Source organism: Subtercola boreus, assembly GCF_003399635.1.
Classification (GTDB): Bacteria; Actinomycetota; Actinomycetes; order Actinomycetales; family Microbacteriaceae; genus Subtercola; species Subtercola boreus_B.
In genome coordinates, this window is the sequence record NZ_NBXB01000022.1 from 1 (window position 1) to 50,831 (window position 50,831).

Here is a 50,831-nt window from a genome sequence, read left to right on the forward strand (position 1 = left end):
CCGCAGCAGACGTCAACGACGACCCCGACGATACCAGGTCCAGAAACTCGTCCAAAACCACACGACTCACACGAACCATGCAACGCACCAATCAGATCAGACGTTGCAACGACCATATGACTCCACCTCGGAAGTTGGGGCCGAAAACGACTCCATGAGGGCGGGTAGGTAGAATCGGGGGGCCATGATGCAGACCATTGACTTGCGGGGAATGAACCCGTCACGTGCCCAGTTGCTCGACCTCGTTCCGCGTGCCGTGACGGACGTGGGGGTCGCCACGGAGGCGGCCCGGGCGCTCATCGAGGCCGTTCGAGCCGAGGGCAGCGCGGCGCTCCGAGCGCAGGCGGCCCGGTTCGACGGTGGCGAGGCCCCGAGCATCCGCGTTCCGCAGAGCGAGATCGACGATGCTGTCGCCGCGCTGGCTCCGGATGTCCGCGGCGCACTCGAAGGCGCCATCGGGCGTGTGCGGCAGGCCACCGCTGCGCAGATCCCGCCCGCCGCGTCGACCTCGCTCGGCGACGGCGCGATCGTGGAGCAGCGCTGGCAGCCGGTCGACCGGGTCGGGCTGTACGTGCCGGGTGGCAAGGCGGTCTACCCATCGAGCGTCGTGATGAACGTCGTGCCGGCGCAGGCAGCCGGAGTTCCGTCGATCGCACTCGTGTCACCCCCGCAGAAGGAATTCGGCGGTCGGGTGCACCCGACCATCCTGGGGGCCGCCGGCCTCCTCGGCATCACCGAGGTCTATGCGATGGGCGGGGCGGGCGCGATCGGCGCGCTGGCCTACGGCGTGGCCGACCTCGGGCTCGAGCCCGTGCAGGTCATCACCGGCCCGGGCAACGTCTATGTGGCCGCGGCCAAGCGCCTCGTGCGGGGCCGCACTGGCATCGATTCGGAGGCCGGACCCACCGAGATCCTCATCATCGCCGACCAGACGGCCGACCCCGGATTCGTGGCCGCAGACCTCGTGAGCCAGGCCGAGCACGACGAACTCGCGGCGGCCGTGCTCGTCACGACCTCCCCGGCCTTCGCAGATGAAGTTCGAGTTGAACTTGAAGGTTTGGCGGATGCCACGCCGCACTCGGCGCGAGTGCTCGTTGCGCTGAACGGGCAGCAGTCGGCGGTCGTGCTGGTCGACGACCTCGCCGCGGCGGCGCGCTTCAGCGACGCGTACGGGCCGGAGCACCTGGAGATCCAGACGGCATCGGACGACGACGTGGTAGCGAGCATCCACAGCGCCGGCGCCATCTTCGTGGGGTCGTACTCGCCCGTGAGCCTCGGGGACTACCTCGCCGGCTCCAACCACGTGCTGCCGACCGGTGGGCAGTCGCGGTTCTCCTCGGGGCTGGGGGCGTACACGTTCCTGCGTCCCCAGCAGGTCATCCGGTACTCGCGCGAGGCCCTCGGCGAGGTGGCCGGGCGCATCCACGCCCTCGCGACCAGCGAGAACCTCCCGGCGCACGCCGAGGCCGTGGCGGCCCGCTTCCCGCGCGAGTAGCGGCGGCTCCGCTCCGCCCGGGTGTGACAGGTCTCTCCCGGGTGTGACAGGGCAGTGCATCGGCGATCCTACCGCTGAGCATCCGCGAGCCTGTGCCGTCGGGCATCCGGATCCTCGCGAGTCACTGCGCAGGTGGCACCCGCCATCCCGGCCGCAACCATCGGTGGGGCGCGGGCCCGGGCGCCGGAGCGGTAAACTAGAGGCACCATGTATTGCCCGTACTGCCGGTACCCCGATTCCCGCGTCGTCGACTCGCGCACATCCGACGACGGCGTCGCCATCCGCCGCCGGCGCCAGTGCCCCGACTGCGGCCGCCGCTTCAGCACCACCGAGACCGCGAGTCTCAGCGTCATCAAGCGGAGCGGCGTCGTCGTTCCGTTCAGCCGCGAGAAGATCATGAACGGCGTGCGGAAGGCCTGCCAGGGCCGGCCCGTCACCGACTCCGATCTCGCGGTTCTCGCCCAGCGCGTGGAGGAGACCGTCCGGTCCACCGGCGCGGCACAGGTCGAGGCGAACGACATCGGGCTCGCCATCCTGCAGCCCCTCCGCGAACTCGACGAGGTCGCCTACCTCCGCTTCGCGAGCGTCTACCAGGCCTTCGACTCCCTCGACGACTTCGAGGCCGCGATCACTCTGCTGCGAGTCGAGCACGCCGAGGCTCCGGATGACCGGCAGGGCCGCCCCGCAGCATCCGGAACCGCAGCCAGGCCCGCCACCTCGAACGCGGCCGCCACCGCCCGGTCCGAGTAGCGGCGCCGGTGTACCCCTTCCTGTTCCGGTTCGTTCTGTCGCGCCTCGATCCCGAGCGGGCGCACCATCTGGCCTACGAGGTGATCCGAAGCCTGCCGCGCACCCGCCTCGGGTCGATCGTGCGGCGCTTCACCGCGCCGGACCCGTCGCTCGCCGTGCACACGCTCGGGCTCGTCTTCGACTCGCCGTTCGGCGTCGCGGCCGGTTTCGACAAGGACGGCCGCGCCATCGTCGGGCTCGGGATGCTCGGCTTCAGTCACGTCGAGATCGGCACCCTCACGGCGAAGGCCCAGCCCGGCAATGATCGACCGCGGCTGTTCCGGCTCGTCGCCGACCGCGCGGTCATCAACCGGATGGGCTTCAACAACGGGGGAGCGGGGCCCGCTGCCCTGCGTGTCGCGCGAACCTCCTCGGCGCCGTACCGCCCCATCGTCGGCATCAACATCGGCAAGAGCCGCGTGGTCGACGTCGACGCCGCCATCGATGACTACCGCTCGAGCGCCCGCGCGCTCGCACCCGTCGCCGACTACCTCGTCGTGAACGTCAGCTCACCGAACACCCCCGGGCTCCGGGGTCTGCAGGAGCTCGACAAGCTCGCCCCCCTGCTCACCGCCGTGCGCGAGGAGGCGGGCGCCGTTCCGCTGCTCGTGAAGATCGCTCCCGACCTCAGCGACGACGAGGTGCGCCGCATCTCCGAACTGGCCGTGACGCTCGGGCTCGACGGCATCATCGCCACGAACACCACGATCTCGCGGGACGGGCTGGCCGCCGATCCGCGCGTCGTCGTAGCTGCTGGTGCGGGCGGTCTCTCCGGGCCGCCGGTAGCCGCTCGCTCGCTCGAAGTGCTGAAGCTCGTGCGTTCCGTGGTTCCGGCCGAGCTCTGCGTGATCTCGGTCGGCGGCATCGAGACGGCGGATGACGTGGCCGACCGCCTCGCCGCCGGGGCGACCCTCGTGCAGGGCTACACCGCGTTCCTCTACCGGGGTCCACTCTGGGCCCGGCAGGTCAACCACGGCCTCGCCGCGCTCCACGCCGCGGCCCACTGAACTCGCGCCGGGAGGCAGCGCGGGCAGCTCCGCCGCTCGGTCACACCGGTGCATCGGAATGCGCCACAGAATGTCGCTTCCGCACCTGCGCGCGCCGTAGCACAAGCGACAAACGGTAGCGCTTCGGATCGCGCGACGGAGGCAACTCGCTGACGTCGGCGCGCGCCCCGCTCGCGCGCCACTTCGGCCCAGAGGCCGTCGTTCGACGCATCCGCCACCGTTCGAACAGTCGCGCGAGCACCGAACTGGCGCCGAGCGCGCCGCACAAGCGCGGGGCGCCGGGGGCGCAGCGCTCGACCGGGAGGCGCGAGCCAGCTCAGCTCGGGGTCTGGCCGCGCTTCACCTGGGGCTTCGGCAGCCGCATCGGGCGCAGCTGCAGCGCGCGCATCGCCCCATACCAGCGGAGGCCGCGGTCGAGCGTGCCGTACTTCGCCCGCAGGCGCTTGTTGATGCGATTGCCCATCAGGTAGATGTCGAGGGCGACGATGATCACGAATGCGTACAGCACCAGCGTCAGGTAGGTCTGGATCTGCGGATTCGGAACCAGCTGCAGCAGGATGATGCCGAACACCGCCGGGATCACGATCTCACCGATGCTGAACCGCGAATCCACGAAGTCGCGAACGAACCGGCGCTGCACGCCCTTGTCGCGGGCGAGCAGGTACTTCTCCTCGCCGGCGGCCATGCCGATGCGGGCCCGCTCGCGGTCGACCGAGTTCTGCGTCTTCGCCGACCGTGCCGCCTCTTTGCGGTCGCTCGGCACCAGCGGCTTCCGGCGGGCCGCCTCCTGCTCACGGCGGGTGGGCGTCGGTGCACCCTTGCCCGAACCGGCCTGGCGCAGCTGCGTTGCCGTCTGCTCGGCTATCTCAGTCGGGGCGGCGGGGGTTTGGCGCTTGAACACAATCAGTCCTTGAGTCACGCAGGCGGCGGATACTGCCTGCCTTCTAAGATTACCCGTATGACCGAGCAACAGGGCACGTCCGACCGCCAGCACACAGCATCGAGCGAGCGTGAGGAGGGCATCCGAACCTTCCTTGCCGGTGCACTGCCGGCCACGATCGCCGACCTCACCGATCTCGTGCGCATCCCGAGCGTGTCGTGGAGTGCCTTCGATCCCGCCCACGTCGCTGCCAGTGCCGCAGCCGTCGCCGCGCTGTTCGATGCGACGGGAGTCTTCGACGAGGTCGCAGTGAAGCAGGCCGTGGCAGACCCGCAGAGCGGCGAACTCGGCCAGCCCGCCGTCCTCGCCACCCGCAGAGCCAGGAACGGCCGCCCGACCGTGCTGCTCTACGCCCACCACGACGTGCAGCCTCCGGGTGAGGATGCCGACTGGGACTCCCCGCCGTTCGAGCCGACGGTCCGCGGCGACCGTCTCTACGGCCGCGGGGCCGCCGACGACAAGGCGGGCGTGGTCTCGCACCTTGCCGCCGTGCGTGCTCTCGCCCACGAATTCGGCGACGACCTCGATCTCGGCATCGTCGTGTTCATCGAGGGCGAGGAGGAGTTCGGGTCCCGCTCGTTCGCCGACTTCCTCGAGCAGAACCGCGAGGCCCTGGCGGCCGACGTGATCATCGTCGCCGACTCCGACAACTGGAACGTCGACACGCCTTCTCTCACCATCAGCCTCCGCGGCAATGTCACCTTCAAGCTCACCGTCGAGACGCTCGAACACGCTTCACACTCCGGGATGTTCGGGGGAGCCGCCCCCGACGCCATGATGGCCATGGTGCGCCTCCTCGCCACGCTGCACGCACCCGACGGCAGCGTCGCGGTCGCCGGCCTCACCGAATCCGGTGAGCAGGTGCCCGACGGCCCCGAGGCCCTGGCGGACTTCGCCCGAGACGCCGCCCTCCTGCCCGGCGTCACCCCGATCGGCAACGGACCCGTGCTCGGCAGGCTCTGGGCGAAGCCCGCCATCACGATCACCGGCATCGACGCGCCGAGTGTTGCGAACGCATCGAACACGCTTCTGCCGAAGGTCTCCGTGCGCCTGAGCGCCCGCATCGCGCCGGGACAGGATGCAGCGGAGGCACTCGCTGCGCTCGAAGCCCACATCCATGCCAACGTGCCCTTCGGTGCGCACGTGGAGATCAGCGACGCCGACGGTGGCCAGCCGTTCCTCGTCGACACGAGCGGCTGGGCCGTCACCGCCGCCAAGCAGGCGATGGCCGACGGCTGGGGTGTCGAGCCGATGGAGACGGGGATCGGCGGGTCCATCCCGTTCATCGCCGACCTGGTGCGGGTGTTCCCTGAGGCGCAGATCCTCGTGACCGGCGTCGAGGACCCCGACACCCGTGCCCACAGCCCCAACGAGTCGCTCCACCTGGGCGTCTTCAAGCGCGCGATCCTGACCGAAGCGCTGCTTCTCACCCGGCTGGCCGGGAAGCCGATTCCGGAATAGAAGGGGCCGCTCGCAGGTTCTCCCCGTAGAATTCCCCTCAACCGCTGTGTTTGTCACACCACCGTGTCACCCTAAGGAGACGTCATGAGCGACACCATCTCACTCACCTCGCAGGTCGAGGCACCCGCCCACAAGGTCGGTCTCACCGACGGCGCCGCCGCGAAGGTGAAGAGCCTGCTCGGCCAGGAGGGTCGCGACGACCTGCGCCTGCGTGTGGCTGTCCAGCCCGGTGGATGCTCGGGCCTGATCTACCAGCTCTACTTCGATGAGCGCCAGCTCGACGGTGACGGCGTCGTCGACTTCGATGGCGTCGAGGTCATCGTCGACAAGATGAGCGTGCCCTACCTCGACGGAGCGACCATCGACTTCGAGGACACCATCCAGAAGCAGGGCTTCACGATCGACAACCCGAACGCCGGCGGCAGCTGCGCGTGCGGCGACTCCTTCCACTAGGAGCAGGCGGCCCGAGGGCCTCCCGAACCGGCTGCTGACGCAACTGGTCAAAAAATTTCTACGCTGAGTAGAATCACTCAGCTTTACCCCCCGAGGCCCGTCATCTGGCGGATCTCGGGGGGTATTTCGTGCTCTGGGCACATCCAGACACACCTGTCAGGCCCCCGCCGCCAAACATCCAGCCGAGATTCGACACATTAGGCTAGGCAGCGTCAAATACACTTGACTCAAGTATCGCCAGCAGTAGTTCCGAAGGGTTTCAGGTGCGCTCGAACAGACGTCTCAGATGGGTCGCCATTCCCGTCATGGTGAGCATGGGCCTTCTCCTGGCCGGATGCTCCCAGCAGCAGCTCCAGGGCTTCCTCCCGGGCGAGCAGGGCACCACGAACAACACCGACAAGGTCACCGGCCTCTGGGTGACGTCGTGGCTCGTGCTCCTCGCCGTGGGTGTCATCACCTGGGGTCTCACGATCTGGGCGGTCGTCGTGTTCCGCCGCCGCCGTGGCCAGACCGGTCTCCCGGTGCAGCTGCGCTACAACATGCCCATCGAGATCTTCTACACGGTGGTCCCCCTGATCCTGGTGCTCGGCTTCTTCGCCTTCACCGCAAAGGACCAGGCCGAGATCGAGCAGCCCTACTCCGCTCCCGACGAGGTCATCTCCGTCTACGGCAAGCAGTGGGCCTGGGACTTCAACTACGTCAACCAAAATGTCTACAGTGCTGGTGTGCAGGCCCAGGCCGACCCGGCAGACGCGAAGGGCGCGCTCGTCGAGAGCGAGATACCGACGCTCGTGCTCCCGGTCGACAAGAAGATCACGATCGAATTGCACTCTCGCGACGTCATCCACTCCTTCTGGGTCATCGACTTCCTCTACAAGAAGGACATGATCCCGGGCAAGACGAACTACATGTACGTCACGCCCGAGCGCATCGGCACGTTCGCCGGCAAGTGCGCGGAGCTCTGCGGTGAGTACCACTCCGACATGCTCTTCAACGTGAAGGTCGTGTCGCAGGCCGACTACGACGCCTACACGAAGTCCCTCGCCGACCAGAACTTCGTCGGTCAACTGGGCGACGACTATAACCGCAACACCAACCTTCCCGGCACGGTCTCGCCCCTGGCAGAGTCCTCGTCGGACACTTCGAAGTAGAAGGCGACGATGAGCACACTGACTGCGCCGAGAATCACGCCCATCGAACGCAAGGGCAACGTTCTCGTCAAGTGGATCACCTCCACCGACCACAAGACGATCGGGTACATGTACCTGATCTCGTCGTTCATCTACTTCTGCCTCGGCGGAGTGATGGCCCTGGTCATCCGTGCCCAGCTGTTCGAGCCCGGTGCCGACCTGCTGGCCACCAAAGACCAGTACAACCAGCTGTTCACGATGCACGGCACGATCATGCTGCTCATGTTCGCCACCCCGCTCTTCGCCGGGTTTGCGAACGTGCTCATGCCGCTGCAGATCGGTGCTCCGGATGTCGCGTTCCCCCGTCTGAACGCGTTCGCCTACTGGCTCTACAGCTTCGGCTCGCTCATCGTGGTCGCCGGCTTCCTCACCCCTCAGGGTGCCGCATCGTTCGGCTGGTTCGCGTATGCGCCCCTGTCGAGCACCACCTTCACGCCGGGTGACGGCGGAAACCTCTGGGTCTTCGGGCTCGTGCTCTCGGGCTTCGGCACCATCCTCGGTGGCGTCAACTTCATCACGACGATCATCACGATGCGTGCCCCCGGCATGACCATGTTCCGTATGCCGATCTTCACCTGGAACGTGCTCGTCACGTCCATCCTCGTGCTGATGGCCTTCCCCGTTCTGGCGGCGGCGCTCAGCGCCCTCGGTATAGACAGGGTGTTCGACGGGCACATCTACGATGCGGCGAACGGCGGCGTGCTGCTCTGGCAGCATCTGTTCTGGTTCTTCGGGCATCCGGAGGTGTACATCATCGCGCTGCCGTTCTTCGGCATCATCTCCGAGGTGCTCCCGGTCTTCAGTCGCAAGCCGATCTTCGGCTACAAGACCCTGGTCTACGCGACGATCTCCATCGCGGCCCTCTCGGTCACGGTGTGGGCGCACCACATGTACGTCACCGGATCGGTGCTCCTGCCCTTCTTCGCCCTGATGACCATGCTCATCGCTGTGCCGACAGGCGTGAAGATCTTCAACTGGGTCGGAACGATGTGGCGGGGCTCCGTGACCTTCGAGACCCCGATGATGTGGGCGATCGGCTTCCTGATCACCTTCACTTTCGGTGGTCTGACGGGTGTCATCCTGGCGTCGCCGCCGCTCGACTTCCACGTGTCGGACTCCTACTTCGTCGTCGCCCACTTCCACTACGTGGTGTTCGGCACCGTGGTGTTCGCGATGTTCTCGGGCTTCTACTTCTGGTGGCCCAAGTGGACCGGCAAGATGCTGAACGAGAAGCTCGGGCAGTGGCACTTCTGGTTGCTGTTCATCGGGTTCCACACCACGTTCCTCATCCAGCACTGGCTCGGTGTGGTGGGTATGCCCCGCCGGTACGCCTCGTACTCCCCGACAGACGGTTTCACCTGGATGAACCAGATCTCCACGGTCGGTGCCTTCCTGTTGGCGTCGTCGATGATCCCGTTCTTCCTGAACGTCTACATCACGGCCCGCAACGCGCCGAAGGTCACCGTCAACGACCCGTGGGGTTACGGCCGGTCACTCGAGTGGGCGACATCCTGCCCGCCGCCCCGGCACAACTTCACGTCGATCCCGCGGATCCGCTCGGAGTCTCCAGCCTTCGACCTGAACCACCCCGAGGCCGGTATCCCGGTCGGCGTGGGACCTGCGAAGGATGCTCCCGATGCGCCCACCTACGACATGGACCAGGAGAAGGTGAAATAGCATGCGCGCCAATATCAACGTCTTCTGGATCCTGTCGGGCTTCTTCCTCCTCGCTGACGCGATCTATGTGCTCTGGTCGCTGGTCTCGTACGGTGAGGTGGAATGGGTCGGAACCCTCGGCATCGCGCTCGGCGCTGTGCTCGCTGCGTTCATCGCGTTCTACCTCAGCCGCGTGCACGGCGCCCAGGGCGGCGAGCTGCCCGAGGATCTCACGTACTCGAACATCGACGACGGCGACCCCGAGATGGGCTTCTACAGCCCATGGAGCTGGTGGCCGGTCATCCTCGCCGGTTCCGCCGCGGTCTTCTTCCTCGGCCTCGCCGTCGGAACGTGGATCTGCTTCATCGGTGTGGCGCTCATCCTGATCGCGATCGTCGGCTGGACCTACGAGTACTACCGGGGCTTCTTCGCCCGCTAAGCGCCCGCACAGCACGCCAGAAGGGCCCTCCCGCACTACGCGGGAGGGCCCATCTACTTTCCGGTCTGACCGCAGCGGTGGCAGGATCGAACGATGACCGCGAACGAGCCATCCGGCGAACTTCCCCCTCGGAAGACGACCGCCGACGAGCGTGAGACGCGCGCCGAGGAGGCCCTCCAGCGCATCTTCGCCGGCGGAGACCTCGGTGCCGAGGCGACGGCCCTGTCGAACGACTTCACCGACGAGTACACCGGTAGATTCCGCGCCTGGCTCCGCCGCGTGTTCCGCCGCTCTCCTCGCCGCCGCTAGGGTGCCGCCAGAACGTCGATGGCGTACTGGGCGGTTCGGGTGGCGCCGTTGTTGTCGGCGGTGAAGCCGATGGTAATTCGGCCTGGATGGGTGGGGTCGGGTGTGTACGTTGCGACGCCTGAGTCGGGGTCGAGGTCGCTGACGGTGCCATGTTCAGGTTGTGTCGTGATGCGGTAGTGGAGTCCGTCGATCTGCCGCCAGCCTGTTTGCGGGGTGATCCAGCAGCGGAGCTGGATGCGCACGGGGGTGGTGGCGTCGGTTGTTGTGCCGTCGGTGGCGCAGCCGGGGGTGATGTCGGCGATGTGGATGCTGAGCCGGAGTTCGGGGGAGGGGAGGCCGAATGCGTCGGTGGTCTTGACGGTCACGTGGTCGGTGTAGTCGCCTCGGATGATGTCGATGGACTGGTAGTGCAGGTCGCCGGCGGCGTCGAACCAGGCGCCGCCCATGGCGCCCTGGTCGGTGACGACGGAGGTGAGGTGGTCGCCGCTCTCGATACGGTGCTGGTCGACGTCCACGTCGGAGAACAGCCGGCTCGCCGGGATGACGGTCTCGACTCCGCGGGTCGCCTCGGTGACGCTCGATGCAGCGGGCTGCATGGCGGGGGCGTAGCGGTTGCGGATGGCGATGGAGAACGGCAGCGAGTAGGTGCCGTCAGCGGCCACTGCCCAGGCTTCGGCCGAGACGTACGCGCCCTCGGCCTGCTGCGGGGCACTGTAGATCACGCTGCCGTCACCCTCTCGTGCGGTGGGGATGCCCAGCGCGAGGGCCGAGTGGATCGTGCTCACCTCGAGTCGCACCGGCTCCTTGCCGGGGGCAGCGTCGCAGTCCACATCGCTAACGCTGATGACAGTCGTCGACCCGTAGCCCCCGTCCTTGACGACCCCTGAGCAGATCGGGATCTGCCGTGTCGCCAGGGCAAGGTCGGGCACCGTGAGCGACGACCGAGTGGTGCGGATAGTCTTCGGTGTCGCGAAGGTGCACACGTAGGCGTTGGCATTCGCCAGGCACGAGTCGAAGAGGCCGCCCGTGAGGCGGAAGATCGCTTTCGCGGTGTCGTTCGGTGAGGATGTCAGAATGCTCGTGAAGCTGATCAAGTAGGCGAAGGTGTGGGAGCTCCCGTCCGAACTCTTCGACGTGATCGGCTCGACCTTGGCGAGTTGCGTGAGGTCTCGCGGATTGTCGAGCTTCACCTGGTCGTAGGAGTCGACGTCTCCGCCCGGCCGCAGAACGTTGATGATCACGCTCTTGCCCGCATCGGTCCTGCCCGCGCGCGAGTTTCTGATGCTGGACTCCGCAGGTGCCTTCTTGTCGCCACCGGCTGAACTGTCGCTCGGTGCACGCCCCGCCGCGTGCGCATAGGCGGCACTCTCCGCTGCGCTCATGCCGCTGAGCTGTGTGCGGAACACCCCCGGCGTGCTGTCCTCGGTGTCGGGGTAGACGCTGAGCTTCTCCTCGCCCCGGTAGGGATCCGTCTCGTGCACCACCAGCGTGCCCGGGTCGCTGGCGATCGGACCCGAGCCTGCGCCACCGAGACCGTCGTGCAGCTCACCACTCGCATGCGTACCGGTCTCGACGCCGCCGTGCGGATCATCGTCGACCGCGAACGCCGGTTGGGTCTGACCGACGCAGAGCATCCCCAGGGCGAGCGTTAGACCAACGAGGTAGTTGCGGGTTTTCATGGAGACCTCTTTTATCCAGTGGAGTGAGACACAGCCCGCGTCTCACTCCACTGGACTCAGAGGAGGGCATTCCATTACGCCACTTTCCGGATCAGGGCGCCGCGAGGACGTTCACAGCGAAAGTCGACGTGCGCACGGCCCCGTTGTTCTCCGCGCTGAAGGTTAACGTGACCGGGCCGGTGTGAGTGGGATCGGGAGTGTACGTTGCAGTCCCTGAGATGGGATCCACGGTGCTGAGCGAACCAAAGGAAGGCCCATCGACCAGTGCATAGTGGAGTCCGTCGATCTGATGCCAGCCGGCCGCCGGGGTGATTCAGCAGGAGAGGTGCACACGAACCGGCGTGGCTGCCTCGGTGGTCACGCCCCCGGTGGAGCAACCCGGAGTAATGTCCGAGATGTGCACGGGAACATCGAGCACCCCGGAGGGCAGTCCGAAGCTGTCCGTGGTCTGTACGGAGACGTGGTCGGTGACGCTACCGTGGATCACGTCGAGCGACCGGTAGTGAAGGTCACCTGCTGCGTCGAACCAGGCGCCACCCATCGAGCCCTGGCTGACAACAGTGGAGGATAGGTGGTCGCCACTCTCGGCGGCGTACGTGTCGACGTCTCCGTCAGCGAAGAGGGCTGCTCGGGGGATGACCGTGTCCACGCCGCGGATGGCGTCGACGCTCGCTCCCGCAACCGCGGAGGGCGCGAACCGGTTGCGGATCGCCACGTAGAACGGCCACGAGGTTGTTCCATCGGCCGCGATGGCCCACACCCGCATGATTGTGTAAGTACCCTCCAACGTCGCAGGGGCATCGAACACGATGCTCCCATCGCCGCTCCGCACGACCGGGAAGGTACCATCCGTCTCGCTGAGGATGGTTTCGATCTCAAGACGCACTGGTTCTGTGTCGGGCGCTGACTCGCAGCTCACATCGGCCGGAGTGATCACCGTCGTCTTTCCGTAGCCGCCGTCGACGACGACGCCCGAACACAGCGGGATCTGCGCAGTCGATGTGCCAGCCAGAAAATCAGCGACGAACGGCCTGGGCACGCTGGCGATCGGCCTGGGGGTTCTCAGCGCACAGACGAACTCCCTGTCCGTGGCAGCTCAGCCGACGAACGTCGCGCCGCTCCTGTCGAAAATGGCCTTGGCCATGTCCGCCTGGCTGCTGACCACATTCGTATTGAAAGTCAGGACGACACCTGTCTGCGTTGTCTGAGAGCCCGTCGTCGTGTTGAGCGGCTCGACTCTGGCTACGAACGAGAAGTCCTTGGTGTTGGTGAGAGTGATCGTGTCGTACGAGTCGCCGTCCTTTCCCCGATGGAGAACCTGCAGCGTTGCGTCCTTGGGCTTCGTCCTCGTCGACGAGCGGGGGTTCATGTATGTCTCTTGCTGTGGCGTCTTCTTGTCTCCACCCCCGGACGAGTCGCCGCCCTTGTCGCTGCCGACACCCCCGCCGCCACTCACGTCACGACCCTCGCCGACTGTGTGGCCGGGAAGAGAAGGGATGCTGCCCCAACCCGGAAAATCGAGTCCACTTCCTTGCGTCTCGTAGATGCGCGTTCGTTCAGGAGGCAGATTGATGTCTGCAGCAGCAGGAGCGGCGGGGAGGATGAGCGCTGCCAGAAGCACTGTGACGGGAAGTGCGACGATTCTGAGCTTCATACTCATCAAGACACCGCCTGCTGTCCTGCATTACGCGGGTTCAGCAAAAAAGAAGGCCCCCGTCCGAATGATCGGACGGGGGCCTTCGGGCTGAACAGAGGCGCAGTGCCTAGTGGTGCGACTTCTGGCGCTCGAGGTCGGTACGCGTGACGGGCGCGATCCGGTCTTCGAAGAACCACTTCGACATGCCGGCGCGGAGACGCTGCGGAGCGGTGATCTTGCCCTTGGCGTTCGGCCTGATCATCAGCGGCTTGTACTCGTGGAACGAGACCAGCTTCCAGCGCTCGTACTCGTCGACGTCCTGGTGGACCTCGATGTACTCACCCCCCGGGAGGCGCACGATGCGGCCCGACTCGAAGCCGTGGAGGGCCATCTCTCGGTCCTTCTTCTGGAGGGCGAGGCAGACGCGCTTGGCGACGAAGTAGGCGATGACCGGGCCGATGATGACGGCAGCCTGGATGGCGTGGATCACCGATTCGATCGACAGCTGGAAGTGCGTCGCCAGAATGTCCGAGCTCGCCGCCGACCAGAGTGCGGCGTAGAACGTCACACCGGCAGCACCGATGGCGGTGCGGGTCGGGGCGTTCCGCGGGCGGTCGAGGATGTGGTGTTCGCGCTTGTCGCCCGTGACCCAGCCCTCGATGAACGGGTAGATCAGCACGGTGAGGATGAACAACCCCAGCACCGTGATCGGGATCAGGATGTTCCACGAGTACGTGTGGCCCCAGATCACCGACTCCAGGTGCGGCGGGATGAGCCGTAGGGCGCCGTCGGCGAAGCCGATGTACCAGTCGGGCTGGGTTCCAGCAGAAACCGGGGAGGGGTCGTAGGGCCCGTAGTTCCAGATCGGGTTGATCGTGAAGAACGAGGCGATCAGGGCGATGATGCCGAAGACGATGAAGAAGAATCCACCGGCCTTCGCTGCGTAGACCGGGAGCACCGGGTAGCCGATGACGTTGTCGTTCGTCTTGCCGGGGCCGGCGTACTGCGTGTGCTTGTGCACGACGACGAACACCAGGTGGAGCGCGATCAGAGCAACGATGATGGCCGGCAGCAGCAGGATGTGTAGCGTGTAGAGCCTGCCCACGATCTCCTCGCCTGGGAACTCGCCGCCGAAGATCAGGAACGAGAGCCAGGATCCCGCGAACGGCACACCCTTCACCATTCCGTCGATGATGCGGAGGCCGTTGCCCGAGAGCAGGTCGTCGGGGAGGGAGTAGCCGGTGAAGCCCTCGGCCAGCGCGAGGATGAAGAGCACGAAGCCGATCACCCAGTTCAGCTCGCGGGGCTTACGGAAGGCGCCCGTGAAGTAGATGCGCAGCATGTGCAGGCCGATGGAGGCGATGAAGAGCAGCGCAGCCCAATGGTGGATCTGGCGAACCAGGAGCCCGCCGCGGATCTCGAACGAGATGTTCAGCGTCGACGACATGGCCGACGACATCTCGACACCCTTGAGGGGCACGAAGCTGCCGTCGTAGACGACCGGAGCCATCGATGCCTGGAAGAAGAACGTCAGGAATGTTCCGGTCAGGATGATCACGACGAAGCTGTAGAGCGCAACCTCACCGAGCATGAACGACCAGTGGTCGGGGAAGATCTTGCGGCCGAACTCCTTGACGACGGCCGAGATGCTCGTGCGCTCGTCGATGTAGTTCGCGGCGGCCGAGGTGAAACGGGCCGACGGTGCGCTGGAGATCGTGGGCGGCGCACCGACCGGGTGGTCGGCGGTCCCGTCCACGAGGCCATCGGCCTTGGTTTTTTCGATTGTCATGAACGCTCCCAGAAACTAGGGCCGACTGGCTCGAGAAAGTCACTCTGTGCGATGAGGTAGCCCTCGCCGTCGACTGTGATGGGCAGCTGGGGCAGGGCACGCTTGGCCGGACCGAAGATGACCGCACACTCGTTGTCCACGTCGAACGTGGACTGGTGGCAGGGGCAGAGGAGGTGGTGGGTTTGCTGTTCGAACAGGGCCACCGGGCATCCGACGTGCGTGCAGATCTTGGAGTACGCGACGATGCCGTCGTAGTTCCAGTTCTCGCGCCCGGCGCTGACGTTGAGGTCAGACGGATTGACGCGCATCAGCAGCACGGCCGCTTTGGCCTTCTGCTCGAGGCGGTCGTGGGCGTCGTTGAGGCCTTCCGGAATGATGTGGAACGCCGAACCGATGGTGACATCGGCAGCTTTGATGGGGAGGCCCGAGGGATCGAGCGTCAGCCGCGCCCCCGCCTTCCACATGGTGTGAGAGAGGAGCTCGGCCGGGTTCTCGTTCTGCGGACCGAGACCACGGAACAGGATGACCGCGGGGAGCGGGAACGCGACGAGGGCACCGATGAGGCTGTTGCGGATGAGCGAACGGCGACCGATCCCAGATTCGACATTGCCCTCGTGGAAGATCTCGACGGCACGCGCACGGGTGTCGTCGGACGAGCGCACGGGGTGCCGGATGTCGACACCTTCCTCGTCGTGCATCAGGGACTTCGCCCAGTGCACGGCGCCGATTCCAATGCCCATCAGGGCCAGCGTTATGCCGAGTCCCAGGAAGACGGTGTTCAGTCGTACTGAGCCCGGGTCGTCTGCATTGATCGGGAAGGCCATGTAGGCGGCGACCGCGAAGATGGATCCGGCAATCGAGAGGTAGAAGAGTGTGTAGACGGTGCGCTGGGCGGTCCGGGCCTTCTTCGGGTCGAGATCGGTGACGCGCTTGCGGTGCGGCGGAACGCCGGGATCCGCCAGAGCGTCGCTCGTGATGACGGCGAGACCGCCGGAGGCAGCGGAGGGCTCAACTGCCCTGCCGGCGGAGTTGCTCACTCCGTCTGCGCCTGACGAGAACGCGGCGACGTCTGTGCCGCTCGTGTCGTCGTGTGCCATGGTGTTCCTTTCGAACCTGAGAAGAATGTGTGCCGGTGCAGGGGCTGGGCTAGTTCGACTTCGCTGTGAGCCAGACCGTCAGGGCCACGACTGCGCCGATACCGAAGATCCAGATGAAGAGGCCCTCGGCGACCGGCCCGAGGTTACCCAGTTCGAACCCGCCCGGGGAGGGGTTGTTCTGGATGTACTTCAGGTAGGTGATGATGTCGCGCTTGTCTTCGGGCGTGATGTTGTGGTCGTTGAAGACCGGCATGTTCTGCGGGCCGGTGAGCATGGCCTCGTAGATGTACTTCGACTCGACGCCGGTCAGTTCGGGCGCGAACTTGCCCTCTGTGAGAGCACCACCGGCACCGGCGACGTTGTGGCACATCGCGCAGTTGATGCGGAAGAGCTCCCCGCCGTTCGTGGCGTTGCCGTTCTCGGTGAGCTGCGAATCGGTCGGGATGGACGGGCCGGGCGAGAGCGACGCGACGTAGGCCGACAGCGCTGCGGTCTGCTCCTCGGTGAACTGCACGGGCTTCTGCATGGCCTGGGGGCCCTGCATGGCGAGGGGCATGCGGCCGGTTCCGACCTGGAAGTCGACGGATGCCGCACCGACGCCGAGGAGGCTCGGGCCCGCAGTGGTGCCTTCGAGGTTCATGCCGTGGCAGGTGGCGCAGTTCGCGGCGAAGAGTTTGCTGCCCTCTTCGACCGTGGCCTGCGAGGTGGCGGTGCTGGTGTCAGCGGTGGCAGTGCTCGAGAACAGCGCGTACCCGCCGCCCGTGAAGGCCAGCCCGATCGCGATCAGAACGACGGTCGCAAGCGGGTGCCGTCTGTTCGCTTTCTTGGAGGTGCGGGCCATTCTCTCAACTCTCTGTCGGGACATGCTGGTTCTGCGGCGGAACATGAGCTATTTAAGGATGTAGATCACAAGGAACAGGCCGATCCACACCACGTCGACGAAGTGCCAGTAGTACGACACGACGATTGCGCTGGTCGCCTCCCGGTGACCGAAGTTCTTGACCCCGAAGGCTCGCCCGATCATCAGCAGGAAGGTGAAGAGCCCGGCGGTGACGTGCAGGGCGTGGAACCCGGTGGTGAGGTAGAACGCCGACCCGTAGGAGGACGAGTTCAGCGTGATGCCCTCCTGCACGAGGTTTGCGTACTCCCACGCCTGGCCGGAGACGAACAGTGCACCGAGCACATAGGTGAGGAAGAACCACTCGACCATGCCCCACTGGGTAGGCTTCCACCCTGTGGCACGGGACTGCAGCCGCTCTGCCGCGAACACGCCGAACTGGCAGGTGAACGACGACGAGACGAGGATCAGCGTGTTCACGGTCGCGAACGGTACGTTCAGGAGCGAGCTCTCGGTGTTCCAGAGCTCGGGGCTCGTCGACCTCAGCGTGAAGTAGATGGCGAAGAGGCCGGCGAAGAACATGACTTCGCTGCCGAGCCACACGATCGTGCCGACGGCGACGACGTTCGGCCGCTGCACCAGGGGTGCGGATGTTTGGGTCATCGAGCTGCTAGTCACTCACCCATTATGTCCGATTTCTGTTCAGCTGTTTCGCATTTGCACCCTCTCGGGAAGACTTTTTTACCGGTCGTAGAAGTTCGGCCCGCCGGGGCGCGGATCCGCCGCCGTTTAGGATCGTTGCTATGGCGCCTGAACTCAGCTGGTCGTATCTCCTCTCCTCCCTCCTCGACGCCCGCGACCTCACCGTCGCCGAGTCGACCTGGGCGATGAACGAGGTCATGGAGGGTTCAGCGAGTCCCGCGCAACTGGCCGGGTTCCTGGTCGCGCTGCGGTCGAAAGGGGAGACGGTCGACGAGATCGTGGGGTTCCGCGACGCGATCCTCGACCATGCCCTGCCGTTGGATGTCGACCCCTTCGCACTCGACATCGTGGGCACCGGCGGAGACAGGTTCGGCACCGTCAACGTCTCGACAATGGCGTCGATAGTGGCATCGGGTGCCGGCGTACCGGTCATCAAGCACGGCAACAGGGCGGCGAGTTCGCTCGCCGGATCGTCTGATGTGCTGAAGGCTCTGGGGCTCAATCTCGACCTCGAGCCCGACGCTGTCGCCCGCGTGCTGCACGAGGCCGGCATCACCTTCGCGTTCGCGGCGAAGTTCCACCCGGGCTTCCGGCACGCGGGCGCTGTGCGGAGCGAACTCGGGATCCCGACCGTCTTCAACTACCTCGGCCCGCTCTGCAATCCGGCGAGGCCTGAAGCGTCGGCTGTCGGTGTCGCGCAGCTCGACCGGGTGCCGCTGATCGTCGGGGTATTCCAGACCCGCGGCGCGACCGCGCTCGTTCTCCGCGGCGACGATGGGCTCGATGAACTGACCACGACGGGCCACAGCCACATCTGGGAGGTGTCGAGGGGTGCGGTCACCGAACACGATCTGGATCCACGCGACCTCGGGCTCCGCCGGGCATCCATCGAGGAACTGAAGGGCGGCGACCCGGCCGCGAACGCTGAGACGGTGAGGCGCGTGCTGGGGGGAGAGAAAGGAGCGGTCCGCGACATCGTGCTGCTGAATGCCGCGGCGGGAATGGTCGCCTTCGACCTGGCGCGCGACCCCTCCGGAGTGCAGCAGAGCATCGTCGAACGGTTCGCCTCGAAGATGGTCGTCGCCGCCGAATCCATCGACTCCGGATCGGCGGAACGCAAACTGAAGAAGTGGGTCGCGGCGACCAATCGCGGGGCGTAGGTTTAGCGTCGAGTCCCGGCTCGATTTCGTACCGTCCTTCCGGTGTGCGGGGGCACCGGCCATTCGTGTGGAGGAATTTCAATGAAGAAGCTCATCAATGACCCGAAGAACGTCGTCGACGAGGCAGCCCGGGGTATCGAAGCCGCCCACGGCGACCTCGTGGAGGTGTTCTACGATCCGATCTACATCGTGCGGAAGGGCGCCCCGGTGCAGGGCAAGGTGGCGCTGGTCAGCGGTGGTGGCAGCGGGCACGAGCCGCTGCACGGAGGCTTCGTCGGGTTCGGGATGCTCGATGCCGCCGTTCCCGGGCCGGTGTTCACCTCGCCCACACCCGATCCGATCGTCGCGGCCACGAAGGCCGTCGACGGGGGTGCCGGGGTGCTTCACATCGTGAAGAACTACACCGGCGACGTGCTGAACTTCGAGACCGCGGCCGACCTGGCCTCGGCCGAGGACATCGAGGTGCGCTCCGTGATCATCAACGACGATGTCGCGGTGAAGGATTCCCTCTATACGGCCGGGCGCCGGGGGGTAGCCGGGACCGTGCTCGTCGAGAAGATCGCCGGTGCCTCGGCCGAGCGGCTTGACGACCTCGACACCGTGGCATCCATCGCCCAGCGGGTCAACGACCAGACCCGCTCGATGGGCGTTGCTCTCACGCCCTGCGTGGTTCCGCACGCGGGCGAGCCGAGCTTCACCCTCGCAGACGACGAGATCGAGATCGGGATCGGGATCCACGGCGAACCGGGCCGCGAACGCATCAAGCTCGAGCCGGCCGACGCGATCGTCGATCGTCTGCTCGGCCCGATCCTCGAAGACCTGCCGTTCGCCTCGGGTGACAAGGTGCTGCTGTTCGTCAACGGGATGGGCGGAACACCGCAGATCGAGCTCTACATCGTGTTCCGGCGTGCGGCCGAGGTGTTGAAGGAGAAGGGGATCGACGTGACCCGGTCGCTGGTCGGCAACTTCGTCACCTCGCTCGAGATGCAGGGCGCGTCGATCACTGTACTGAAACTGGATGACGAACTGACCGAGCTGTGGGATGCCCCCGTGCAGACCGCCGCTCTCCGATGGGGAAGGTAGACGGGATGAGCCTCGGTATCGACTGGGTGACCGAATGGATCCGGGAGAGTGCGCGGGTGATCTCCGACAACCGCGTCGAGCTGATCACCCTCGACCGCGAGATCGGTGACGGTGACCACGGTGAGAACCTCGACAGGGGGTTCAGTGCGGTCATCCAAAAGCTCGCGGATCTTCCGGGCGACGCGGTTCCAGGCGATGCCCTGAAGCTCGTGGCGACCACTTTGATCTCGACGGTCGGCGGGGCGTCCGGCCCCCTGGTCGGCACGGCGTACCTGAAGGCCGCGGGCGCTGTCGGCAAGGCCGAGACGCTGGATGGCGCGGCGATCGTTGCTCTGCTGACCGCAGCGCGCGACGGTGTGGTGCTCCGCGGCAAGGCCGAGGTCGGCGACAAGACGATGATCGACGCCTGGACGCCTGCGGTGGATGCCGCTGCCCAGGCGCTGGCCGACGGTGCCGACGAGGCCGGAATTCTGGCGGCGGCTGCGGATGCCGCAGAGCAGGGCGCGAAGTCGACGGAACCGCTCGTCGCCCGGAAGGGTCGTGCGAGCTACCTCGGCGAGCGGGCGATCGGGCACCGCGACCCGGGTTCGCAGTCGTCGGCGCTCATTCTGAGGGCTGCATCGGATGCTGCGGTCGAGGTGGGATCGGATGCCCGATCCGCAAACAGTGCCCCCGCAGACAGTGCCCCCGCAGACGGTGCCTCAGGCACCAGTGGTGCGTCCTAGCGTGGCAGGCGTCGAGGGCAGAGTCGGGCTGGTGTTCGTCTCGCACAGCGAGAAGATCGCCTCGGGGCTCGTCGATCTCGCAGCGCAGATGGCGCCCGGCACGGCGTTGGTGGCGGCCGGCGGCACCGACGAGGGCGGCATCGGCACGAGCTTCGAGAAGGTGACGGCCGCGATGGCGGAGGCCGATTCGGGCGAGGGTGTCGTCGTGCTGTGCGACCTCGGGTCGGCCATCCTGACCGCCGAGACGGCACTCGACTTTCTCGACGACGAGGTGCGGGAGCGCGTGCGGATCGTCGACGCGCCGCTGGTCGAAGGTGCGGTCGCCGCGTCGGTTACCGCGGAGACCGGCGGATCGCTCGCGGCGGTCGTCGCGGCTGCCGAATCGGCTCGCGGTGCTTTCGGCGAGGTGCCCGGGCAGGGCCCTGTCGGCACGGGGGCTGCCGGCACGGAGGCTGCCGGCGCAGCATCCGGTGCCGCAGGCGACAGGGATGGCGGGGCCGACGCCGCGCTCACCCGGACCGTGACCATCGTGAACCGAGACGGGTTGCACGCCCGCCCGGCGGCGGAGTTCGTCAAGCTCGCGAACAGCTACGACCAGAGGGTGACGATCAACGGCAAGGACTCGAAGAGCCTGCTCGGCATCATGTCGCTCGGCCTGGTGCGCGGTGCGACCGCCACCCTGGCGGCTGCCGACGAGTCTGCGCGCCCGGCCCTCGACGCCCTGGTGGCCCTCATCGAGTCTGGTTTCGGCGAGGAGTAGACCGCCGAAGGGACGCAAACTGCTCAGAAGACGAATCTTTGGAGCGGTTTGCGTCCCTTCGACGCGGTCCTCGTTTGAGGGTGCCCTACTTGGCAGTCGCCGTGCGGTTCTCGGCGCCGACCATCCAGGCGTACTGCTCGAGCTTCTCGATGATGCCGTGGAGGAGATCTGCGCTGGTCGGGTCGGCGTCGTCGACCGTGTCGTGCACCTCGCGCATGGTTCCGACGGTCGCCTCGAGGCGCACGACGACGAGGTCCACCGTCTCGGCGGTGTCGATCTCGCCGTTGGGGTACTCAGGCAGCGAGGTGGTGGCCGCAACGGTGTCGGAACGACCATCCGGAACCGCGTGAAGTGCACGCATGCGCTCGGCGATCGTGTCGCTGTACTCGCGTGCCGCGTCGATGATCTCGTCGAGCTGCAGGTGCAGGTCGCGGAAGTTCTTGCCGACGACGTTCCAGTGCGCCTGCTTGCCCTGCACGTGGAGCTCGATGAGGTCGACGAGCACGGCCTGCAGGGAGTCGGTCAGCTCTGTGGGGGCTTTGAAGCCGCGCTCGGCGTTCTGGCGGCGGGTGGCCTTGGGGCCGCCGTCGGAGGGAACCTTCACGTCGCGCTCGATGGTGTTCGTTGACATGGTGTGTGCCTTTCTGATCTGCGAATGGGCGTCTTCAACGCTACGCCTGGGCCGGGCGCGCGTCACCTCGGGCCGGGGCGGTTGACAAGGCGCCACGGGTGGTGGGTGGATGCGGCCATCATCACGACTTCTCGCGGGTGAGTTCCTCGATCGTGATGGCCGCGTTGATCAGGGCGAGGTGGCTGAGCCCCTGCGGGAGGTTGCCGAGGAACGACAGGTCGTCGGCGTCGATCATCTCGGAGTAGAGGCCGACGTCGTTCGAGAGGCCGACGAGTTCGTCCATCAGGGCGATGGACTCGTCGGGCCGGCCGATGCAGACCAGGGCCGATGCCAGCCAGAAGGCGCAGGCGACGAACGTCGCCTCCTCGGCCTCGGCGCCCGAGTACCGGTAGACGAGCGGGCCCCGGGAGAGCTCGCTCTGGATCGCGTCGATCGTCAGCGACATCCGTTCGCCCCGATCGAAGCCGCTGGGTGCATGCAGCAGAACGGATGCGTCGAGCTCCTCGCTGCCCGGGTACATGACGTAGCTCTGGCGACTCTCCGACCAGCAGTGCTCACGCACCCACTCCTGGATCATGCCCTTCTCGGATCTCCAGCGGGCCGGGTCTCCCGGGATCTGGCCGAGCTCTGCGAGCTCGACCGCGGCATCCAGAGCCTGCCAGCAGCCCATCTTCGAGGAGGTGTAGTGCCGGGTGTCCTCGAGCTCCCAGATGCCGGCGTCGGGGCGGCGCCAGTCGTCGCAGGCACGGTCGGCGACGCCCGCGAGCATGCGGCCGGTCTCCGCGTCGAGCACATTGCCGGCCTTCACATAGAGCCGCATCACGTCGAAGAGGTCGCCGAAGACACCGAGCTGCAACTGGCCGCTCGCCGGGTTGCCGGTGACGACGGGGCCGGCGTTCCGCCAGCCGGTCGAGTCGTGCTTCTCGACGTCGCCGGGGGGAGACCCGTCGAGACCGTAGAAGACGTGCAGGTCGGGGCCGTTTGCGCGGATCGTCTTCAGCAGCCACGACACCGAGGCGTGGGTCTCCTCCCGGAGGCCGAACCGGATCAGGGCGTGCACGGTGTAGGCGAGGTCGCGGATCCAGGCGAAGCGGTAGTCCCAGTTCTTACCCCCGCGTGAGCTCTCCGGCAGAGAGGTGGTCGCCGCCGCGGCGATCGCGCCGGTGGGGCTGTAGATCAGGAGCTTCAGGGCGAGGGCGCTCCGCTTGACCGCATCCTTCCACGGGCCGTCGTAGGTGAACTCCTCCGACCAGTTCTCCCAGTTCTTGACCGTGCGCTCGATGCCGCTGTCGGTGAGTTCGGGCTGTGGGATGTGCAGCGGCTCGTTCGACGTGCCAGCGACGGCGAGCACGTGGTGCGACTTCGGGCTCGTCGTGAACCGGCCGGCGATGGCCCGCTCGCCACCGCCGCGCGGGCCGTGGTCGATGCCGCGCACGGCGATGGTGACGGAATCGACGCGGATGACGGGGCCGTGGGTGGTCTTCTGGATCCACGGGCTCGCCGTCGACAGGCAGGTGCCGGGCGCGACCCGCCAGCGGAAGCGCACACTGCCCTTCACCCCCACGACTCGACGGGCGAGTTCGGCCCAGGGCAGGCGGCCGGCGAACCCGGTGACGAGGGCGTCGGTCAGCACAGCGGTGCCGGTGTCGGTGGTGAAGGTGGTTTCGAGCACGTTGGTGCCGGGGAGGTAGCGACGCCTCGAGGTGAAGGCCTGCGTGGGGGTCAGTTCCAGGGCGCCGCCCTCGCTCTCGTCGAGGAGCCGGGCGAAGACGGGGGTGCCGTTGAGGTTCGGCACGGGGAACCAGTCGATGCTGCCGTCGAGCGCGATGAGGGCGACCGTGCGGCCGTCGCCGATGGCGCCATAGGAACGGAGGTCTGTGTAGCCGCCACGGCGGATCGGCACGGTGCCGGTCTGCGGTTGCGTGGCAGCGGCCGGTCGTGGGGTGGGGGAGGGGTCTGCGTGCTTCTTGGTCACTCTGGTCACGATCTACCGTACGACGAACGGCTGGGAGGATGCGCGCCGGGCGGAGGGGTTGCGCGTCGCGTGGTCGGTCAGGCAGCGGGCGGTCAGGCGGGCGGCACCAGCTGGGTGCGCAGGTAGCCCGCGAACCCACCGGGGGTGCGGCCCGCCTGGCGGCCGGAGGTCAGCACTTCGGCGGAAGCGGTGGCGACGGTGCGGGCATCCAGAGCCTCGAGGCGAGCGACGAGGTCGACGTCCTCGTGCTCGCTGAGCGGGGCGAACCCTCCCGCCCGAGCGTAGAAGTCTGCACGGAAACCCAGGTTCGCCCCATGGATGTTGCCGTGCGCGACCCCCGGCGGGTGCCGCCTGACCCAGGCATCGACCTGCCGGGTGCTGAGGTCGGCGAAGTCGGGGCGGACCGTGCCGAGCACGACGTCAGCACCCTCGGCGGCGAATTCGAGCTGGTGGAGCAGCCAGGTGGCGGGCACGACGGAATCGGCATCGGTGTTGGCGATCCAGACGCGGGAGGCGAATCCGCGTGCGAAGAGGTCGAGAGCGTCGAGGGCGAGAGCGACTCCGGCGCGGCGGGCCGCACCGACAGAACGCGCGTCGACCGTCAGCACGGAGACCCCGGGGAAGGAGCGGGCGATGGCCTCGGTGTCGTCGTCGCTGCTGTCGACCGCGACGATGGTGACGATGCTGGGGCCGGTGTCGCCGAGGCGGTCCCGGGTGAAGGCGATCGCCTGCTCGACGGAATCGAGGCAGCGGGCGATCAGCTGCTCCTCGTTGCGGGCGGGGATGACGATGGCGACGCTGTCGATCTCGTCGGGCCCCCTTCTGCGCGCTCTCCCGTCGGCTCCGGATGATCGCTGGGGTGTCATGCGAGTCCCGTCTGTTCTGCAACCGAGCGGGGGTCGGGGGAGTAGACGTCGAGCACGAAGTCACGTTCGAGGTGATGGGTGAGGAGGGTGTGGCCAGCCTCAGCGGCGAGAGCGGCGATCACGCCGTGCACTCCGTCGCCGGTCTGCAGGTAGTCGGCGACCGGGTGGCGCCAGTGGCAGGCCACGAAGACCCCGTCGGCAGTGAGCGCACGCGCGGCGTCGGTGACGACCAGGCGGAGGGTCGGTTCGTCGAAGTAGTAGCCCACCTCGCTGAGCAGCACGAGGTCGAAGGCGCCGGGCGGGAAGCTCTCGGACACATCCGCCACGCTCAGGTGTACGTTCGGATGCCCGGCCAGGCGCTCCCGGGCACGGTCGATGGCGGCGGGCGCGATGTCGACAGCGAGCAGTGAGCCGGTTCGCGGCGCGAGCTGCTCGGTCAGCACACCGATCGAACAGCCGATCTCGAGCGCCCGGTCGAAGTGCCGGCGGGGGAGGCTCGCAAGGGTGACGGCGCGCTTGCGCTCCTCGTACCAGCGACTCGTGAAGCCCCAGGGGTCGTCGTGGCGGGCATACGTGTCGTCGAAGTAGTCGCGGCCGAGCGTCGGGATCGGAGCCTCAAGATGCGCGGATTCGGCGATGATCAGGACCTCCTGGGGGCGGCTGAAGTGCGCAAGGAACGTCGGATTAAGCAGAGCTTCGTCGCCCGGTTCGGGGGAGAGCGGTTCGGTCTGCGACCGGTAGGCGGCAATGGCGGCGCGCTTCCTGGCGAGGGCTCCGGAGTCGGTCAGAGCCGTGAAGCGCGTCCAGGGTGTGGCCGGATCGGCGGGGTTCGACCAGTGCCAGAGCCAGATCGGGTACTCGACCAGGTCGAGCGCGGCGGACGCCTCGTCGGCGAGCGCGGCGGCGATCTCCCCCAGTATCCGGTGGTCGCGGTGGCCGTCGCCGCGCCACGGAGCCACGAGCAGGGTGCGGGCGGGCGCGTCGGCCGGCGCCGCCGCAGTGGGTGGCGGCAGCAGCGCGATGAAATCGCTGATCGCTGCGCTGATCGGAGCGCGATCCACCTGCACGCGGCCGTCGGGGAAGCCGAGGAACGTCACGGCCGCGCGCGGGTTCAGCAGCGCGATGGCCTCCGTCGCCTCGGCGGCCCGCGTCGCGGCGAGGTCGGAGGCGACCACACTCGGCGAGCCGGGGTGGGAGGCGGAGCCGTCTGTGACGATGATGACGTCGGCGGGGATGCCGAGCGCAAAGGCACGGGCGAGGAGGGCCCCGGCGCCGAGGGTCTCATCGTCGGGGTGGGCGGCGAGCACGATCATCCGGTCGACGCCTGTGAGCGAGAAGACAGGAAGCTGCCCGAGACGGGGGTCGGCCAGCCATTCCGCTGAAGAGGTTCCCGGGTCGCGGGAGTCGAAGCTCACCACGGCAGATCCGTGCCCTCGGCGAGCTGGCGGCCGAGGGAGGCTTCGTCCTTCTCCGCATGGTGCTGACGGAGGTACAGTTCGAGGTCGGCGACACGTTTGGCGTGCTCGGCGTCGAGGGCGAGCGGGGCCGGGCCGAGGGCGTGGGCGACATGTCGGAGCACATCTTCGGATGCCCGGGCCACCGTTGCCCTCACCCGCTTGGCGAGCAGGCGCCCGGATTCGCCCGTCGCGGAGCCGCCATCGACGAGGTGTGCCGCTTCGGCGAGCGCGCGCCGGGCATCGCTGAGACGCTCGTCGACGACGCCGAGGTGCAGTTGCAGCAGGGGATCGGCGGTGTTCCGGGCGCACTCGGCGAGGGTGCGGCCGGCGCCGACTGCTCCGCCGAACCAGCAGGCGGCGACACCGATGCCGCCCCAGGCGAATCCGGGCCGCTCGAGGTACCAGCCGGCAGCGCCGACGGGCTCCGCCTCGACGTTGTCGAAGTGCACGGGTCCGCTCGGCACCTCGGTGAGGCCGCGGGCGTGCCAGGCTCCCGGCTCGACACGGACCCCCGGTTGGCGGAGGTCGACGGCAAACAGCCGGCGGGGCACGGATGCTCCACCACCGCCGACCGCAGCGGAGATGAGCGCGCGGTCGAGGCGGTCGGCGAGGGAGCACCACGGTTTGGTGCCGGTCAGCGTCCAGCCGGCTCCGTCCTGGGCGCAGGCGACGAGCGGGTGGGGCCCGCCTTCGGCGGCGAAGACGCCCCAGGTGCTGGCGCCCGGCGCGCTCCCGCTGGCGACGCTCCCGCTGGCGGCACCCGTGTCGCCAGCCTGCTCGAGGATCGCCAGCGCGTCGAGGTGCGGCTCGATCGCCCGCGCCGCCCCGAGGTCTGCTGCCGCCAGGGTGGCGAGCGTCTCCCACAGTTCGCCGGTGTAGCCGCCGCCCGGCACGGGTGCAGGGTCTTCCTGCCCGAGCCTCAGCGCGAACTGCAGCGCTCCGTCGACGAGTCCGAGCCCGGACGAGTCGTCAGCACAGGAGGAGCCAGAGGCCGACACCCACGACGCCGCCAGGGCGGGCCAGCGGGGACGATCATCCGGACGCCTCGGCGACAGCGACACCCACACGTGCTCGATCGTCATCTCGCCTCCTCCGTCGACCCCACAGTAAAGGAGTGCCCGGGGGCCCGGCGAGCGCGCGGGCACCCCTTGCGCGAGGGCCGGTTTTGCGGCAGTGCACCTCTCACGCACGCGCCGGGCCGGTGCGTCAAGCCCCGCGCCGTCCGACATTCTCACAGCGGCGATTCCGCGATGATGAATGCCATGTCGACTTTCCCCCGCTCCCTGCCCTACCCGCTCGGTGTCACCCTGCTCGAGGGTGGCATCTCGTTCGCCATCTACTCCGAGACGGCCGACTCCGTCGATTTCTGCAGCTTCGATGAGAACGGCGCCGAGACCGTCACGCGCCTGACCGAACGCACGGGTCACGTGTTCCACGGCATCGTCGAGGGCGCCGGCACCGGCACCCGCTACGGCATCCGTGTCGACGGACCGTGGAACCCCGCCGAAGGCCTTCGCCACAACCACCACAAGCTGCTGCTCGACCCGCATGCGACCGCCATCGAGGGGGACTACACCTGGGGTCAGGCCGTGTTCGGGCACGACATGAACGAGCCCGAGAAGAGGGACGAGACGGATTCCGCCGGCTCCACGCCGCTCTGCGTCATCACCGACCCGGGCTTCGACTGGAGCGACGGCCAGGGCGGCACCGACACGTCGCCCCGTACCCTGCTCAGCGAGACGGTCATCTACGAGACCCACGTGAAGGGCTTCACGAAACTGCACCCCGGTGTGCCCGAGGAGATCAGGGGCACCTACGCCGGGCTCGGTCATCCGGCAGCCATCAAACACTTCACCGATCTCGGCATCACCGCCGTCGAGCTCATGCCCGTGCAGCAGTTCGTGCAGGACTCCCACCTGCTCGAGAAGGATCTCCGCAACTACTGGGGCTACAACAGCATCGGCTTCTTCGCCCCGCACGGCGACTACGCCGCAGCGGGCGACGACGGCGGCCAGGTGCGTGAGTTCAAGCAGATGGTCAAGAACCTGCACGCGGCCGGTCTCGAAGTGATCCTCGACGTGGTCTACAACCACACCGCAGAGGGCAACCACATGGGCCCGACGCTGTCGTTCAAGGGCATCGACAACGAGGCGTACTACCGGCTGGTCGAGGATGACCGTTCGAGCTACTTCGACACGACGGGTACCGGCAACAGCCTGAACGTCTCGCACCCGACGGCCCTCGGCCTGATCATGGATTCGCTCCGCTACTGGGTGACCGAGATGCACGTCGACGGCTTCCGCTTCGACCTCGCCACCACCCTCACCCGGCAGGGCGGGGACGCGGAGATCCACAGCGCGTTCCTCACGCTCATCCAGCAGGACCCGGTGCTCGCCCCCGTCAAGATGATCGCTGAGCCGTGGGACACCGCGGGCTACCAGGTCGGCGGCTTCCCGGCCGACTGGTCGGAGTGGAACGGCAAGTTCCGGGATGACGTGCGCGACTTCTGGAACGGCAGCGACGGCATCCTCGGCACCCTCTCGCAGCGCGTGCTCGGCAGCCCCGACGTGTACGAGGCCGACCGGCGCTCGCCGCTGTCGAGCATCAACTTCGTCACCGCGCACGACGGGTTCACCCTCGCCGACCTGACCGCGTACAACCAGAAGCACAACTCGGCCAACGGCGAGGACAACAACGACGGCGAGAGCGACAACAAGTCGTCGAACGGCGGAGCGGAGGGGGCGACCGACAACGAGGCCGTGAACGAGCGGCGCGGGCGGCTTCGCCGCAACTTCCTCGCGACGCTGCTGCTTTCGGCAGGCGTTCCGATGATCCTCGGTGGCGACGAGCTCTGCCGCACCCAGGGCGGCAACAACAACGCCTACTGCCAGGACAACGAGATCTCGTGGTTCGACTGGGCGAACGCCGACGAGGAGCTGCTGGCGTTCACGACGCAGCTCATCACGCTGCGCCGGGAGAACCGGGCGTTGCACCCGGCGTGGTTCCGGTCGGCGCCGGAGACCGGCGATTCGAACACGGTCGTGGTCGAGCGAAGCGACGCCGAGGAGTTCAGCGACGAGGACTGGGAGAACCCGGATGCCCGGTCGATCGTCTTCGTTCTCGAACGGGCGGACTCCGACTCGTTCGCGCTGATGCTGAACGCGGCGGAGAACGGGGTCGAGTTCCAGGTTCCGGAGGCGCCCGGCGCCGAGTGGGAGCTGGCGCTCTCCAGCGACCCCGAGCAGCGGGTGGCGGCCCCCGTGTCGACGCTGATCGTGCGCGACTGCTCGTTCACGCTCCTCCGTTCGCGGTCCTGACCCGTCGGCCCGTCCCGCCCGTCCCGCGCGCTCGTCCCGCCCGCCCATCGATCCCCCGAAATCTGTCGCTGTCCGTCGCTGATACCGACAGATTTCGGGGGATCGATCGCCTGGCGGCGGATGTGCTGCGTCAGGAGCTCACTGCAGGGCCGAGGTGAGGCGCGCGAGGTTGTCGAGGATGGTCGAGCGAAGCGGCTGGCGTCTCCATTCCTCGAGGGTGAGCCGGCGGCTGAGCGCGCGGTAGCCGTCTTCGACGCTCCGCATCTCGTCCACGAACGACGCCCCCCGAACCATCAGCGAGATCTCGAGGTCGAGGTTGAACGAGCGGATGTCCATGTTGCTCGACCCGATGACCGCGACCTCGGCGTCTATCGTGAAGTGCTTGGCGTGCAGGATGTACGGGGCCGGGTAGAGCCAGATCGTCACCCCCGCCTTCAGCAGGGACTCGTAGTAGGAGCGCTGCGCGTGGTACACCCCGGCTTGGTCGCCGATCTCCGACACGAAGAGCTGCACGTCGAGCCCGCGCTGGGCGGCCGTGGTGATGGCGTAGAGCATCGAGTCATCGGGCACGAAGTAGGGCGACGTGATGATGATCTTCTTCTGGGCGTAGTACATCAGAGCGAGGAACAGCCGGAGGTTGTTCTCACCCTCGAAGCCCGGGCCGCTCGGAACGAGCTGGCAGTCCAGGGCATCCGGGGCCGAGTTCACGATCTCGTCGGTGAGTTCCACGGTCTCCCGGGAGAGCAGCTCGTCGGTCTCGCTGTACCAGTCGGTGATGAAGATCGCGTTGATGCCGCTGACGATCGGGCCTTCGACCCGGGTCATCAGGTCCTGCCACTTGAGGCCGCGGCGGATGTTGCTCTTCTTGTTGTAGTGGCGGCTCACGAGGTTCTGAGACCCCATGAAACCGACTATGCCGTCGACGACGAGCAGTTTCCGGTGGTTCCGCAGATCCGGTCGCTGCCACTTGCCCTTCAACGGCTGCACCGGAAGCATGAACTGCCACGTCGCGCCCATCGCCGTGAGCCGCTTGAAGGTCGCCTTGTGGGTGGGGCTCCGGATGGCGGTGATGTGGTCGACCAGCACGCGCACGATGACACCGCGCCCCACTGCACGTTCGAGCGCGTCGAAGAATCCCGCCGTGACCTCGTCGAGGGCGATGAGGTAGAACTCGCAGTGCACGAAGCGTTCGGCCGTGTCGACCGCCACCGTCATGGCGGCGATGGATGCGGCGTAGTCCCCGATGAGGCTGGCCGAGTTGCCGCCGACCAGCGGCATCGCCCCGAGCTCCCGGTTCAGGTGCACGACCGAGCGGAGCCACGTGGGCCAGGGCCTGTCGTCGGTGACGAGCTCGATGCCGTGGGTCGTCTCGATGATGAACTCGTTGATCGCCTTCTGCTTGTCGCGCCGCTTCTTCGGGAGCTTGTAGCTGCCGATCAGCAGGAAGACGAGCACACCGAGGTAGGGGATCAGGAAGATCGCGAGCAGCCAGGCCATCGCGGCGCTCGGGCGGCGGTTGCGCGGCACGACGATGATCGCGATGACGCGCACGGCCAGATCGATAAGTAAGGCGGTCACGAGCACAATGATGGTGAACTGTTCGCCTGTCATGAGCCCCCCGCTGCGTGTCCCTGCGATTCTATCCAGCCAGGTAGTACCACTTTCCGTCGAGCTTCTCGAAGCTGCTCGTCTCGTGCAGCTCGCCGCGCTCGGCGTCGAGGCGGAAGCGCGCGACGAACTCGACCGTGCCGGTCTGCCCGAGCATCCCGCCGCCAGTGCGGTCCAGGATGTCGAGGCGGTACCAGCGCTGGGCGGGGTCGAGTTCGAGGTCGCCGGCGGCCGGCCTGGTCGACGGATGCCACGTGGCGAGCAGGTAGGCGGCGTCGCCCACCGCGAACGCCGAGTACCGCGAACGCATCAGACGTTCGGCAGTGGGGGCCTGCTGCTCGCCGGCGTGGAACGGACGACAGCACTCGCCGTAGGGGTTGCCGCTGAGGCACGGGCAGCGCTCCGTCGGTGCGGGCGGCGGCCAGGCGGCACCCGGCGTGTCCCGGGCATCCGTCACAGCGAGGCGATCGCTTCGATCTCGATGAGCAGGTCGGGGTCGGCGAGCCGGGAGACCTCGACGTGGCTGCGCACCGGGCGATGCTCGCCGAAGAACTCGCGGTAGACCTCGTTCACGACCGGCTGCTCGGACATGCGCGTGTTGAAGATGGTGACCTTGACGATATCGGAGCGGGATCCGCCGGCGGCGGTGATCAGGCGGTCGAGGTTCTGCAGGCACGCCTCTGTCTGCTCGCGCATGCCGACGAGGGCAGGGGCGACGGCGTCGGTGGATCCGATGACGGGGTAGGTCTGGCCCGAGAGGTAGACGGCTTGGCCGCTGGTCTTGACGACCGCGGAGAAGGGCGGGCGCTCGGTGCCGGTCGATGCGGCGAGGGTCTCGCTCCAGAAGGCGTCGAGTCCGGCATCCAGGTATTCGTTCATGCCTCCATCCTGCTGCACCCAGGCCCTGTTCCACCGAGAACCGGGCGGAGTACTCGGGATGGCCGCCGAAGCAGTGCGGCGACAGTAGGGTCGGAGCATGACGGGCAGCGGCGGGGTGCGGTGGCTCGAATGCCACCAGGTCGCGCTGTACCTCGGGGCGCTCGCGGTGGGAGCGGCGGCCGGGCTCGGGGCGCCCTCGGTGGCGGGGGGCCTTGACGTGATGATCACGCCGGTGCTCGGTCTGCTGCTGTTCGCCACGTTCCTGGGTGTTCCGATCATCGAGCTTCCCCATGTCGATCAGCGGTGCTGCACCGAGGTTCACCGCCGCGATGAACAAGCGCGGTGTGCCGTACGGCGGCATCCTGCTCACGGCCGCCGTCGCCCTGCTCGGTGTCGCCCTGAACTTCTTCGTGCCGAAAGACGCGTTCGAGACTACCCGGCCGGCACCTACACGATCGCGTCGCTCGTGATCATCATCCCGCTGCTGATCCTCGGCTGGTACCTGATGCGCGTGCGCATCCTCGAGATCGCCAAGGCGCGCGAGGGTTACACCGGCGCGTTCCCCATGGTGGCGAACAGGCTGCTCGGCGACTCCGCCTCCCACCCGAAGAAGGAGTAGCTGCGCCCTGCGCTTTGGGTCACCCGCCACCCGCACCACCTCCGTGCACAATTCAGGACATGCGAGCTGCCGAGCCCAGATGATGGACGACGCCTTGCATATCCTGAATTGTGCTCGGCCGGGGTCGCCCTATGCTCGAGGGATGACCAAGGGAGTTCTGCGTCACCCTCTCGGCGACGGGATCCGGGCGGAAACGGCCTTCCACGTGCTCTGCGGCCAGAGCACCGACGTGTTCTGGCTCGACGGCGGCCCGACGAGCTATCTGGGTGCGGGGGAGCCCTTTGTGCCGGCGGACGGCGTGCTCGGCGCACTGCGGGGCGAGCTGTCCGCGCCGCCGAGGCCCTCCCTCGCACTGGTGGGCTGGCTGGGCTATGAGCTGCTCGCCGAGACCGTCGGCACCATGCCGGGAATGGGCGGGCGCACATCGCCCCACCCCGACGCCGCCTTCCTCCGGGTCGACCGACTCGTGGCCGTGCACAGCGATGGCCGCGCCGAGTTGGTGGCAGCGGGGGAGCGCTGGGAGGGCGAGCTCGAGCAGTGGCGGCTCCGCACGATCCAACTCCTCGAGGCAGGGGTGACGGGCGATGGAGCGGACAGGGCCGATGCGGGGTCGGCCGATGCGGAGTTGGCCGCCGCCGTCGAGAGGGCCACCGCGCCGCCACCTGATCCTCTGCGCGAGGCGCACCTCCCGCTCGAGATCATCTGGCGGGACACCGACGCCGAGTACCTCGCGAAGATCGACGCCTGCCAGAGCGCCATCCGCGCAGGCGACGCGTATGTGCTGAACCTCACGACCGAGATCACTGCGCGGGGCGTGATCGATCCTGTCGCCGTCTACCGTGAGCTCCGGCAGGAGTCACCGAGCGAGTACGGCGCGCTGCTGCGGATCGGCGGCGTCAGCCTGTTGAGCGCCTCGCCCGAAGTGTTCCTCGAGGTGGGGGCCGATGGCCGGGTCAGCACGTCGCCGGTGAAAGGCACGCGTGCCAGATTCCCCGATCCGGCGGCGGATGCCCGTGAGGCCGAGGCGCTCGCCGACGACCCCAAGGAGCGGGCCGAGAACACGATGATCGTCGACCTGATGCGGAATGACCTCACCCGCGTCTGCGTCCCGGGCAGCGTGACGGTTCCGAGCTTTCTGCAGGTCGAGACGCATCCGCATGTGCACCAGCTGGTGAGCAGAGTCGAAGGGATGCTGCGGGAGGGCCTCGGCGCGGTCGATGCTGTCGAGGCGACCTTCCCCGCCGGATCGATGACCGGAACACCGAAACGGAGCGCGATCGAGATCCTCGACCTGCTGGAGGATCGCGCCCGTGGACTCTATGCCGGGGCGTTCGGGTTCTTCGCCGCAGACGGACGCGCGGAACTCGCCATGACCATCCGCTCCATCGTCGTCGACAGCGACGGCGACAGCGACAGCGACACCGACAGCGACAGCAGTTACAACGGCCGAAGCCGCGCGACGATCGGCGTCGGCGGCGGGATCACCGCCCTCTCGGTTCCGTCGGAGGAGCTCGCCGAGACGAAGCTCAAGGCCGCGGCGCTCGTCCGTGCCCTCCGCGCCACGGAGCAGGCAGCGCCAACGGCGCCCTGAGTCGCGACGGCCCCCTGAGTTGCGACGGCCCCCTGAGTCGCAGGCGCCTCCAGCCCCCGAGCACAGAGCCCCGAGCCCAGCGCCCTCGAGCCCAGCGCCCTGTGTGGGTGACGAATGACACTCGGTACCGAAACACCCCTAGGCTCCCATAACGGGCTTATCCAATCGCCACCCCAGTCGCAGACGGGGTAATCAGATGCACTTGACACGACGTTCTATCCTCACAACCGGAATCTCGGCAGGCGCGGTGGTCGGCGCGGGAGTCGTCGGCGGCGGGCTGTCTCGCGCGTCGGCCGCAGCCGCAGCCCCGCTGGCCGCCGCAGCCCAGGCCGCAGCCCACGTTCAGGCGCAGGCCCCGGCCCGCGTCGCGAGCTTCCCGGTCGGCTTTTCGCTCGGCTCGAACATCCTCTGGGGCACGACGACCGAGATCGACCAGACCCTCGACATCACCTCCTACACCGGCGGCACCATCGTGCGCCTCGACATCATGTGGTACTGGCTGCAGCCCACGGCGACGACGTTCGACTGGTCGCGCCTCGGCGACATGGTCGCCGGCGCCGAGGCTGGGGGACTCAGCATCTTCGGCATCATCCTGTCGTGCCCGGCGTGGGCAGCCCTCGGCGGAACCGGCCCCCTCTCGACGACGCGGCCGCGCACCGCCGCGCTCTACGCAGCCTTCGCCGGCCAGCTGGCCACGCGCTACCGGGGCAGGATCGCCGCCTACGAGATCCGGAACGAACCGAACGGTCGCGAGGCCTTGGCGCCCGACCCCGATCCGGTCTTCTATGCCGCGATGGTGCAGGCGGCGTATCCGGCCATCACGGCGGCCGACCCGGCTGCCACGGTGGTCGCGGGCGCACTCGGCCCGGCTCCGGCAACCCCGATCTGGCTCATCTGCGTCTTCCTCTTCGAGTTCGGCGCCGGCCTCGGCCTCATCATGCAGGTCGTGGTGCTCGTGGTGCAGAACTCGGTGCCGGCCACCCAGGTGGGGACCGCGACGAGCACGAACAACTACTTCCGCGAGGTCGGATCCGCTCTCGGTGTGGCCGTCTTCGGGGCCCTCTTCACCAGCAGCCTCTCGGAGAAGCTGCTCGCCGTGTTCTCCGGCGCCGGCGCCTCGGCGGGGGACGCCTCGCAGGCCACCGCAACCCTCGACCCGGCGACGCTCAACCAGCTGCCGCAGGCCATTCAGGACCAGGTCGTCGCGGCCTATGCCGACTCGCTGGCTCCGGTGTTCTGGTACCTCATCCCGTTCCTCGCCGTCGCTTTCGTGCTCTCGCTCTTCCTGCCGCAGATCAGGCTCTCGGATGTCGCGGGGATGGTCGCCCGTGGCGAAGCCGTCACCGGCGAGGAGGCGGAGGCCCTCGAGACCGAGCAGCGCGAGGCGGCACGGGTCGCCCGGGCAGCGGAGCCCAGTCACGCCCCGAAATCGCGCGCGGAGTAGGGGGGCTCCGGCCGGGCGAGCTCTGGCGGATGTCGGTCGTGTCTTCTATCGTGGTGGCATCGAGAGAGTGAGACCGCATGACAACCCTTCAGAGCCGCCCGAACACGGCGCTCGTCGTGATCGACGTGCAGAACGACGTCGTGGCCCGCGCACACAACCGTGACGCCGTGATCGGCAACATCAGTGGTCTCGTCGAGAAGGCCAGGAGCGAGGGTGTGCCGGTGGTCTGGGTGCAGCACAACGCAGACGACCTGCAGGCGGGCACAGAGGCCTGGCGCTTCGTTCCCGAACTCGTTCGGGAGACATCCGAACCGCTGGTTCAGAAGTCGTACGGCGACTCCTTCGAGGGCACCGACCTCGAAGACGTGCTCGCCCGCGCGGGTGTCGGGCACCTGGTGGTGACCGGAGCGCAGACGGATGCGTGCATCCGCTCGACCATCCACGGAGCCTTCACCCGGGGCTACGACGTCACGCTGGTGGGCAACGCCCACACCACAGAGGACCAGACCGTCTACGGCGCACCGGCCGCCGCCGAGGTGATCGCGCACACCAACCTGTACTGGCAGTTCCAGGACGCACCCGGGCGCACCGCCCGTGTCACCGACACCGCAGACGTCTCCTTCGCCGACTGATGCACGAGGGGCTGCTGAGGTAACGTTGCTCGCATGACGTCGGGGTTCTGGGGAGCAGACGCGGGTGAGCTTCGTGCCCTCGCCAAGGATTTCGACCAGAAGGCATCACAGCTGCAGGGCCTGCTCAGCACCCTGACGGTCGAGATCAACCGCACCCAGGCGTGGGGCGGTCCGGATGCGGAGTTCTTCCGGCAGCAGTGGAACACGACACATCGCACCTCGCTCCAGAATGCGAACAGCGTGCTCACGGCAGCGTCGACGGCGCTCGTCAAGAACGCCGGCGAGCAGGAGCAGGCGAGCGCGGACGACGGCTCCGGTGGGCCGGGTTCGGGTGGTGGCCCGGGTGGAAGCGGCCCAGGTGGAAGCGGGCCGGGCGGCGGAACGCCCGAAAACCCGGGGACCCCCGGCACCGACGACGATCTGCTGCGCGACCTGCTGCAGAACCCCGCGCTCCTGAACACCCGCGAGCTCTTCGACAGCCTCGGCGTGGTCGACGGGGCCAATGCCCTGGCGCAACTGCGACTGCTCGGCGAGTTCGGGTCGCTCGACGACGCCTTGCGCTTCAGCAAGTTCGCCGGCAGGTTCGATGTGCTCAACGACTTCCTCGCGGGCCACAACTGGGCCTCCGCGGCCCAGGGCCTCAGCAGCATGCTTCCGGACGGGGCCATGGCAGCGAAGCTCGGCTCGGCCGCGGAGTTCCTGGGTTCGGCCGGCAAGGTGCTCGGCCCGGCAGGTGTCGTGCTCGGCGTGGTCGGCGTCGGCACAGACATCTCGGAGGGCAACTACGCCCGTGCCGGATACGACGGTGTTGCGACAGGGCTGGGTTTCGCCGCCCTGGTCACCCCACCGCCCGCCGACCTGATCCTCGGCGCAGCCGCCGGAACGATGGCGCTCGGCGGGCTGCTCTACGATCACGTGCCCGTCTTCCACGACGCGGTCGACGGCACGATCACGGCCGTGGGCGACGGCGCCAAGGCCATCGGCGACGGTGCCGCGGCTCTCGCGCACGGCGCAGAGGACTTCGCGGACGACGTCGCGGACAAGGCCAAAGACCTGTGGCCGTTCTGATGGGCATCCAGGAAACACAAGAAACACGAATTCGGGAGCAGAAATGACCAGCACGAGCACCTGGCAGCACGCGGCCCCACCGGCGGCCTCGCCCGACGACATCGCCGTGTTCGGTGCGGGCGAGGTCGCCTACGCGCTGTCGCTCTGCGGCGAGGAGGCCCGTGCGCGGGCGTCGAGGTTCCTGCAGGTCGAGCCCGGATTCGTCACCCCGCAGATCGCGGCTCTCGGAGCGTCGAGCCTCATCGCCCGAGGTGAGTTGACGGTCGATCTAGACGCGCTCGTTCCGAGCGGGGGCATCCGGTTGCTGATCGGAGTGCTGCAGAACGCCGTGCGCTTCACAGAGATCGCGATGGTGAACGAGAGTGGACCCGAGGCGGCCCTCTACGTGCAGTCGGCCGAGCTGTCGCTGCTGCTGCAGCCGGGATCGATGAGCACCTGGTCGATGGTGGTCAAAGCACCGGAGGCCCCTGACAGCGCCCTGCTCAAGCAGGTGATCGACGACAACGCGCGTCGACACCCGGAAGGTGTCGCGTACTTCGGCACGGAGCTCGTCGGGGAAGGACCCACTGGCGCCGGTTTCGCCGCCCCTTCGGCGAACAATCTGTTCGTTCGCCCCTCCGGAGTCTTCGCCTGGGATGTCGCCGACGTTCGCGCCACCGACGGTGACCGTGTCCTGCAGGAGCGCACCGAGAACACCAGCACGGCTGCGCTGATCGAACGCCTCTCCGACTTCGTGCGGCTGCCCGCGCGATGAGCGGGACACCTCCCGGGGCGGTTCCTCCCGAACCGTTCGCCAGGCTGAGCCGGGACAAACCTGCCGGCCGCTACAAGATCTCGCTGGTCACCCCGCGGAGCGCAGCGGTGCTCGGCGCCTTCCTACTGCTGGCCGGGATCGTGTTCGCCGTGTTCCTGTTCGGCCGCGGGGTGGGCGGCGCTGCCGTGCTCGGAGTGCTGCTGTTCGTGATCTTCGGCGGCTTCGGCATCGTGCTGCTCGTGATGGCGTCGGCGAGGGCCCGGTGGGCCCGCGTGTACCGGCAGGTGCACGGGCATCCACCGTTCTGAGCCGCCCGCACCGCCCGTCGCTGCCCGCAGCACGTGCCCGATCTCAGTAAGGCGCCCTTCTGGCGCATCGGCGCCAGTTCGAAGCGCCGCCGATGCGCCAAGCTGGCGCCGACCCCGGGAAGAGGTGGCGCGTGGGGGCGAGCGGCGCGCCGGGGCTACACGCCGGGGCGGCGTGCTCGAGGCAGGGCTGCCACGATGAGGTCGTAGGAGTTTCCCACGAGGTCTTCGACGAGCGTCTCGTCGATGGCGTCAGCAGCGCCCGAGTCGGTCGCGCCCGTATCGTCGGCGCCCGCGTCGGCGGCGCCCGTGTGGTCGGTGGGGCAGAGCGAGATCCAGTGCTCCTTGTTCATGTGGTAGCCCGGGATGATCCCCGCATGATCGCGAACGAGCGACCGGCCGTGCGGCGGAGCGCACTTCAGCGTCACGACTGCCCGGCGACCGGTATGGGCGGAACCGGATGTCCCGGCACCCACGACCCCGGCGCCCGAGACCTCGGCAGCCGGCTCAGCGGGCGAGGTGGTGATGATCGCGAACACCTTGTCGACGACCTTGAACACCTCCAGACCCTCACCGAACGGCTGACCCCGTGTGACGGCGGGAAACGAGGCCGCCACCCGCAGGGCAGTGTCGATGAGCGTGGCGCGATCCATGGCCTCAGTCTGCCCGAGCCGCGCAGCCTGCCGCTACGAAAACGATGATCGCGCTCCCATGCAGACGACCACAGCGGCCGGTCACGGTAGTTGCAGCTGAACCGGAATCCCGTAGGGTCAGCTGCGCGAGTGCTGGCGATGGCGCACTCCGGCGATCGCGGCGAGAACGAGGCTGAGGCCGAGCCCGAGCCCGAGCCCGAGCACGCCTGCGTCCGAGGGTCGACGGCCGCGACATCCGAACCCGTGTGCGCTCCGGTCGCTCGCCGGACTCTGCCGACGGGCCCAGGGCGGCGGGAGCGCTCCGTGCCGACGCCGGTGTCGACGACCTCGTGCTGATCCTGCAGGCGGGCCGGGGTGTCACCGCAGCCATGCCGGAGCGCCGCGTGCTGGCGACCCGCCGGTTCGCCGAGCTCGCGATCGACGCCTTCCGTGCCACCTCGCCCGGCCCGCCGATCTGACATCGCCCCCGTGCCCCGCCCGGTGAGGAGGCGGAATCGGCGTCAGAGGCCCTGTTCAGAGAACAGGCGATCGAGGAACACGGTGCCGGCTCCCAGCAGGCCGCAGTCGCCCGGCCGGAGCGGCGTGGTGATCGTGAGCTGGTCGGTCGCCATCGGCAGGCACTGGGCGTAGAGGGTGGAGCGCACGCCGGCCACGAACACCTCCGACTGGCTGAGCACACCGCCGACGATGAGGCGGCCGGGGTTGAAGAAGTTGACGATGCTCGCGAGCACTCCGCCCGTCATGCTGCCGGCCTCGCGAAGGAGCCGGGTGGCCACCGGATCCGCGTCGCGGGCGAGCGCGATCATCGCCTCGACGTTCGCCACCTCGAGTCCGGCGTTCTGCAGCTCCCGCACGAGGGCGTTGCCGCTGGCGAGGGCGTCGAGACAGCCATAGCGCCCGCAGGAGCAGGGCACGGGCGGGGCGTCCGGCACGGCGACGTGGCTGATGTCGCCGGCGGCACCCCGGCTGCCGACGAAGAGTTCGCCGCGCGCGATGATGCCGCAGCCGATACCCGATCCGGCTTTGACGAACACCTGGTTGGGTTCCGTGCGGTCTCCGGATGCGAACTCGCCGACCGCCATCAGATTGGCGTCGTTGTTGACCAGGATGGGAACGCCGGCGATGCCGCCGAGGATCCGGGCGACATCCGTTCCGTTCCAGCCGGGCATGCGGCTCGGGGCGACGACCCGACCGCTCTCTGACGAGACGGGGCCGGGAACACCGACCGACACGCCCCTGAGAAGGCGACGGGAGTGCTCGCTGTCGCTGGCGAGCAGTGCTTTGAGGGCCGACCAGACCTCGGCGAGCACCAGGTCGGGGCCGCTCGAGATGTCGAGGTCCAGGTCGCCGCGCGCGAGCAGGGCGCCGGAGAGGTCGACCAGGCCGATGGAGGTTCGGTCGACGCCGAGGTCGACACAGCCGACGATGCCGGCGTCGCGGCGGAGGGCGAGTGTGCGGGGGCGACGGCCGCCCCGGGAGACGCCGTCTCCGACTTCGACCACGTGGCCGAGCCCGATCAGCTCGTCGATCCGGGCGGTGATCGTGGAGGGGGAGAGGCCGGTGACCTTCGCGAGGTCGGCCTTCGAGTCGGCCGCGCCGGAGCGGAGCGGCCCCAGGATGGCGAGGTTCTGGGCAGAGAACCGCGTGAACGACGCAGGGAGTCGTGAGGCCATGGGATTCCGATCGTCGAGAGGCGGCTTAGTCCATTATCAAACAAAGTTCCTCGAAATATAGATGCAACAATGGATTGTTAGTTTGATTTCAACGACGAGACACTCGAAGCAAAGGCGGCAACCGTGGCATCCTCCTCCACCGGCACATCCACCCCCGCCGGCACAGCAACGGCGATGGTGCAGCTGACCGATGTGCAGAAGCACTTCGGTTCGCACCACGTGCTGAAGGATGTCAGCCTCACCATCGCCGCCCGCGAGGTCGTCGTGGTCGTCGGCCCCTCGGGTTCGGGCAAGTCCACGCTCTGCCGCTGTATCAACCGGCTCGAGACGATCACCTCCGGCACCATCGCGGTCGACGGCGTCGACCTGCCGGCAGAGGGCCGCGCGCTCGCGAAGCTCCGGGCCGAGGTGGGCATGGTCTTCCAGTCGTTCAACCTGTTCGCCCACCGTACGATCCTCGACAATGTCACACTCGCACCGATCACCGTGCTCGGGCGCTCGCGGAAGGATGCCCGTGCCGAGGGGCTCGCGCTCCTCGAACGTGTGGGCATCGCCGACAAGGCCGACCACTTTCCGGCCCAGCTCTCGGGCGGCCAGCAGCAGCGCGCCGCCATCGCCCGCGCTCTCGCGATGAAGCCGAAGGTGATGCTCTTCGACGAACCGACCAGCGCGCTCGACCCCGAGATGGTGAGCGAGGTGCTCGACGTGATGACCTCGCTCGCGGGCGACGGGATGACCATGGTCGTCGTCACGCACGAGATGGGGTTCGCCCGCCGGGCCGCCGACCGGGTCATCTTCATGGACGACGGCCGCATCGTCGAAGAGGACACCCCCGCCGACTTCTTCGACCACGCATCGAGCCCCCGGGCCCAGGCGTTCCTGTCGAAGATCCTGCCGCACTGATTTGCCGCACTGACCCGCCGCACCACTCAACCCCGCGACCCCCCCCGCACCATCCCGCACCGGAAAAACAGAAAGGTACCACCGTGCACAGCACACGAAAGACCCTCCAGAGGGGCATCCCCCTGCTCGCCATCACCGTCACCGCAGCCCTCGCGTTCAGCGGCTGCTCGTCGGACAGCTCGGCCGTGCCGGGCGCCGACCCGAGCGCGTCGGCGTCGGCAGACACCTTGTCGTCGGTGTACGCCAACGCCGCCGTCGCGGATGCCGCTGCGCTCCTGCCCGACTCGACGATGGCGAAGATCAAGGCCCGCGGCAAGCTGGTCGTGGCCGAGGCGCTCGACGCCCCGCTGCTCTCCCAGCAGAACCCGTCGAGCCCCGACGACGTCGAGGGTTTCGACGCGGATCTCGCCAAGCTGCTCGCGATCTACATCCTCGGCGAGCCGAACGTCGAGATCATCCCGCCCGCCTCGGAGACCCGAGAGGCGCTCCTTCAGAACGGCACGGTCGACGTGGTGTTCAACACCTACACGATCACCACCCAGCGCGACGAGCAGGTCGACTTCGCGGGCCCCTACCTCCAGTCGGGACTGGCCGTCGCGGTCAAGAGCGACAACACGGACATCCAGGGCATCGACGACCTCGGCGGCAAGAAGGTCATCGTCGGCGCGAACACGCCCGCCGTGACCGCCGTGCCCGAGAAGCAGCCGAGCGCGGAGATCGTGAGCTTCGGCACCGACCCCGAGGCCGTTCAGGCTCTCACCCAGGGCCGCGGTGACGCTTACGTGCAGGACTTCACGCTGCTCGCGAGCGACGCAGCCTCGAATTCGGCCATCAAGGTCGTCGGACAGCCCTTCACCACCGAGTCGTACGGCATCGGCCTGAAGGACAGCGACGCCGCGTTCAAGTCGTTCATCAACGACTGGCTGACGAAGATCGAGGCGAACGGCGACTGGGCGAAGGTCTGGGATGCCACGCTCGGCTCCGCCGTCGAGTCGTCGACGCCCACCCCGCCGGTCATCGGGTCGGTTCCCGGCTCCTGAGCGGGCCCACCCGCCTGACTCCAGCATGAGCTCCACCAGCAGAGGAACACGATGAACATCTTCGTCGACAGCGCCGGGCCGTTGCTCGAGGCGCTCGGCACCACCGTGATGATGGCGGTGATCGCCGGTGTCGCGGCGATCGTTCTCGGAACCGTCGTGACGGCAGCGCGCATCAGCCCGATCCCGGTGCTCCGCGGGCTCGCCTTCGCGTACGTGCAGTTCTTCGTCAACGTTCCTCTGCTGGTGCTGCTCATCCTGGCCGTGTTCGCGCTGCCGGATGCCGGACTGCTGTTGCCGCTCACCCCGACGGCGATCATCGTGCTGGCGCTCTACGAGGCCGCGTATGTGGCCGAGGCGATCCGGAGCGGCGTGAACACGGTGGGCACCGGCCAGATCGAGGCCAGCCGGGCGCTCGGCTTCACCCTGGTGCAGTCGCTCCGGTTGGTCGTGGTGCCGCAGGCGCTCCGGGCGGCGGTGCAGCCGATCGGCAACGTGATGATCGCGTTGACCATGAACACCGCGTTGGCCGCCGCCGTCGGCGTTGTCGAGCTGACCTCCGAAGCGAACAAGCTGAACCTCGTCGAGGCGCAGCCGATCCTGATCTTCACCGTGGCCGGCTTGATCTACATGGCGCTCGCCCTGGTCATCGGCCTCGGTGCGGGGCGAATCGAGAAGAGAGTGGCGATCAAGCGATGAGTACCTCCACGCACGAAGCTCCTGTCTCGCTCTACGACGAGCCCGGGCCCCGCGCCAAGCGGGCGATCCGGCTCTGGTCGGTCGTCGCCGTGGTGGTGGTCGCCCTGGTCATCGTGCTGGCTGGCCTGCAGTTCGGCTCGCACGGCCAGCTCGACGCCGACCGCTGGACGCCGTTCCTCAGCGCCGGTATCTGGCAGTACCTTCTCGTCGGGCTCTGGGGCACGATCCAGGCCGCGGCCCTCGTCGCCGTGCTCGGCGGTGCGTTCGGGCTCGTACTGGCGCTCGGCAGACTGAGCCGCAATCCGGTCATCCACGGGGTATCGACCGCCTACATCGAGATCGCCCGCACGATCCCGGTGCTGCTGCTCATCTACCTGATGCTGTTCGGGTTGCCGCAGCTCGGGCTCAACTTCCCGTTGCTCTGGAAGCTCGTCATCCCGCTCACGATCGCGAATGCGGCGGCCTTCGCCGAGATCATCCGCGCGGGCATCCTGGGACTCCCCGCCGGTCAGTCGGAAGCGGCCCTCAGCCTCGGGCTCTCCCGCGGCCAGGCCATGCGGCTGGTCGTGCTGCCGCAGGCGCTGAGGTTCGTGACCCCGTCGCTCGTGACGCAGCTCGTGAGCCTCGTGAAGGACACCTCGCTCGGCTACATCGTGGCGTTCACGGAGCTGCTCTACCGCGGGCAGGTGCTCGCCGCCTACAACCACTTCCTCATCCCGACGTTCATCGTCGTGACCCTCATCTACCTCGTCTTCAACGGCGCGCTCTCCACGCTGGCCTCACGGCTCCGCCGCCGGCCCGGCAAGCGCAGCCTCGCCGAACCGACAAGTGGAGCGGCGCCGATCGTCGGGGTGCCCGTCACCGATGGGCCCGCCCGATCCGCCCGCAGCCGATCCGCCCGCAATGCCAAGGAGTAGCGCCATCACGCACCGATCCGACCGGTCTCCCGCTGTCGTCTCTCGCTCTGTTGTGTCTCCCGCTGTCGTCGTGGAGATCTGCATCGACGATCTGGACGGCGCGCTCGTCGCAGAGCAGGCCGGCGCCCACCGCGTCGAACTCTGCGCCGACCTGCTCGAGGGCGGAACGACACCGAGCATCGGCCTGCTCAGTGCGGTTATCCAGTCGACCTCGCTCGTCGGCGTGCGGGTGATGGTGCGCCCGCGGGGCGGTGACTTCGTGTACAACGAGGGGGAGCTCGACGTGATGTGCCGCGATCTCGCCGAGATCCGGGCAGTGGTCGCGGCTGCCGCCGGTGCCGCCGGTCGTGTCGGTGTTGTCCTCGGGGCGCTGACTCCGGAGGGCGGAGTGGATGTCGCGGCTCTCCGCCAGCTGATGGATGCTGCGGGCGAGCTCCCCGTGACGTTCCACAAGGCGTTCGACGAGACGCCCGACCTCCTGGAGAGCTACGAAATCCTGGCCGAACTCGGAGTGGTTGCCATCCTGAGTTCAGGCGGCGAGACGACCGCCGAACAGGGTTCTGCAGCGCTCGCCCGGCTGGTGGCGCGCTCGGCCGCCGCGCCCGGACCCCGGATGCTCGCGGGCGGCGGTGTGCGCCCCAGCAACGTCGGGGCGCTGCTCGCCAGCACCGGCGCCTCCGAGGTGCACCTGAGGGCACAGACCCCGTCGCCGCGAGGTGACGGCACCCTCCGCACCGACCCCGAGCTGGTCGCCCGGATGCTCGCGGCGGTTGCTGATGGTTCTGCTGGTGCTGGCGGCCCTGCTGCTGCTGATGATGCCCCTGCTGGTTCCGACCGCGAGCCCGCCCCACCCCGCGACGCCGTGCTCGCCCTCGACATCGGCGGCACCAACCTCAAGGGCGCCGTGGTCGACGAGCGCGGGCGCATCGTGCTCGCGGAGACCGTCGATGCGGGCACCGACGGCTCCGGCGGCAACGGTGCCGAGTCCCTCGAACGTGTGCGCGCTCTTCTGGTGCAACTGCAGGGCCACGCCACCGCGGCCGGCTGGAACGTCATCGGTGCCGGCGTCGTCACCCCCGGCATCATCGAGCCGGCCACCGGGGTGGTGCGCTACGCCTCCACCCTCGGCTGGACCGACGTGCCGCTCGGCGCGCTGCTCGCCGGCGACCTCGGCGTGCCGGTGGCCATCGGGCACGACGTTCGCGCGGCCGGCCTCGCCGAAGCGCTCTTCGGGGCCGCGGCCGGTGTCTCGAACTCCGTGCTGGTGGCCATCGGAACAGGGGTGGCCGCGGCCATCCTCAGCTCCGACACCGAGGTCGCCGGCCATCTCACCTCGGCCGGTGAGCTCGGGCACATCCCCGCGCTGCCGCAGGGCGAGAGCTGCACCTGTGGCCAGCGCGGCTGTCTCGAGGTCTACATGTCGGGTGCGGGCCTCGCCCGGCGTTATCTCGCCCTGGGCGGCGCCGAGCCGCTCACGGCAGCCGACATCGTCGATCGGCTCGCGACCGATCCGCTGGCTGCCCGTGTGTGGAGCGACGGGGTCGAGGCGCTCACGCTGGGTCTCAAAACGGCGACGATGCTGCTCGATCCGGCCGTCATCGTTCTCACCGGCGGTGTCTCCCGCGCCGGCGACGCGCTGCTCGACCCGGTGCGCGAGCAGCTCGCGGCCTCGCTCACCTGGCGGAGCGCCCCGCCCGTCGAGACCTCCGTGCTCGGCACGTCGGGGAGCCGGATCGGCGCCTCCGTGCTGGCGTTCCGTGCCGCCGGCCGCATGCACGCCCCCGACCGGTGGATGCTCGACGAGCTGCTCGCGCAGCCGGTCGGCCCCCGGGCGTCCCTCGCCGCCCACTCACTGGAGACCTGACCCATGGCAGAGATCATCGTTGTTCCGACCCCCGCCGAAGCCGGACGCCTCGCCGGCGCGGCCCTCGCCGACCTCATCGCCCGGCGCCCCGACGCCGTGCTCGGGGTCGCGACAGGTTCGACGCCGCTGCCGGTCTACGACGACCTCCGGACGCGCCTCGCCGGGGTCGACCTGTCGGGGGTGCGGGCGTTCGCACTCGACGAGTACGTGGGCATCGACCGGGCCCATCCCGAGAGCTACCACAGCATCATCCACAACCAGGTGACGGTGCCGCTCGGGCTCAACCCCGAGCTCGTGCAGGTGCCGAACGGCCAGTCCGACGACCTCGAACAGGCCGCTCTCGACTACGACGCCGCCATCCGTGCGGCCGGCGGGGTCGACCTGCAACTGCTCGGCATCGGCTCCGACGGGCACATCGGCTTCAATGAGCCGGGGTCGTCGTTCGCCTCGCGCACCAGGGTGAAGACCCTCACGCCGCAGACCCGCCAGGACAATGCCCGCTTCTTCGCCTCGATCGACGACGTGCCGCTGCACGCCCTCACGCAGGGGCTCGGCACGATCCTCGAGGCGCGGCACTTGGTGCTGCTCGCATTCGGGGAGGCCAAGGCGGCGGCGGTGGCGCTCGCGCTCGAAGGGCCCCTCAGCGCGAGGGTGCCGGCCACGGCCATCCATCTGCATCCGCACTGTACGGTGATTCTCGACGAAGCGGCCGCCGCACGCCTCGCTGACCGTGCGTTCTACGACTACGTGTATGCGAACAAGCCCGATTGGCAGGGAATCTGAGCGATGGAGCAGCCACGGATGCCCACCATCGCCATCGCGGGCCTCGCCATCGAGTCGAGCGCCTTCTCGCCTGCCCGTACCGACGCGGCCGCCTTCCACCCGCGGCGCGGTGCCGAGGTGTTCGACGGCTATCCGTTCCTGGCACCGGGGGAGCCGCTCCGGGAGGCGGCGGACTGGCTGCCCTCGCTCACCGGCAGGGCGCTGCCGGGCGGCATCCTCTCTGCGGCCGCCTTCGCCGAACTCACCGACGAGATCATCGATCGGCTGCGGGCCATGCCGGCGCTCGACGGGCTCTACTTCGACATCCACGGCGCGATGAGCGTCGACGGTATAGACGATCCGGAGGTCGTACTGCTGGAGCGCATCCGTGCGGTCATCGGCAGCGAGGCCGTCGTCTCGACGTCGATGGATCTGCATGGCAACGTCTCCGCCCGCCTGGTCGAGCTCACCGATCTCATCACGACCGACCGCACGGCACCCCACGAGGACACCGCCCAGACGAAGGAGCGCGCCGTGCGGAACCTCGTCGAGCTGCTGCGCCGCGGCGGGCCCAAGCCGGTGAAGGCGTGGATCCCCGTTCCCGTGCTGCTGCCCGGCGAGAAGACCTCCACCCGTCTGGAACCTGCGAAGGGACTCTACGAGCAGGTGGCTTCGGCCGAGGCGCTGCCGGGCATCCTCGACGCCGCTCTCTGGGTGGGCTACGCCTGGGCCGACGAACCCCGCAACCGGGGTGCGGTGGTCGTCACCGGTTCCGACCGGGAGGTTGTCGCCCTCGCCGCCGAGCAGCTCGCCTGCCTCTTCTGGAACGCCCGTGCCGAGTTCGCGTTCGTCGCTCCCACCGACACGTACGCAGGTGCTCTGGATGCTGCGCTGGCCAGCCCTGACCGGCCCTTCTTCATCAGCGACTCAGGGGACAATCCCACCGCCGGGGGAGCGGGCGACGTGACCTGGGGCCTCCGCGAGCTGCTGGCGCGGCCCGAATTCCAGGCAGTTGACGGGCCGACCGTGATCTACGCGTCGGTTCCCTCTGCCTCGGGGGTCGCTGCGGCGGTCGCAGCCGGGGTGGGCAGCTCCGTCACGGTCACGGTGGGGGCTGAGGTCGACGCCCGCCACGCGGGGCCGGTCACCTTCGGCGGGGTGGTGTACAGCATCCATCACGGTGACAGTGACGCACGGGTGGAGGTGGTGCTCCGCACCGGAAGTGTGTTCGTCATCGTCACCGAGCGGCGAAAGCCGTACCACCACGAGCGGGATTTCACCGATCTCGGGCTCGCCCCGCGGACGGCGGACATCGTGATCGTGAAGATCGGCTACCTCGAACCGGAACTGTTCGACATGGCGGCGGGCTGGATCCTGGCGCTCACGCCGGGCGGGGTCGACCAGGACATCCTGCGACTCGGCCACCGCCGCCTTGAACGCCCGCTCTACCCCTTCGACCTGCAGATGCCCGACCCCGACCTCGGCGCCCGCCTCTCTGAGCCCTGACCCGCTCCTCTCCGCTCCCTGGACCCAGCCGCGCTGTCTGCTCTCGCCCACCCTGTCCCCGCCCTGTCGCGGCGCAGCGATCGAAACCCCGAATTCTGTCGGTATACGCGCGGGATACCGACAGAATTCGGGGTTTCGATGGCCGACCCGGCAGCTGGCGATCTTCGGCTACAGCGGTGTGATGACGGCGGGAGGCTGCGGCGCCGCTCAGTCGAGGGCGCTCATGCAGGGGCAGGCAGGGGCGCTCAGTCGGGGTCGATCAGGCAGGGGCGATCAGGCCGTTCTCGTAGGCGAAGATCACGAGTTGCACGCGGTCGCGCAGGCCGAGTTTGGTCAGGATGCGGCTCACGTGCGTCTTGACGGTGGCATCGCTCAGATGCAGCGCCTCTGCGATCTCCGCGTTGCTGAGACCGGCTGCGACGTGATCGAAGAGGTCGCGCTCCCGGGGAGTCAGCGCATCGAGGGAGCTCCGGCGATTGGCCTCGCTGGGCGCTACGAACCGACGAATCAGGCCGGCGGTCGCGCTCGGGGCGATCACCGCGCTGCCGGCGTTGACGGTGCGGATGGCCGCGAGCAGGAACTCCGGATCCGACGACTTCAGCAGAAAACCGCTGGCTCCGGCGTTGATCGCCTGGAACGTCCTGTCGTCGAGGTCGAACGTCGTGAGCACGATGAACCGCGGTGCGCCGCCGGGTGGATCGGACGCCATCACGCGGGTGATGGCGTCGATGCCCCCGAGGCGTGGCATCTCGAGGTCCATCAGCACGACGTCGACCGGATGGCTCGCGATGAGGTCGACCGCTTCGAGACCGTCGGTCGCCTCCCACTCGACGCTGAGGTCGGGCTGGGAGGCCACGATCATGGCGATGCCCGCCCGGAAGAGCGGCTGGTCGTCGGTCAGGCCGACGCGGATCGTGTCGTTGGGCCTGTCGCTGGTTCTGTCGCTCATCGTTCACCGTCCGGGGTGCGGTAGGGCAGGCAGGCATCGACCCGGAAGCCGGGGGTTCCATCGGTGCGCGGCCCTGTCTCGACGGTGCCGTCGAGCAGGCGCATCCGTTCCCGCATGCCGATCAGTCCCTGGCCGGAGAGTGTCGCCGTGCCAGGCCGACGGGGAGTCGCCGCCGAAACGCCCGGGTCCCGGCCGCCGGTCGGGTGCGGCTCCGTCGTGGTGACGCCGAAGCGCACCTCTTCAGAGCCCCAGTCGAGCCTGACGGCGGCCGAGCTGCCCCGGCCGCCGTGCTTGATCGCGTTGGTGAGCGACTCCTGCAGCACGCGGAACATCGTGAGGTCGTGGGCGGCGGTCAACGGCATCCGGATGCCCGTCTCGGAGACGACCACGTCGAGGCCCGCCTCACGCACCGTGCCCACCAGCAGGTCGAGGTCGCCCGTGCTGATGCCCGTGGTCATCGGGTCGCTCGGCTCGCGCAGCACACTGAGCAGTTCGTGCACGTCTTCGAGCGCCGACCGTGCCGTGCGGTTGATGGTCGCGAGAGCTGTCGTCTCGGCCTCGGGGTTCGTGGTCTTTGCGTAGCGCGCTCCGTCGGACTGCGCGATCACGACGGCCAGGGCATGACCGATCAGATCGTGCATCTCGCGGCTGAACAGGGCGCGTTCGCGTTCCTCGGTCAGGCGGGCCTCGGCCAGGATTGTGTCACGGTCGTGCTCTGCTCGCTGGATGCTCGCCGCTCGTCGGTTCCGCACGAGCAGGCCGAGGGCCCAGAACAGCGCCAGGGCCGCGGCGGTGATTCCGCTCGCGAGCACGAAGTAGACCCCCCTTCCGAAGGAATCGGTGGGCAGTAGGGCCCCGTCGCCGTTCGACGGCGCGAACAGGATCAGGCGGGCGCCTGCGATTCCGCCCCCGACCAGGCTCGAGGCGAGCCCGGCCCAGCGCACGGCCCGGCTCTCGGCCAGCCCCGTGGCGAAGACGGCTGCGAGAATCAGGATGTCGCCGGCCAGCAGCCCGTCGACTGTGGCGACCTGCACCAATGCACCGAGCCAGGCGATGGCGAGCCCAAGGCCGGGGAGGCGCCGCCAGAACGCGAGCGAGAGCGCCAGCACGATGTCGATGAGCATCCCGGCTGCGCCGTCGCGTACAAAATCGGCCGTGCCGAACAGCACGAAGGCTGCAACGGCTATCGCGGCGTCTGTCAGCCGGGGGCGCGTCTCGAACCAGGTCCACACACGCGCAACTCTAATGCCGTTGCGGCTCCACTGTGGGTGGGTGCGGGTGGGGCGCGCGGGAGATGCGGGGGAGATCCTTCTTGCGGATGACGACGCGCGTAAACACATGATGGTGCTCGGAGCGTTTGCCTCCGGCGTCTGTCTTCTCGTCCACGGGCGGGTCGTTTCGCGAGTTCTCCACCACTTTCGGTATTCGGCTTCGGATCGTTACTGGATGTGGTTGGCTTGTCGCATGACCCGAGAATCACTCACTATCGACAGGCCGGAGACGGCGACCCTCGC

At 68.1% G+C, this 50,831-nt stretch carries 48 protein-coding genes and 1 pseudogene; 29 read left to right on the top strand and 20 right to left on the bottom strand.

The features are described from left to right. Window positions 1-184 precede the first annotated feature (184 nt). From hisD to B7R22_RS07375, 3 genes are all read left to right on the top strand, one after another. Window positions 185-1,495, top strand: a complete 1,311-nt coding sequence (gene hisD / locus B7R22_RS07365) for a histidinol dehydrogenase (RefSeq protein ID WP_116411136.1) — start codon at window positions 185-187, stop codon at window positions 1,493-1,495. Window positions 1,496-1,702: 207 nt separating this feature from the next. Continuing rightward, window positions 1,703-2,245 carry a transcriptional regulator NrdR gene (gene nrdR, locus B7R22_RS07370; RefSeq protein WP_116411137.1) on the top strand — a complete coding sequence of 181 codons (543 nt, stop codon included), beginning with the start codon at window positions 1,703-1,705 and terminating at the stop codon, window positions 2,243-2,245. Between the two features lie 8 nt (window positions 2,246-2,253). After that, window positions 2,254-3,291: a quinone-dependent dihydroorotate dehydrogenase gene (locus B7R22_RS07375; protein ID WP_116411138.1), complete on the top strand. Its 1,038-nt coding sequence runs from the start codon at window positions 2,254-2,256 to the stop codon at window positions 3,289-3,291. A gap of 316 nt (window positions 3,292-3,607) precedes the next feature. On the opposite strand, the gene B7R22_RS07380 is transcribed toward B7R22_RS07375, so the two are convergent. Continuing rightward, a complete protein-coding gene (locus B7R22_RS07380; protein WP_253258943.1) occupies window positions 3,608-4,210 on the bottom strand; it encodes a DUF3043 domain-containing protein in 603 nt (200 codons plus the stop codon). A 39-nt stretch (window positions 4,211-4,249) separates the two neighbouring features. On the opposite strand from B7R22_RS07380, the gene B7R22_RS07385 reads away from it, so the two are divergent. The 6 genes from B7R22_RS07385 (at window position 4,250) to B7R22_RS07410 (ending at window position 9,739) form a co-directional block, all read left to right on the top strand. Continuing rightward, on the top strand, window positions 4,250-5,692 hold the full coding sequence (locus B7R22_RS07385) for a dipeptidase (protein ID WP_116411139.1): 1,443 nt from the start codon (window positions 4,250-4,252) through the stop codon (window positions 5,690-5,692). 84 nt (window positions 5,693-5,776) lie between these two features. Then, entirely contained in the window at window positions 5,777-6,145 is a 369-nt protein-coding gene (locus B7R22_RS07390) for a HesB/IscA family protein (protein WP_116411140.1), read from the top strand. Window positions 6,146-6,408: 263 nt separating this feature from the next. Next, window positions 6,409-7,296, top strand: coding sequence for an aa3-type cytochrome oxidase subunit II (gene ctaC, locus B7R22_RS07395; RefSeq protein ID WP_172582260.1), 888 nt, complete (start codon window positions 6,409-6,411; stop codon window positions 7,294-7,296). A 9-nt stretch (window positions 7,297-7,305) separates the two neighbouring features. Further along, window positions 7,306-9,012, top strand: coding sequence for an aa3-type cytochrome oxidase subunit I (gene ctaD / locus B7R22_RS07400; protein WP_116411141.1), 1,707 nt, complete (start codon window positions 7,306-7,308; stop codon window positions 9,010-9,012). Window position 9,013: 1 nt separating this feature from the next. Further along, on the top strand, window positions 9,014-9,430 hold the full coding sequence (locus B7R22_RS07405) for a cytochrome c oxidase subunit 4 (RefSeq protein ID WP_116282757.1): 417 nt from the start codon (window positions 9,014-9,016) through the stop codon (window positions 9,428-9,430). Between the two features lie 93 nt (window positions 9,431-9,523). Further along, window positions 9,524-9,739: a hypothetical protein gene (locus B7R22_RS07410; protein WP_116411142.1), complete on the top strand. Its 216-nt coding sequence runs from the start codon at window positions 9,524-9,526 to the stop codon at window positions 9,737-9,739. Here the strand turns inward: B7R22_RS07410 and B7R22_RS07415 are convergent. From B7R22_RS07415 to ctaE, 7 genes are all read right to left on the bottom strand, one after another. After that, window positions 9,736-11,418 carry a hypothetical protein gene (locus B7R22_RS07415; protein WP_116411143.1) on the bottom strand — a complete coding sequence of 561 codons (1,683 nt, stop codon included), beginning with the start codon at window positions 11,416-11,418 and terminating at the stop codon, window positions 9,736-9,738. The genes B7R22_RS07410 and B7R22_RS07415 overlap by 4 nt on opposite strands. A 313-nt stretch (window positions 11,419-11,731) precedes the next feature. Then, window positions 11,732-12,457 (bottom strand): hypothetical protein, encoded by a 726-nt coding sequence (locus tag B7R22_RS07420; RefSeq protein WP_116411144.1) that lies wholly within the window; start codon window positions 12,455-12,457, stop codon window positions 11,732-11,734. A 57-nt stretch (window positions 12,458-12,514) separates the two neighbouring features. After that, window positions 12,515-13,072, bottom strand: a complete 558-nt coding sequence (locus B7R22_RS07425; RefSeq protein WP_116411145.1) for a hypothetical protein — start codon at window positions 13,070-13,072, stop codon at window positions 12,515-12,517. A 109-nt stretch (window positions 13,073-13,181) separates the two neighbouring features. After that, on the bottom strand, window positions 13,182-14,843 hold the full coding sequence (gene qcrB / locus B7R22_RS07430; protein ID WP_116411146.1) for a cytochrome bc1 complex cytochrome b subunit: 1,662 nt from the start codon (window positions 14,841-14,843) through the stop codon (window positions 13,182-13,184). Beyond that, on the bottom strand, window positions 14,840-15,940 hold the full coding sequence (gene qcrA, locus B7R22_RS07435; protein WP_116411147.1) for a cytochrome bc1 complex Rieske iron-sulfur subunit: 1,101 nt from the start codon (window positions 15,938-15,940) through the stop codon (window positions 14,840-14,842). Before qcrA ends, qcrB begins: the two co-directional genes overlap by 4 nt. 49 nt (window positions 15,941-15,989) lie before the next feature. Continuing rightward, window positions 15,990-16,781: a cytochrome bc1 complex diheme cytochrome c subunit gene (gene qcrC / locus B7R22_RS07440; RefSeq protein WP_116411148.1), complete on the bottom strand. Its 792-nt coding sequence runs from the start codon at window positions 16,779-16,781 to the stop codon at window positions 15,990-15,992. A gap of 48 nt (window positions 16,782-16,829) precedes the next feature. Beyond that, complete coding sequence (ctaE, locus tag B7R22_RS07445) at window positions 16,830-17,441, bottom strand: aa3-type cytochrome oxidase subunit III (protein WP_116411149.1); 612 nt, start codon at window positions 17,439-17,441, stop codon at window positions 16,830-16,832. Between the two features lie 140 nt (window positions 17,442-17,581). On the opposite strand from ctaE, the gene trpD reads away from it, so the two are divergent. From trpD to dhaM, 4 genes are all read left to right on the top strand, one after another. Next, window positions 17,582-18,640, top strand: coding sequence for an anthranilate phosphoribosyltransferase (trpD, locus tag B7R22_RS07450; protein ID WP_116411150.1), 1,059 nt, complete (start codon window positions 17,582-17,584; stop codon window positions 18,638-18,640). Between the two features lie 81 nt (window positions 18,641-18,721). Further along, entirely contained in the window at window positions 18,722-19,723 is a 1,002-nt protein-coding gene (dhaK, locus tag B7R22_RS07455) for a dihydroxyacetone kinase subunit DhaK (RefSeq protein WP_116411151.1), read from the top strand. A gap of 5 nt (window positions 19,724-19,728) precedes the next feature. Then, window positions 19,729-20,448, top strand: a complete 720-nt coding sequence (dhaL, locus tag B7R22_RS07460; RefSeq protein WP_116411152.1) for a dihydroxyacetone kinase subunit DhaL — start codon at window positions 19,729-19,731, stop codon at window positions 20,446-20,448. A 1-nt stretch (window position 20,449) separates the two neighbouring features. Further along, on the top strand, window positions 20,450-21,208 hold the full coding sequence (dhaM, locus tag B7R22_RS07465) for a dihydroxyacetone kinase phosphoryl donor subunit DhaM (protein ID WP_253258944.1): 759 nt from the start codon (window positions 20,450-20,452) through the stop codon (window positions 21,206-21,208). 85 nt (window positions 21,209-21,293) lie between these two features. Here dhaM and B7R22_RS07470 read toward each other — a convergent pair whose 3' ends face one another. The 5 genes from B7R22_RS07470 to B7R22_RS07490 form a co-directional block, all read right to left on the bottom strand. Then, complete coding sequence (locus B7R22_RS07470; RefSeq protein WP_116411154.1) at window positions 21,294-21,839, bottom strand: Dps family protein; 546 nt, start codon at window positions 21,837-21,839, stop codon at window positions 21,294-21,296. A 121-nt stretch (window positions 21,840-21,960) separates the two neighbouring features. Next, complete coding sequence (locus tag B7R22_RS07475) at window positions 21,961-23,742, bottom strand: glycoside hydrolase family 15 protein (protein ID WP_116411181.1); 1,782 nt, start codon at window positions 23,740-23,742, stop codon at window positions 21,961-21,963. Window positions 23,743-23,906: 164 nt separating this feature from the next. Next, window positions 23,907-24,680, bottom strand: a complete 774-nt coding sequence (locus B7R22_RS07480; protein WP_116411155.1) for a glycosyltransferase — start codon at window positions 24,678-24,680, stop codon at window positions 23,907-23,909. After that, window positions 24,677-26,095 carry a bifunctional PIG-L family deacetylase/class I SAM-dependent methyltransferase gene (locus B7R22_RS07485; RefSeq protein WP_253258945.1) on the bottom strand — a complete coding sequence of 473 codons (1,419 nt, stop codon included), beginning with the start codon at window positions 26,093-26,095 and terminating at the stop codon, window positions 24,677-24,679. The genes B7R22_RS07480 and B7R22_RS07485 overlap by 4 nt, the downstream gene beginning before the upstream one ends. Next, entirely contained in the window at window positions 26,092-27,219 is a 1,128-nt protein-coding gene (locus B7R22_RS07490) for an acyl-CoA dehydrogenase (RefSeq protein WP_116411157.1), read from the bottom strand. The genes B7R22_RS07485 and B7R22_RS07490 overlap by 4 nt, the downstream gene beginning before the upstream one ends. A gap of 180 nt (window positions 27,220-27,399) precedes the next feature. Here B7R22_RS07490 and glgX point away from each other — a divergent pair, with 180 nt between their 5' ends. Then, on the top strand, window positions 27,400-29,454 hold the full coding sequence (gene glgX / locus B7R22_RS07495; RefSeq protein WP_116411158.1) for a glycogen debranching protein GlgX: 2,055 nt from the start codon (window positions 27,400-27,402) through the stop codon (window positions 29,452-29,454). 138 nt (window positions 29,455-29,592) lie between these two features. Here glgX and cls read toward each other — a convergent pair whose 3' ends face one another. The 3 genes from cls to B7R22_RS07510 are packed head-to-tail and all read right to left on the bottom strand — an operon-like array spanning window position 29,593 to window position 31,941. Then, window positions 29,593-31,065, bottom strand: coding sequence for a cardiolipin synthase (gene cls / locus B7R22_RS07500; RefSeq protein ID WP_116411159.1), 1,473 nt, complete (start codon window positions 31,063-31,065; stop codon window positions 29,593-29,595). A gap of 28 nt (window positions 31,066-31,093) precedes the next feature. Continuing rightward, window positions 31,094-31,519 carry a YchJ family protein gene (locus B7R22_RS07505; RefSeq protein ID WP_116411160.1) on the bottom strand — a complete coding sequence of 142 codons (426 nt, stop codon included), beginning with the start codon at window positions 31,517-31,519 and terminating at the stop codon, window positions 31,094-31,096. Continuing rightward, the gene (locus B7R22_RS07510; protein ID WP_116411161.1) at window positions 31,516-31,941 is read right to left on the bottom strand and encodes a RidA family protein; all 426 of its coding nucleotides are present in this window, start codon (window positions 31,939-31,941) and stop codon (window positions 31,516-31,518) included. The genes B7R22_RS07505 and B7R22_RS07510 overlap by 4 nt, the downstream gene beginning before the upstream one ends. Before the next feature lie 290 nt (window positions 31,942-32,231). Here B7R22_RS07510 and B7R22_RS20440 point away from each other — a divergent pair. From B7R22_RS20440 to B7R22_RS07550, 7 genes and pseudogenes are all read left to right on the top strand, one after another. Beyond that, window positions 32,232-32,560, top strand: a pseudogene (locus tag B7R22_RS20440) (hypothetical protein); the annotation flags it as partial. 142 nt (window positions 32,561-32,702) lie between these two features. Further along, a complete protein-coding gene (locus B7R22_RS07525; RefSeq protein WP_116411162.1) occupies window positions 32,703-34,151 on the top strand; it encodes an anthranilate synthase component I family protein in 1,449 nt (482 codons plus the stop codon). Window positions 34,152-34,347: 196 nt separating this feature from the next. Beyond that, a complete protein-coding gene (locus B7R22_RS20445) occupies window positions 34,348-35,595 on the top strand; it encodes a cellulase family glycosylhydrolase (RefSeq protein ID WP_116411163.1) in 1,248 nt (415 codons plus the stop codon). Window positions 35,596-35,672: 77 nt separating this feature from the next. Next, window positions 35,673-36,227, top strand: a complete 555-nt coding sequence (locus B7R22_RS07535) for a cysteine hydrolase family protein (RefSeq protein ID WP_116411164.1) — start codon at window positions 35,673-35,675, stop codon at window positions 36,225-36,227. Between the two features lie 33 nt (window positions 36,228-36,260). Then, the gene (locus tag B7R22_RS07540) at window positions 36,261-37,295 is read left to right on the top strand and encodes a WXG100 family type VII secretion target (RefSeq protein ID WP_116411165.1); all 1,035 of its coding nucleotides are present in this window, start codon (window positions 36,261-36,263) and stop codon (window positions 37,293-37,295) included. Window positions 37,296-37,338: 43 nt separating this feature from the next. Beyond that, on the top strand, window positions 37,339-38,049 hold the full coding sequence (locus B7R22_RS07545; protein WP_116411166.1) for a hypothetical protein: 711 nt from the start codon (window positions 37,339-37,341) through the stop codon (window positions 38,047-38,049). Then, window positions 38,046-38,357, top strand: coding sequence for a hypothetical protein (locus B7R22_RS07550; RefSeq protein ID WP_116411167.1), 312 nt, complete (start codon window positions 38,046-38,048; stop codon window positions 38,355-38,357). The genes B7R22_RS07545 and B7R22_RS07550 overlap by 4 nt, the downstream gene beginning before the upstream one ends. Before the next feature lie 155 nt (window positions 38,358-38,512). Here B7R22_RS07550 and B7R22_RS07555 read toward each other — a convergent pair whose 3' ends face one another. Then, the gene (locus tag B7R22_RS07555) at window positions 38,513-39,007 is read right to left on the bottom strand and encodes an MmcQ/YjbR family DNA-binding protein (protein ID WP_116411168.1); all 495 of its coding nucleotides are present in this window, start codon (window positions 39,005-39,007) and stop codon (window positions 38,513-38,515) included. 245 nt (window positions 39,008-39,252) lie between these two features. Between B7R22_RS07555 and B7R22_RS07560 the strand changes: the two genes are divergently transcribed. Next, complete coding sequence (locus B7R22_RS07560) at window positions 39,253-39,465, top strand: hypothetical protein (RefSeq protein WP_116411169.1); 213 nt, start codon at window positions 39,253-39,255, stop codon at window positions 39,463-39,465. Window positions 39,466-39,507: 42 nt separating this feature from the next. Here the strand turns inward: B7R22_RS07560 and B7R22_RS07565 are convergent, their stop codons facing one another. Then, window positions 39,508-40,680, bottom strand: a complete 1,173-nt coding sequence (locus B7R22_RS07565) for an ROK family protein (protein WP_116411170.1) — start codon at window positions 40,678-40,680, stop codon at window positions 39,508-39,510. A gap of 174 nt (window positions 40,681-40,854) precedes the next feature. Between B7R22_RS07565 and B7R22_RS07570 the strand changes: the two genes are divergently transcribed. From B7R22_RS07570 to B7R22_RS07600, 7 genes are all read left to right on the top strand, one after another. Beyond that, the gene (locus B7R22_RS07570; RefSeq protein WP_116411182.1) at window positions 40,855-41,583 is read left to right on the top strand and encodes an amino acid ABC transporter ATP-binding protein; all 729 of its coding nucleotides are present in this window, start codon (window positions 40,855-40,857) and stop codon (window positions 41,581-41,583) included. Window positions 41,584-41,666: 83 nt separating this feature from the next. Further along, entirely contained in the window at window positions 41,667-42,623 is a 957-nt protein-coding gene (locus B7R22_RS07575) for a glutamate ABC transporter substrate-binding protein (protein ID WP_116411171.1), read from the top strand. Between the two features lie 51 nt (window positions 42,624-42,674). Then, window positions 42,675-43,319 (top strand): amino acid ABC transporter permease, encoded by a 645-nt coding sequence (locus B7R22_RS07580; protein ID WP_116411172.1) that lies wholly within the window; start codon window positions 42,675-42,677, stop codon window positions 43,317-43,319. Continuing rightward, on the top strand, window positions 43,316-44,236 hold the full coding sequence (locus B7R22_RS07585; RefSeq protein ID WP_116411173.1) for an amino acid ABC transporter permease: 921 nt from the start codon (window positions 43,316-43,318) through the stop codon (window positions 44,234-44,236). Before B7R22_RS07580 ends, B7R22_RS07585 begins: the two co-directional genes overlap by 4 nt. A gap of 70 nt (window positions 44,237-44,306) precedes the next feature. Next, on the top strand, window positions 44,307-46,100 hold the full coding sequence (locus B7R22_RS19475) for a copper homeostasis protein CutC (RefSeq protein WP_216363423.1): 1,794 nt from the start codon (window positions 44,307-44,309) through the stop codon (window positions 46,098-46,100). A gap of 3 nt (window positions 46,101-46,103) precedes the next feature. Beyond that, window positions 46,104-46,883: a glucosamine-6-phosphate deaminase gene (locus tag B7R22_RS07595; protein WP_116411175.1), complete on the top strand. Its 780-nt coding sequence runs from the start codon at window positions 46,104-46,106 to the stop codon at window positions 46,881-46,883. Between the two features lie 18 nt (window positions 46,884-46,901). Further along, window positions 46,902-48,368, top strand: a complete 1,467-nt coding sequence (locus B7R22_RS07600; protein WP_253258946.1) for a M81 family metallopeptidase — start codon at window positions 46,902-46,904, stop codon at window positions 48,366-48,368. 259 nt (window positions 48,369-48,627) lie between these two features. Here B7R22_RS07600 and B7R22_RS07605 read toward each other — a convergent pair whose 3' ends face one another. Then, window positions 48,628-49,317: a response regulator gene (locus tag B7R22_RS07605; protein WP_116411177.1), complete on the bottom strand. Its 690-nt coding sequence runs from the start codon at window positions 49,315-49,317 to the stop codon at window positions 48,628-48,630. Then, window positions 49,314-50,549, bottom strand: coding sequence for a sensor histidine kinase (locus B7R22_RS07610; protein WP_116411178.1), 1,236 nt, complete (start codon window positions 50,547-50,549; stop codon window positions 49,314-49,316). The genes B7R22_RS07605 and B7R22_RS07610 overlap by 4 nt, the downstream gene beginning before the upstream one ends. Window positions 50,550-50,831 lie beyond the last annotated feature (282 nt).

Bases quoted from the DNA above. Each gene is read 5' to 3' on its own strand.
- hisD (WP_116411136.1), top strand. From the start codon at position 185: ATGATGCAGACCATTGACTTGCGGGGAATGAACCCGTCACGTGCCCAG.
- nrdR (WP_116411137.1), top strand. From the start codon at position 1,703: ATGTATTGCCCGTACTGCCGGTACCCCGATTCCCGCGTCGTCGACTCG.
- B7R22_RS07385 (WP_116411139.1), top strand. From the start codon at position 4,250: ATGACCGAGCAACAGGGCACGTCCGACCGCCAGCACACAGCATCGAGC.
- B7R22_RS07390 (WP_116411140.1), top strand. From the start codon at position 5,777: ATGAGCGACACCATCTCACTCACCTCGCAGGTCGAGGCACCCGCCCAC.
- ctaD (WP_116411141.1), top strand. From the start codon at position 7,306: ATGAGCACACTGACTGCGCCGAGAATCACGCCCATCGAACGCAAGGGC.
- B7R22_RS07405 (WP_116282757.1), top strand. From the start codon at position 9,014: ATGCGCGCCAATATCAACGTCTTCTGGATCCTGTCGGGCTTCTTCCTC.
- B7R22_RS07410 (WP_116411142.1), top strand. From the start codon at position 9,524: ATGACCGCGAACGAGCCATCCGGCGAACTTCCCCCTCGGAAGACGACC.
- B7R22_RS07415 (WP_116411143.1), bottom strand. From the start codon at position 11,418: ATGAAAACCCGCAACTACCTCGTTGGTCTAACGCTCGCCCTGGGGATG.
- B7R22_RS07425 (WP_116411145.1), bottom strand. From the start codon at position 13,072: ATGAAGCTCAGAATCGTCGCACTTCCCGTCACAGTGCTTCTGGCAGCG.
- qcrB (WP_116411146.1), bottom strand. From the start codon at position 14,843: ATGACAATCGAAAAAACCAAGGCCGATGGCCTCGTGGACGGGACCGCC.
- qcrA (WP_116411147.1), bottom strand. From the start codon at position 15,940: ATGGCACACGACGACACGAGCGGCACAGACGTCGCCGCGTTCTCGTCA.
- qcrC (WP_116411148.1), bottom strand. From the start codon at position 16,781: ATGGCCCGCACCTCCAAGAAAGCGAACAGACGGCACCCGCTTGCGACC.
- ctaE (WP_116411149.1), bottom strand. From the start codon at position 17,441: ATGACCCAAACATCCGCACCCCTGGTGCAGCGGCCGAACGTCGTCGCC.
- trpD (WP_116411150.1), top strand. From the start codon at position 17,582: ATGGCGCCTGAACTCAGCTGGTCGTATCTCCTCTCCTCCCTCCTCGAC.
- dhaK (WP_116411151.1), top strand. From the start codon at position 18,722: ATGAAGAAGCTCATCAATGACCCGAAGAACGTCGTCGACGAGGCAGCC.
- dhaL (WP_116411152.1), top strand. From the start codon at position 19,729: ATGAGCCTCGGTATCGACTGGGTGACCGAATGGATCCGGGAGAGTGCG.
- B7R22_RS07470 (WP_116411154.1), bottom strand. From the start codon at position 21,839: ATGTCAACGAACACCATCGAGCGCGACGTGAAGGTTCCCTCCGACGGC.
- B7R22_RS07480 (WP_116411155.1), bottom strand. From the start codon at position 24,680: ATGACACCCCAGCGATCATCCGGAGCCGACGGGAGAGCGCGCAGAAGG.
- B7R22_RS07490 (WP_116411157.1), bottom strand. From the start codon at position 27,219: ATGACGATCGAGCACGTGTGGGTGTCGCTGTCGCCGAGGCGTCCGGAT.
- glgX (WP_116411158.1), top strand. From the start codon at position 27,400: ATGTCGACTTTCCCCCGCTCCCTGCCCTACCCGCTCGGTGTCACCCTG.
- cls (WP_116411159.1), bottom strand. From the start codon at position 31,065: ATGACAGGCGAACAGTTCACCATCATTGTGCTCGTGACCGCCTTACTT.
- B7R22_RS07510 (WP_116411161.1), bottom strand. From the start codon at position 31,941: ATGAACGAATACCTGGATGCCGGACTCGACGCCTTCTGGAGCGAGACC.
- B7R22_RS07525 (WP_116411162.1), top strand. From the start codon at position 32,703: ATGACCAAGGGAGTTCTGCGTCACCCTCTCGGCGACGGGATCCGGGCG.
- B7R22_RS20445 (WP_116411163.1), top strand. From the start codon at position 34,348: ATGCACTTGACACGACGTTCTATCCTCACAACCGGAATCTCGGCAGGC.
- B7R22_RS07535 (WP_116411164.1), top strand. From the start codon at position 35,673: ATGACAACCCTTCAGAGCCGCCCGAACACGGCGCTCGTCGTGATCGAC.
- B7R22_RS07540 (WP_116411165.1), top strand. From the start codon at position 36,261: ATGACGTCGGGGTTCTGGGGAGCAGACGCGGGTGAGCTTCGTGCCCTC.
- B7R22_RS07545 (WP_116411166.1), top strand. From the start codon at position 37,339: ATGACCAGCACGAGCACCTGGCAGCACGCGGCCCCACCGGCGGCCTCG.
- B7R22_RS07550 (WP_116411167.1), top strand. From the start codon at position 38,046: ATGAGCGGGACACCTCCCGGGGCGGTTCCTCCCGAACCGTTCGCCAGG.
- B7R22_RS07555 (WP_116411168.1), bottom strand. From the start codon at position 39,007: ATGGATCGCGCCACGCTCATCGACACTGCCCTGCGGGTGGCGGCCTCG.
- B7R22_RS07565 (WP_116411170.1), bottom strand. From the start codon at position 40,680: ATGGCCTCACGACTCCCTGCGTCGTTCACGCGGTTCTCTGCCCAGAAC.
- B7R22_RS07570 (WP_116411182.1), top strand. From the start codon at position 40,855: ATGGTGCAGCTGACCGATGTGCAGAAGCACTTCGGTTCGCACCACGTG.
- B7R22_RS07580 (WP_116411172.1), top strand. From the start codon at position 42,675: ATGAACATCTTCGTCGACAGCGCCGGGCCGTTGCTCGAGGCGCTCGGC.
- B7R22_RS07585 (WP_116411173.1), top strand. From the start codon at position 43,316: ATGAGTACCTCCACGCACGAAGCTCCTGTCTCGCTCTACGACGAGCCC.
- B7R22_RS07595 (WP_116411175.1), top strand. From the start codon at position 46,104: ATGGCAGAGATCATCGTTGTTCCGACCCCCGCCGAAGCCGGACGCCTC.
- B7R22_RS07600 (WP_253258946.1), top strand. From the start codon at position 46,902: ATGCCCACCATCGCCATCGCGGGCCTCGCCATCGAGTCGAGCGCCTTC.
- B7R22_RS07605 (WP_116411177.1), bottom strand. From the start codon at position 49,317: ATGAGCGACAGAACCAGCGACAGGCCCAACGACACGATCCGCGTCGGC.